Origin of the sequence: Agromyces sp. LHK192, assembly GCF_004006235.1 — a bacterium.
Lineage (GTDB): Bacteria > Actinomycetota > Actinomycetes > Actinomycetales > Microbacteriaceae > Agromyces.
In genome coordinates this window covers 1,719,478-1,777,148 of sequence record NZ_CP034753.1, presented here as the reverse complement: position 1 = coordinate 1,777,148, position 57,671 = coordinate 1,719,478, and the positions used below count along the sequence as shown (strand labels likewise).

At 70.0% G+C, this 57,671-nt stretch carries 49 protein-coding genes and 3 rRNA genes (2 of these 52 only partly in view); 5 read left to right on the top strand and 47 right to left on the bottom strand.

Annotated elements, in window-relative coordinates; all coding sequences use genetic code 11:
- The 11 genes from ELQ40_RS07905 to tyrS form a co-directional block, all read right to left on the bottom strand.
- Window positions 1-695: the 5' portion of a CTP synthase gene (locus ELQ40_RS07905; RefSeq protein WP_164863503.1), read on the bottom strand. It extends 967 nt beyond the left edge of the window; the window shows 695 of its 1,662 coding nt (coding positions 1-695); its start codon is at window positions 693-695; its stop codon lies beyond the left edge, outside the window.
- 163 nt (window positions 696-858) lie between these two features.
- Window positions 859-2,568, bottom strand: coding sequence for a DNA repair protein RecN (gene recN, locus ELQ40_RS07900; RefSeq protein ID WP_127793199.1), 1,710 nt, complete (start codon window positions 2,566-2,568; stop codon window positions 859-861).
- A 10-nt stretch (window positions 2,569-2,578) separates the two neighbouring features.
- Window positions 2,579-3,499: an NAD kinase gene (locus ELQ40_RS07895; protein ID WP_127793198.1), complete on the bottom strand. Its 921-nt coding sequence runs from the start codon at window positions 3,497-3,499 to the stop codon at window positions 2,579-2,581.
- Window positions 3,496-4,305 (bottom strand): TlyA family RNA methyltransferase, encoded by an 810-nt coding sequence (locus ELQ40_RS07890; protein WP_127793197.1) that lies wholly within the window; start codon window positions 4,303-4,305, stop codon window positions 3,496-3,498. Before ELQ40_RS07890 ends, ELQ40_RS07895 begins: the two co-directional genes overlap by 4 nt.
- 1 nt (window position 4,306) lies before the next feature.
- A complete protein-coding gene (locus tag ELQ40_RS18770) occupies window positions 4,307-4,474 on the bottom strand; it encodes a hypothetical protein (protein ID WP_164863502.1) in 168 nt (55 codons plus the stop codon).
- Between the two features lie 65 nt (window positions 4,475-4,539).
- On the bottom strand, window positions 4,540-5,565 hold the full coding sequence (locus ELQ40_RS07885) for an HAD-IIA family hydrolase (protein WP_240665997.1): 1,026 nt from the start codon (window positions 5,563-5,565) through the stop codon (window positions 4,540-4,542).
- On the bottom strand, window positions 5,540-7,105 hold the full coding sequence (locus tag ELQ40_RS19095) for a primosomal protein (RefSeq protein ID WP_240665996.1): 1,566 nt from the start codon (window positions 7,103-7,105) through the stop codon (window positions 5,540-5,542). The genes ELQ40_RS07885 and ELQ40_RS19095 overlap by 26 nt, the downstream gene beginning before the upstream one ends.
- 130 nt (window positions 7,106-7,235) lie before the next feature.
- Window positions 7,236-7,352: ribosomal RNA gene (gene rrf, locus ELQ40_RS07875) — 5S ribosomal RNA — on the bottom strand.
- Window positions 7,353-7,562: 210 nt separating this feature from the next.
- Window positions 7,563-10,663: ribosomal RNA gene (locus tag ELQ40_RS07870) — 23S ribosomal RNA — on the bottom strand.
- Window positions 10,664-11,166: 503 nt separating this feature from the next.
- Window positions 11,167-12,693, bottom strand: a 16S ribosomal RNA gene (locus ELQ40_RS07865).
- The 16S, 23S and 5S rRNA genes sit together here, the layout of an rRNA operon.
- A 514-nt stretch (window positions 12,694-13,207) precedes the next feature.
- The gene (gene tyrS, locus ELQ40_RS07860) at window positions 13,208-14,506 is read right to left on the bottom strand and encodes a tyrosine--tRNA ligase (RefSeq protein WP_127793195.1); all 1,299 of its coding nucleotides are present in this window, start codon (window positions 14,504-14,506) and stop codon (window positions 13,208-13,210) included.
- 114 nt (window positions 14,507-14,620) lie between these two features.
- Between tyrS and ELQ40_RS07855 the strand changes: the two genes are divergently transcribed.
- On the top strand, window positions 14,621-15,289 hold the full coding sequence (locus ELQ40_RS07855; protein ID WP_127793194.1) for a DNA-binding protein: 669 nt from the start codon (window positions 14,621-14,623) through the stop codon (window positions 15,287-15,289).
- Window positions 15,290-15,332: 43 nt separating this feature from the next.
- Entirely contained in the window at window positions 15,333-15,920 is a 588-nt protein-coding gene (locus ELQ40_RS07850) for a hypothetical protein (protein ID WP_205649456.1), read from the top strand.
- Between the two features lie 63 nt (window positions 15,921-15,983).
- On the opposite strand, the gene ELQ40_RS07845 is transcribed toward ELQ40_RS07850, so the two are convergent.
- The 18 genes from ELQ40_RS07845 to infC form a co-directional block, all read right to left on the bottom strand.
- Window positions 15,984-16,646 (bottom strand): DNA-3-methyladenine glycosylase, encoded by a 663-nt coding sequence (locus ELQ40_RS07845; protein WP_127793193.1) that lies wholly within the window; start codon window positions 16,644-16,646, stop codon window positions 15,984-15,986.
- Between the two features lie 7 nt (window positions 16,647-16,653).
- Window positions 16,654-18,135, bottom strand: coding sequence for an argininosuccinate lyase (gene argH / locus ELQ40_RS07840; protein ID WP_127793192.1), 1,482 nt, complete (start codon window positions 18,133-18,135; stop codon window positions 16,654-16,656).
- Complete coding sequence (argF, locus tag ELQ40_RS07835) at window positions 18,135-19,064, bottom strand: ornithine carbamoyltransferase (protein ID WP_127793191.1); 930 nt, start codon at window positions 19,062-19,064, stop codon at window positions 18,135-18,137. Before argF ends, argH begins: the two co-directional genes overlap by 1 nt.
- Window positions 19,065-19,091: 27 nt before the next feature.
- A complete protein-coding gene (locus tag ELQ40_RS07830) occupies window positions 19,092-20,279 on the bottom strand; it encodes an acetylornithine transaminase (protein WP_127793190.1) in 1,188 nt (395 codons plus the stop codon).
- Window positions 20,276-21,199 (bottom strand): acetylglutamate kinase, encoded by a 924-nt coding sequence (argB, locus tag ELQ40_RS07825; RefSeq protein WP_127793189.1) that lies wholly within the window; start codon window positions 21,197-21,199, stop codon window positions 20,276-20,278. The genes ELQ40_RS07830 and argB overlap by 4 nt, the downstream gene beginning before the upstream one ends.
- Before the next feature lie 4 nt (window positions 21,200-21,203).
- Window positions 21,204-22,361 carry a bifunctional glutamate N-acetyltransferase/amino-acid acetyltransferase ArgJ gene (gene argJ, locus ELQ40_RS07820; RefSeq protein WP_127793188.1) on the bottom strand — a complete coding sequence of 386 codons (1,158 nt, stop codon included), beginning with the start codon at window positions 22,359-22,361 and terminating at the stop codon, window positions 21,204-21,206.
- Window positions 22,358-23,401 carry an N-acetyl-gamma-glutamyl-phosphate reductase gene (gene argC, locus ELQ40_RS07815; protein ID WP_127793187.1) on the bottom strand — a complete coding sequence of 348 codons (1,044 nt, stop codon included), beginning with the start codon at window positions 23,399-23,401 and terminating at the stop codon, window positions 22,358-22,360. The genes argJ and argC overlap by 4 nt, the downstream gene beginning before the upstream one ends.
- Window positions 23,402-23,681: 280 nt before the next feature.
- The gene (locus ELQ40_RS07810; RefSeq protein ID WP_127793186.1) at window positions 23,682-24,086 is read right to left on the bottom strand and encodes a DUF1801 domain-containing protein; all 405 of its coding nucleotides are present in this window, start codon (window positions 24,084-24,086) and stop codon (window positions 23,682-23,684) included.
- A gap of 122 nt (window positions 24,087-24,208) precedes the next feature.
- Window positions 24,209-26,734, bottom strand: a complete 2,526-nt coding sequence (gene pheT, locus ELQ40_RS07805; RefSeq protein WP_127793185.1) for a phenylalanine--tRNA ligase subunit beta — start codon at window positions 26,732-26,734, stop codon at window positions 24,209-24,211.
- Between the two features lie 2 nt (window positions 26,735-26,736).
- Window positions 26,737-27,777 (bottom strand): phenylalanine--tRNA ligase subunit alpha, encoded by a 1,041-nt coding sequence (pheS, locus tag ELQ40_RS07800; RefSeq protein WP_127793184.1) that lies wholly within the window; start codon window positions 27,775-27,777, stop codon window positions 26,737-26,739.
- 73 nt (window positions 27,778-27,850) lie between these two features.
- A complete protein-coding gene (locus ELQ40_RS07795) occupies window positions 27,851-28,780 on the bottom strand; it encodes an amino acid ABC transporter permease (protein WP_127793183.1) in 930 nt (309 codons plus the stop codon).
- On the bottom strand, window positions 28,777-29,427 hold the full coding sequence (locus ELQ40_RS07790; RefSeq protein WP_127793182.1) for an amino acid ABC transporter permease: 651 nt from the start codon (window positions 29,425-29,427) through the stop codon (window positions 28,777-28,779). Before ELQ40_RS07790 ends, ELQ40_RS07795 begins: the two co-directional genes overlap by 4 nt.
- Before the next feature lie 79 nt (window positions 29,428-29,506).
- Window positions 29,507-30,370 carry a glutamate ABC transporter substrate-binding protein gene (locus ELQ40_RS07785; protein WP_127793181.1) on the bottom strand — a complete coding sequence of 288 codons (864 nt, stop codon included), beginning with the start codon at window positions 30,368-30,370 and terminating at the stop codon, window positions 29,507-29,509.
- A 61-nt stretch (window positions 30,371-30,431) separates the two neighbouring features.
- The gene (locus ELQ40_RS07780) at window positions 30,432-31,220 is read right to left on the bottom strand and encodes an amino acid ABC transporter ATP-binding protein (protein WP_127793180.1); all 789 of its coding nucleotides are present in this window, start codon (window positions 31,218-31,220) and stop codon (window positions 30,432-30,434) included.
- Window positions 31,221-31,301: 81 nt separating this feature from the next.
- Window positions 31,302-32,102, bottom strand: a complete 801-nt coding sequence (locus tag ELQ40_RS07775; protein WP_127793179.1) for an RNA methyltransferase — start codon at window positions 32,100-32,102, stop codon at window positions 31,302-31,304.
- Between the two features lie 78 nt (window positions 32,103-32,180).
- Window positions 32,181-32,567: a 50S ribosomal protein L20 gene (gene rplT, locus ELQ40_RS07770; protein ID WP_127793178.1), complete on the bottom strand. Its 387-nt coding sequence runs from the start codon at window positions 32,565-32,567 to the stop codon at window positions 32,181-32,183.
- A 32-nt stretch (window positions 32,568-32,599) separates the two neighbouring features.
- On the bottom strand, window positions 32,600-32,794 hold the full coding sequence (gene rpmI / locus ELQ40_RS07765) for a 50S ribosomal protein L35 (RefSeq protein WP_127793177.1): 195 nt from the start codon (window positions 32,792-32,794) through the stop codon (window positions 32,600-32,602).
- 54 nt (window positions 32,795-32,848) lie between these two features.
- Window positions 32,849-33,469 (bottom strand): translation initiation factor IF-3, encoded by a 621-nt coding sequence (gene infC / locus ELQ40_RS07760; protein ID WP_127795193.1) that lies wholly within the window; start codon window positions 33,467-33,469, stop codon window positions 32,849-32,851.
- 266 nt (window positions 33,470-33,735) lie between these two features.
- Between infC and ELQ40_RS07755 the strand changes: the two genes are divergently transcribed.
- Window positions 33,736-34,122: a DUF1844 domain-containing protein gene (locus tag ELQ40_RS07755; RefSeq protein WP_240665995.1), complete on the top strand. Its 387-nt coding sequence runs from the start codon at window positions 33,736-33,738 to the stop codon at window positions 34,120-34,122.
- Window positions 34,123-34,137: 15 nt separating this feature from the next.
- On the opposite strand, the gene ELQ40_RS07750 is transcribed toward ELQ40_RS07755, so the two are convergent.
- The 9 genes from ELQ40_RS07750 to ELQ40_RS07710 form a co-directional block, all read right to left on the bottom strand.
- A complete protein-coding gene (locus ELQ40_RS07750) occupies window positions 34,138-34,917 on the bottom strand; it encodes a DNA-formamidopyrimidine glycosylase family protein (RefSeq protein ID WP_127793175.1) in 780 nt (259 codons plus the stop codon).
- Window positions 34,904-39,631, bottom strand: a complete 4,728-nt coding sequence (locus ELQ40_RS07745) for an ATP-dependent helicase (protein ID WP_127793174.1) — start codon at window positions 39,629-39,631, stop codon at window positions 34,904-34,906. The genes ELQ40_RS07750 and ELQ40_RS07745 overlap by 14 nt, the downstream gene beginning before the upstream one ends.
- A complete protein-coding gene (locus ELQ40_RS07740; protein WP_127793173.1) occupies window positions 39,576-40,982 on the bottom strand; it encodes a pyridoxal-dependent decarboxylase in 1,407 nt (468 codons plus the stop codon). The genes ELQ40_RS07745 and ELQ40_RS07740 overlap by 56 nt, the downstream gene beginning before the upstream one ends.
- Window positions 40,983-41,055: 73 nt before the next feature.
- Window positions 41,056-41,916 carry an SseB family protein gene (locus ELQ40_RS07735; RefSeq protein ID WP_127793172.1) on the bottom strand — a complete coding sequence of 287 codons (861 nt, stop codon included), beginning with the start codon at window positions 41,914-41,916 and terminating at the stop codon, window positions 41,056-41,058.
- Window positions 41,900-42,646, bottom strand: a complete 747-nt coding sequence (priA, locus tag ELQ40_RS07730; RefSeq protein WP_127793171.1) for a bifunctional 1-(5-phosphoribosyl)-5-((5-phosphoribosylamino)methylideneamino)imidazole-4-carboxamide isomerase/phosphoribosylanthranilate isomerase PriA — start codon at window positions 42,644-42,646, stop codon at window positions 41,900-41,902. Before priA ends, ELQ40_RS07735 begins: the two co-directional genes overlap by 17 nt.
- A gap of 61 nt (window positions 42,647-42,707) precedes the next feature.
- Complete coding sequence (hisH, locus tag ELQ40_RS07725) at window positions 42,708-43,349, bottom strand: imidazole glycerol phosphate synthase subunit HisH (protein ID WP_127793170.1); 642 nt, start codon at window positions 43,347-43,349, stop codon at window positions 42,708-42,710.
- Window positions 43,346-43,960: an imidazoleglycerol-phosphate dehydratase HisB gene (gene hisB / locus ELQ40_RS07720; RefSeq protein WP_127793169.1), complete on the bottom strand. Its 615-nt coding sequence runs from the start codon at window positions 43,958-43,960 to the stop codon at window positions 43,346-43,348. The genes hisH and hisB overlap by 4 nt, the downstream gene beginning before the upstream one ends.
- Window positions 43,957-45,048: a histidinol-phosphate transaminase gene (locus ELQ40_RS07715; protein WP_127793168.1), complete on the bottom strand. Its 1,092-nt coding sequence runs from the start codon at window positions 45,046-45,048 to the stop codon at window positions 43,957-43,959. Before ELQ40_RS07715 ends, hisB begins: the two co-directional genes overlap by 4 nt.
- 76 nt (window positions 45,049-45,124) lie before the next feature.
- Window positions 45,125-45,490: a LysM peptidoglycan-binding domain-containing protein gene (locus tag ELQ40_RS07710; protein ID WP_127793167.1), complete on the bottom strand. Its 366-nt coding sequence runs from the start codon at window positions 45,488-45,490 to the stop codon at window positions 45,125-45,127.
- Window positions 45,491-45,769: 279 nt separating this feature from the next.
- Between ELQ40_RS07710 and lexA the strand changes: the two genes are divergently transcribed.
- Window positions 45,770-46,507, top strand: coding sequence for a transcriptional repressor LexA (lexA, locus tag ELQ40_RS07705; protein WP_127793166.1), 738 nt, complete (start codon window positions 45,770-45,772; stop codon window positions 46,505-46,507).
- A 48-nt stretch (window positions 46,508-46,555) separates the two neighbouring features.
- Here lexA and ELQ40_RS07700 read toward each other — a convergent pair whose 3' ends face one another.
- From ELQ40_RS07700 to hflX, 4 genes are all read right to left on the bottom strand, one after another.
- Window positions 46,556-47,329, bottom strand: a complete 774-nt coding sequence (locus ELQ40_RS07700) for an alpha/beta fold hydrolase (protein WP_127793165.1) — start codon at window positions 47,327-47,329, stop codon at window positions 46,556-46,558.
- Between the two features lie 127 nt (window positions 47,330-47,456).
- Window positions 47,457-49,793, bottom strand: coding sequence for a 5-methyltetrahydropteroyltriglutamate--homocysteine S-methyltransferase (gene metE / locus ELQ40_RS07695; RefSeq protein WP_127793164.1), 2,337 nt, complete (start codon window positions 49,791-49,793; stop codon window positions 47,457-47,459).
- Complete coding sequence (locus ELQ40_RS07690) at window positions 49,790-50,791, bottom strand: methylenetetrahydrofolate reductase (protein ID WP_127793163.1); 1,002 nt, start codon at window positions 50,789-50,791, stop codon at window positions 49,790-49,792. The genes metE and ELQ40_RS07690 overlap by 4 nt, the downstream gene beginning before the upstream one ends.
- 231 nt (window positions 50,792-51,022) lie before the next feature.
- Window positions 51,023-52,615: a GTPase HflX gene (gene hflX / locus ELQ40_RS07685; protein ID WP_127793162.1), complete on the bottom strand. Its 1,593-nt coding sequence runs from the start codon at window positions 52,613-52,615 to the stop codon at window positions 51,023-51,025.
- 42 nt (window positions 52,616-52,657) lie between these two features.
- Between hflX and ELQ40_RS07680 the strand changes: the two genes are divergently transcribed.
- A complete protein-coding gene (locus ELQ40_RS07680; protein ID WP_127793161.1) occupies window positions 52,658-53,266 on the top strand; it encodes a class I SAM-dependent methyltransferase in 609 nt (202 codons plus the stop codon).
- Here the strand turns inward: ELQ40_RS07680 and dapF are convergent.
- The 5 genes from dapF to recA form a co-directional block, all read right to left on the bottom strand.
- Window positions 53,253-54,134: a diaminopimelate epimerase gene (gene dapF, locus ELQ40_RS07675; protein WP_127793160.1), complete on the bottom strand. Its 882-nt coding sequence runs from the start codon at window positions 54,132-54,134 to the stop codon at window positions 53,253-53,255. The genes ELQ40_RS07680 and dapF overlap by 14 nt on opposite strands.
- Before the next feature lie 5 nt (window positions 54,135-54,139).
- Window positions 54,140-55,081 carry a tRNA (adenosine(37)-N6)-dimethylallyltransferase MiaA gene (gene miaA, locus ELQ40_RS07670; RefSeq protein WP_127793159.1) on the bottom strand — a complete coding sequence of 314 codons (942 nt, stop codon included), beginning with the start codon at window positions 55,079-55,081 and terminating at the stop codon, window positions 54,140-54,142.
- Window positions 55,082-55,083: 2 nt separating this feature from the next.
- Entirely contained in the window at window positions 55,084-56,679 is a 1,596-nt protein-coding gene (gene miaB / locus ELQ40_RS07665; protein WP_127793158.1) for a tRNA (N6-isopentenyl adenosine(37)-C2)-methylthiotransferase MiaB, read from the bottom strand.
- 92 nt (window positions 56,680-56,771) lie between these two features.
- Window positions 56,772-57,356 carry a regulatory protein RecX gene (locus ELQ40_RS07660; RefSeq protein ID WP_164863501.1) on the bottom strand — a complete coding sequence of 195 codons (585 nt, stop codon included), beginning with the start codon at window positions 57,354-57,356 and terminating at the stop codon, window positions 56,772-56,774.
- A gap of 85 nt (window positions 57,357-57,441) precedes the next feature.
- Window positions 57,442-57,671, bottom strand: partial view of a recombinase RecA gene (recA, locus tag ELQ40_RS07655; protein ID WP_127793156.1) — the 3' portion only. It continues 838 nt past the right edge of the window; the window shows 230 of its 1,068 coding nt (coding positions 839-1,068); its start codon lies beyond the right edge, outside the window; the stop codon is at window positions 57,442-57,444.

Below are 57,671 nucleotides of genomic sequence, written 5' to 3'. Positions count from 1 at the left end.
ACGTCGCACATCAGCGCGATCTTGCGCTTGTTCGACTCCGTCACCGGGCGGTCGCTGCGCAGGACGAGGGCGTCGGGCTGGATGCCGATCGAGCGGAGGGCTGCGACCGAGTGCTGCGTCGGCTTGGTCTTCTGCTCCCCCGAGGCACCCATGAACGGCACCAGCGACACGTGCACGAAGAACACGTTCTTGCGGCCGAGTTCGTGGCGCACCTGGCGGGCCGACTCGATGAACGGCTGCGACTCGATGTCGCCCACGGTGCCGCCGATCTCGGTGATGATCACGTCGGGCTTGGGCGACTCGGAGGCCTGCAGCCGCATGCGCCGCTTGATCTCGTCGGTGATGTGCGGGATCACCTGGACCGTGTCGCCGAGGTACTCGCCCCGGCGTTCCTTCGCGATCACCGTCGAGTAGATCTGGCCGGTCGTCACGTTGGCGGCCTGCGACAGGTTGATGTCGAGGAAGCGCTCGTAGTGGCCGATGTCGAGGTCGGTCTCGGCGCCGTCGTCGGTGACGAACACCTCGCCGTGCTGGAACGGGTTCATCGTGCCGGGGTCGACATTGAGGTACGGGTCGAGCTTCTGCATGACGACCCGCAGCCCGCGGGCGGTCAGCAGGTTGCCGAGGCTCGCAGCCGTGAGGCCCTTGCCCAGCGAGGACACGACACCGCCGGTGACGAAGATGTGCTTGGTCACCTCGTTCGCGGTGTCTCCACCTGAGATGTCCGTGTTCGGATCCGAATTCTGAAGGCCTGCGCCGAGTTCATCCACCACGGGCTTATAGCCTAACTCACGTTCCTGCGAGTCCGCCCCGTCTCCATCCACGCGTGTCCCCCATCCGCCGGCCGCCCGGCTTCCTTCACGCGGCCCGGTCGGCCGCGATCTCCAGCAACTCCCGTGCATGCGCGAGCCCGCTCGCCGAATCACTGAGACCCGACAGCAGCCGCGCCATCTCGGCCTCTCGGTCGGCCCCGTCGAGCTGCCGCACGCTCGACGCGGTCACCTGCCCGTCGGTGCCCTTGACGACGCTGAGGTGGTTCGTCGCGAACGCGGCGACCTGCGCGAGGTGCGTCACGACGATCACCTGCGAGCGTTCGGCGAGGCGAGCGAGCCGCCGCCCGATCTCGATCGCCGCAGCGCCGCCGACCCCGGCGTCGACCTCGTCGAAGACGAACGTCGGCACCGGATCGGTACCGGCGATGACGACCTCGATGGCCAGCATGACCCGCGAGAGTTCACCGCCGGAGGCGCCCTTGGACACCGAACGCGGCTCGGCGCCGGGATGCGGGCGCAACAGGATCGACACGGCGTCACGACCGTGCACGGATGCCTCGGCGAGCGGCTCGACGACGACGGACAGCTTCGCGTCGGGCATGGCGAGGGCCTCGAGCTCGGCGGTCACCGCGACGGCCAGTGCGGCGGCCGCCTCGGTGCGGAGCCCCGTGATCGCGGTCGCGAGGCGGTCCACGTCGGCCTCGAGCGACACGACGGACTCGGCGAGTGCACCGATGCGCTCGTCGTCGCCGTCGAGTTCGACCAGGCGGAGTCCGCCCGCGCTCCGGAACGCGAGCACGTCGTCGAGCGACGCACCGTGGCGCCGGATCAGTCCGGTGATGAGCGCCCGCCGCTCCTGAACGACCTCGAGTTCCCGTGCCCCGTCCGCGTCGAGCCCGGCGAGGTACCCGGAGAGCTCCGCGGCCGCGTCGGCGAGCTGGAATCCCGCGTTCGCGAGCGCGTCGACGATCGGAGCGAGCGTGGCGTCGTGCGGCGAGACTCGTTCGACGTGCCGGCGGGCGCTCTCGACGAGCGTGACCGCGTCGGGCGCGTCGTCGATGAGGGCCTCCGACGAGATGAGTTCATGCGCTTGAGCCGCAGCGACCCGCAGGTCCTCGAGGTTCGTGAGGCGATCGGCGCGCTCCTGCAACTTCAGATCCTCACCGGGCTGCGGATCGACCTGCTCGAGCTCGTCGAGGGCCTGTCGCAGCTCGTCGGCCTCTCGCACCCGCGAGTCGTGCTCCTCGCGGAGCCGTTCGAGCTCTCGCGCGTCACGACGCCAGGCGTCATAGGCCGCGCGGTACTCGTCGAGCACGGATTGCAGCGCGGTGCCGGCGAATCGGTCGAGCGCCTCGCGCTGCGCCGCAGACGATCGGAGTCGCTGCTGGTCGGCCTGCCCGTGCACGACGACGAGTTCGTCGCCGAGCTCCGCGAGGACGCCGACCGGCGCGCTGCGTCCCCCGACGACGGCACGGCTACGGCCCTCGGCCGAGACCGACCGACCGAGCAGGAGCTCTCCGGCCTCGATCTCGCCACCCGTCTCGGCGACCCGTTCGGCGATCCTTCCGGCACCCGGTGCGGCCTCGACGAGCCACCGGCCCTCGACCCAGGCCTGCTTCGCACCAGACCGGACCGCGCCGGCGTCGGCGCGCGCGCCGAGCAGCAGCCCGAGCGCGGTCACGACCATCGTCTTCCCCGCTCCGGTCTCACCCGTGACGGCGGTGAATCCCGGGCCGAGCGGCAGCACGGCTTCGTCGATGACCCCGAGGTCTCGGATGCCGATCTCCTCGATCACGTTCGACCTCTCATTCGCGTCCCACCGGCCCTCGCCACCCCGACACGGGGAGATCGAACTTGTTCACGAGGCGATCGGTGAACGGTGCCTCGTGCAGCCGCGCCAAGCGCACCGGCACGTCGGATCGCCGCACGATCACGCGGGACCCCGGCGGCAGGTCGAACATGCGCCGGCCGTCGCACCACAGCACCGCGGCGGCCTCGGTACGCTGCAGCACCTCGACGGCGAGCGAGGACTCGGGCCCGACGACGAGCGGGCGGGCGAACAACGCGTGCGCGCTCAGCGGCACGAGCAGCAGCGCCTCGACGCTCGGCCAGACGACGGGGCCGCCCGCCGAGAAGGAGTACGCCGTCGATCCGGTCGGCGTCGACATGACGACGCCGTCGCAGCCGAACGACGACAGGGGACGACGGTCGACCTCGATGATCACCTCGAGCATGCGCTCGCGCTCGGCCTTCTCGACCGTCGCCTCGTTCAGCGCCCAACTCTCGGACACGACCTCCGAGCCCGCCTTCACGCGCACCGAGAGCGTCATGCGCTCCTCGACGACGTAGTCGCGTGCGAGCGCGCGCGTCACGGTGTAATCGAGGTCGTCCCGCTCGCTCTCGGCGAGGAATCCGATATGACCGAGGTTCACGCCGAGCAGGGGCACGCTGACCTCGCGGACGAGTTCGGCCGCCCGCAGGATCGTGCCGTCGCCGCCGAGCACGATGACGAGTTCGATCGCCGAGGGGTCGATCTCCTCGAAGCGACGCACCCGACCGTTGAGGTCGGGCACGAAATGGTGGACGTCGTCCCAGTGCTCGGCCGCGATCACCGGGACGGCGCCGGCGTCGAGCAGTTGCGTGCACACCTGTCGGGTCGCCTCGAGCGCCGTACTGCGGCCGGTGTGCGCGACGACGAGGAAGTGCCGGGCATCGGCATCGGTCATGCGTGTCCGCCTCTCGTCAACTGCTCGACTCGACCCGTCCATTCTGACGGATCCGAGGCCGCCGAAATCGCGAGGTGCACGAGGTACTCGTGATTCCCGTGTCCACCGGCGATCGGGGAGGACAGGACGCCGCCGACCCCGAGGCCGAGGTCGAACGCCGCCCACAGCACGCCCATCACGGCGTCGTCGCGGAGCGCCGGATCGCGCACGACCCCCTCTCGGATCCCGCTGCGGCCGACCTCGAACTGCGGCTTCACGAGCAGGACGAACTCGGCCTCCGGTGCCGCCGTGGCGACGAGCGCAGGCAGCACGGTGGTCAGCGAGATGAACGAGAGGTCTGCGGTCACCAGGTCGGGTCGTTCGTCGACTCCGGTCTGCCGGGCGAGCTCGGCGGGATCGAGGTGACGCACATTGCAGCCCTCCACGAGCACGAGCCCGGGCGAGTCGTGCAATGACGGTGCCAGCTGGCCGTGACCGACGTCGACGGCGAGGACCATACGCGCGCCGCGTTCGAGGAGCACCTGGGTGAATCCGCCCGTGGACGCGCCCGCGTCGAGCACGACCCGACCCGCCGGATCGACGCCGAACCCGTCGAGCGCGGCGATGAGCTTGTGCGCGGCCCGGCTGACGTAGTGGTCCACGCCGGCGACGTCGATCAGCGCGTCGTCGTCGACCCGATGGGAGGGCTTGACGACCGGGCGCCCGTCGACCGTGACGACGCCCGAGGCGATCAGCGTCGCGGCGTGCGTTCGGGACCGCGCCAGACCGCGAGACGCGAGCGCCGCATCGAGCCGTTGACCGGCCACTTCAGGCGTCGTCGAGCGCGGGATCGGAACGCTCGAGGTCGTCGCGGAGACGATCCGCCGCCGCCTGGAACAGCGGCGCGCGTTCGGCGAGCTGGCGGGATTCGATGCCGGATGCCTCGTCGCCGGGCGTGCCGCTCGTCGCCTCGGTCACGTCGGATGCCTCGTCCATACCGTCCACGCTACCCGCACCTGCCGACTCCCCACGGCGCGCGCCGCCGCCGGTAGCCGCGATAATCAGCTGTACAACCGCTCCGGCACATGCAGGGCGTGGATCGACCGACCCGACTCCCAGATCGCGTGGCAGGCGGCGCGGAGCAGGTCGAGTTCGTCATCGCCTTCGGTCACGATGACGACTCGGGCCTCGTCGACACGCACCTTCGCCCGGCCCACGCGCACGACGCCGCGGGCACGTTCGATCACCGGGTACGGCTCGTGCAGTCCGCGCAGGTCGCCGAGGATGAAGTCCGGGCGCTCCGCCTCCGCTGCCGCGAGCAACTGCTTCGCGCGGTCGATCCCGGTGAGCACGACGGCGGACGCCATGCCCGCGCGATTCGCGCCGAGGATGTCGGTGTCGAGTCGGTCGCCGACCACGAGTGGTCGCTCCGCGGTGAATCGCCGCCGCGCCTCGTCGAAGATGGGCTTCTCGGGCTTGCCCGCGACGACCGGGAACCTGCCGACGGCGGTGTGCACGGCCGCCACGAGGGTGCCGTTGCCGGGCGCGATGCCGCGCGCGACCGGTATCGTCCAGTCGGTGTTCGTCGCGATCCACGGAATTCCCGCCTCGTTGGCGAACCCGTCGGCGTTCAGCGCGAAGGATGCCTCGGCCAGCTGGGTCCAGCCGACGTCCGGGGCGAATCCCTGCACGACCGCGGCCGGGCCGTCGTCGGCGGATCGGCTGACGCGGTACCCCCGCCGCTCGAGCTCGGTCACGATGCCCTCGCCGCCGACGACGAGCACGAGCGCACCCTCGGGAACACGCTCGGCGAGCAGGTGCATCGCCGCCTGCGGTGATGTGACGACATCGGATGCCTCGACCCGCAGGCCGAGTTCGGCGAGATGCCGCGCGACCGAGGCGTCGCTGCGCGACGCGTTGTTGGTGATGTAGCCGACCGCGCGATCACGGCGTGCGGCGTTCAGGCTCTCGACCGCGTGCGGGATCGCATCCGCGCCCCGATACACCACGCCGTCGAGATCCGCGAGGAGCGCATCGACCCCATCGAGCGGGGCGACGGCGTCAGTCCTGGTTCGGAACAGGCCCACCGGCCACGTCCTCAGGTGCGTCGGCGGGAGCAGGCCGAACCTCGGCGTCGGGATCGGTCTCGGCGAGGATCGCGGCCACCTCGGGCTCGATCGCGTCGGCAGGGTCGCTCTCGGCATCGGATGCCTCGCCGGCCCCCGAGCCCGCACGCGCGTCGGATGCGGATGCCTCGTCAGCGGCGACCGCATCGACCGGCCCGGTACCGGCGTCCTCCGCGGCGACCGCTTCCTTCGCCGCGTCCCGGCGAACCTTCGGCTCAGCACCGGCGGACATGTCGAGGTCGAACACCTCGAAGTACTCTGCGTCTGGGGGGCCGGCGAGAGCGGCCGACGCGCGCTCCGCGCGATCACGCCAGACCTCGGCGTCGGCGTCGCGCCCGAGTTCGTCGAGCACCTCCGCGTACGCCGAGAACAGGGCGGGGCTGTAGCTGAAGGCGCGATCGGGATCGAGCTGCGGGATCTCGAGCTCACCCAGCGCGAGGTCGGTCTGGCCCAGATCGAGGCGCGCGCCCGACATCGCGATCGCGAGCCCCACCTGGACGGCAGCCGGCAACGATGCCCGATCCACGGAACGGCCCAGTTCGAGCGCACGGTCGGGCCTGCCGACGCCGCGCTCGCTGTCCACCATCAGGGGAAGCTGGTCGTTGCTCCCGGAGATGCGCCGATAGGTGCGCAGTTCGCGGAGTGCGAGGGCGAAGTCGCCGGTCTCGTATGCGGTGATCGCAAGCGTCTCGCGCACGACGCCCACGCGACCGGCTCGACGCGAGGCGGACAGCGCATGCGCGTGCGCGAGCTCCGGGTCGTCCTCCAGGTACACCGCGGCCGCCGCGAGGTGACGCGCGACCCAGTCGGCGTTCTCCTTCGACAGCGTCTTCAACTCGGCGCGTGCGCTCCGGTCGAGATCACTCGGCTCGATGTCGTCGGGCACGATCGGATCGTCGTGCCGCGGCCGCTCGGCCTTGATCGGGGCTCCGACCTGCTCGCGCGGCGCACGCGAGGCACCCGCACCCGGATGCCCGGCCGAGCGACCGCGGTCGTCTCGGCGCCCGTCGCGCCTGGGCGCGTCATCGCGCTTCTCCCACGGCTTCCCGCCGTCGCGCCGCGGCGCACCATCGCGCTTCTCCCACGGCTTCCCGCCGTCGCGCTTCGGCGCACCATCGCGCTTCGGCGCACCATCGCGCTTCTCCCACGGCTTACCGCCGTCGCGCCTGGGCGCACCATCGCGCTTCTCCCACGGCTTACCGCCGTCGCGCCTGGGCGCGCCATCGCGCTTCGGCGCACCATCGCGCTTCTCCCACGGCTTGCCGCCGTCGCGCCTGGGCGCGCCATCGCGCTTCGGCGCACCATCGCGCTTCTCCCACGGCTTGCCGCCGTCGCGCTTCGGCGCACCGTCGCGCTTCTCCCACGGCTTACCGCCGTCGCGCTTCGGCGCACCATCGCGCTTCTCCCACGGCTTCCCGCCGCGGCGATCATCGCCTCCTCGAGGACGGTCGGAGCGCTTCGTCCGGTCCTCGTCGTTCGGGCCCTGGCGCGAATCGGTCACGTTGCTCGTCCTGTCCGTGTGGAGTATGTGTGGTGGAGTTCGACGACTCCACGCTACTGCGGGCGCGTGGGAATGGCCCGTTAACGAAAAATGGGCCACCCGTCTTCGGGTGGCCCATTCCTCAATGAATGTCCGGCGGTGTCCTACTCTCCCACAGGGTCGCCCCTGCAGTACCATCGGCGCTGCGAGTCTTAGCTTCCGGGTTCGGAATGTGTCCGGGCGTTTCCCTCGCGCTATGGCCGCCGAAACTCTAGAACCCAGTTCACCCCCCGGTGTTGTGGGGTGTTGGGTGGTTTCGGGTGCCTTCCCTGGTGGCGTGGTGCCGACCGTGGTTGGGCGTGTCTGTATTGAAATGTGTTGGGTTCCGTCTGCTGGGAACCACAGAGTGGACGCGAGCAATTCTTTGAGGCCACACACACGGCCTTTACATGAATGAACACTTCGTGTGTGTGTAGTGATTGTCAAGTTATCGGCTTATTAGTACCGGTCAGCTGCACAAGTCTTTCGTCCTTGCTTCCACATCCGGCCTATCAACCCAGTCGTCTACTGGGAGCCTCTCCCCGAAGGGATGGAAATCTCATCTCGAGGCCGGCTTCCCGCTTAGATGCTTTCAGCGGTTATCCATCCCGAACGTAGCTAACCAGCGGTGCTCCTGGCGGAACAACTGGCACACCAGAGGTTCGTCCAACCCGGTCCTCTCGTACTAGGGTCAGATCCTCTCAAATTTCCTACGCGCGCAGCGGATAGGGACCGAACTGTCTCACGACGTTCTAAACCCAGCTCGCGTACCGCTTTAATGGGCGAACAGCCCAACCCTTGGGACCTACTCCAGCCCCAGGATGCGACGAGCCGACATCGAGGTGCCAAACCATGCCGTCGATATGGACTCTTGGGCAAGATCAGCCTGTTATCCCCGAGGTACCTTTTATCCGTTGAGCGACAGCGCTTCCACAAGCCACTGCCGGATCACTAGTCCCGACTTTCGTCCCTGCTCGACCTGTCAGTCTCACAGTCAAGCTCCCTTGTGCACTTACACTCGCCACCTGATTGCCAACCAGGTTGAGGGAACCTTTGGGCGCCTCCGTTACTTTTTGGGAGGCAACCGCCCCAGTTAAACTACCCACCAGGCACTGTCCCTGAACCGGATCACGGTTCGAAGTTAGACATCCAGAGTGACCAGAGTGGTATTTCAACAATGACTCCACGAACACTGGCGTGCCCGCTTCAAAGTCTCCCACCTATCCTACACAAGCCACACCGAACACCAATACCAAGCTGTAGTAAAGGTCACGGGGTCTTTCCGTCCTGCTGCGCGTAACGAGCATCTTTACTCGTAATGCAATTTCGCCGAGTTCGCGGTTGAGACAGCTGGGAAGTCGTTACGCCATTCGTGCAGGTCGGAACTTACCCGACAAGGAATTTCGCTACCTTAGGATGGTTATAGTTACCACCGCCGTTTACTGGGGCTTAACTTCTCAGCTTCGCTCCGAAGAGCTAACCGTTCCGCTTAACCTTCCAGCACCGGGCAGGCGTCAGTCCGTATACATCGTCTTGCGACTTGGCACGGACCTGTGTTTTTAGTAAACAGTCGCTTCCCACTGGTCTCTGCGGCCATCCACGCTGCCGGCAGCAAGTGCCTTCACGCTTCAGGCCCCCTTCTCCCGAAGTTACGGGGGCATTTTGCCGAGTTCCTTAACCACGATTCTCTCGATCTCCTTGGTATTCTCTACCTGACCACCTGAGTCGGTTTGGGGTACGGGCGGCTGGAACCTCGCGTCGATGCTTTTCTCGGCAGCATAGGATCACCCACTTTTCATCCGCATCGCGTCTCAGCCATCACGAGTCGCGGATTTGCCTACGACTCGGCCTACACGCTTGCCCCGGGTCAACCATCGCCCGGGCTGGGCTACCTTCCTGCGTCACACCTGTTAATACGCTCACTCCACCAGATGGGGTCGCATGCCGCCACACGATCGTCCCCGAAGGGATCCACGTGTCTTGGGATGCTTAGCACTCCTGATTTCATGTGGGCGGTTCTTCGCCGGTACGGGAATATCAACCCGTTGTCCATCGACTACGCCTGTCGGCCTCGCCTTAGGTCCCGACTTACCCAGGGCAGATTAGCTTGACCCTGGAACCCTTGGTCTTCCGGAGGACGGGTTTCTCACCCGTCTTTCGCTACTCATGCCTGCATTCTCACTCGTGTGCCATCCACGGCTGGTTTCCACCGCCGCTTCACCCGGCACACGACGCTCTCCTACCCATCCACACGACTGGACCACGAAGGCCTATCGATTGTATGAATGCCACGACTTCGGTGGCGTGCTTGAGCCCCGTTACATTGTCGGCGCGGAATCACTTGACCAGTGAGCTATTACGCACTCTTTCAAGGGTGGCTGCTTCTAAGCCAACCTCCTGGTTGTCTGTGCAACTCCACATCCTTTCCCACTTAGCACGCGCTTAGGGACCTTAGTCGGTGGTCTGGGTTGTTTCCCTCTCGACGATGAAGCTTATCCCCCACCGTCTCACTGCTGCGCTCTCACTTACCGGCATTCGGAGTTTGGCTGACGTCAGTAACCTGTTGGGGCCCATCGGCCATCCAGTAGCTCTACCTCCGGCAAGAAACACGCAACGCTGCACCTAAATGCATTTCGGAGAGAACCAGCTATCACGAAGTTTGATTGGCCTTTCACCCCTATCCACAGCTCATCCCCTCCATTTTCAACTGAAGTGGGTTCGGTCCTCCACGACGTCTTACCGTCGCTTCAACCTGGCCATGGATAGATCACTTCGCTTCGGGTCTAGGACCTGCGACTGAATCGCCCTATTCAGACTCGCTTTCGCTACGGCTACCCCACACGGGTTAACCTCGCCACAGATCGCTAACTCGCAGGCTCATTCTTCAAAAGGCACGCTGTCACAGCAACAAGGCTGCTCCAACGGTTTGTAAGCAAACGGTTTCAGGTACTATTTCACTCCCCTCCCGGGGTACTTTTCACCTTTCCCTCACGGTACTTGTCCGCTATCGGTCATCTGGGAGTATTTAGGCTTACCAGGTGGTCCTGGCAGATTCACACGGGATTTCTCGGGCCCCGTGCTACTTGGGATACCTCTCCGGGCCGCACACGATTTCGACTACGGGACTCACACCCACTCCGGTCCGGCTTTCAATCCGGTTCGTCTATCGCATACGCGTCACCGTGACTGCACGGCAGTACAGTCCGAAAGGTCCCACAACCCCGACCATGCAACCCCTGCCGGGTATCACACATGACCGGTTTGGCCTCTTCCGCGTTCGCTCGCCACTACTTACGGAATCACGGTTGTTTTCTCTTCCTGTGGGTACTGAGATGTTTCACTTCCCCACGTTCCCTCTACCCGCCCTATATATTCAGGCGGGAGTCACCAGGTCACCCAAAGGGCCTGGCGGGGTTTCCCCATTCGGAAATCCTCGGATCACAGCTCGTTTATCAGCTCCCGAGGCTTATCGCAGATTACGACGTCCTTCTTCGGCTCCAGATGCCAAGGCATCCACCGTTTGCTCTTAGAAACTTGAAATCACATGAGTTGAATCGATCGCGCACCCCCGAAGGAGTGCGAGATTGACCAATGATTCGTCGAACACGAACCTACGAAAGGTTCGCGCCTACGAAATCTTTGTGATCGACACCCACCACACCAGGAAAACCCGGCAACAGCAGGCATCAATCTAAGATGCTCGCGTCCACTATGTAGTTCTCAACAGACGGCCAGAACCCCCAACCCGCCAACGAAAAACCGCCGACATCGTGAAGGCCTGCAAAGGCCCAAACCGCGCCACCCACGAAAGGCAGCAGCGCCCGGTCCCTCAGGACCCAACAGCGTGCACGCACCCAACCCGCCGGCCCCAGTCGTTCCAACGCCCCCGAAGAGACGCGTACTGAACCAGAACCCTTGGCCTGGATGCCTATGTCAATGTTCCACCCATGAGCTCCCAGCAGACCCAATCTCATACTCCGAATGAGCAGAGCCGGTCTGATCTGGGACTCCTGGAACCAGCAAGCTGGTCCAGTGCTCCTTAGAAAGGAGGTGATCCAGCCGCACCTTCCGGTACGGCTACCTTGTTACGACTTAGTCCTAATCACCGATCCCACCTTCGACGGCTCCCTCCACAAGGGTTAGGCCACCGGCTTCGGGTGTTACCGACTTTCATGACTTGACGGGCGGTGTGTACAAGGCCCGGGAACGTATTCACCGCAGCGTTGCTGATCTGCGATTACTAGCGACTCCGACTTCATGAGGTCGAGTTGCAGACCTCAATCCGAACTGAGACCGGCTTTTTGGGATTCGCTCCGCCTTACGACATCGCAGCCCTTTGTACCGGCCATTGTAGCATGCGTGAAGCCCAAGACATAAGGGGCATGATGATTTGACGTCATCCCCACCTTCCTCCGAGTTGACCCCGGCAGTCTCACATGAGTCCCCACCATTACGTGCTGGCAACATGCGACGAGGGTTGCGCTCGTTGCGGGACTTAACCCAACATCTCACGACACGAGCTGACGACAACCATGCACCACCTGTTCACGAGTGTCCAAAGAGTTGACCATTTCTGGCCCGTTCTCGTGTATGTCAAGCCTTGGTAAGGTTCTTCGCGTTGCATCGAATTAATCCGCATGCTCCGCCGCTTGTGCGGGCCCCCGTCAATTCCTTTGAGTTTTAGCCTTGCGGCCGTACTCCCCAGGCGGGGCGCTTAATGCGTTAGCTACGACACGGAAACCGTGGAAAGGTCCCCACATCTAGCGCCCAACGTTTACGGCGTGGACTACCAGGGTATCTAATCCTGTTCGCTCCCCACGCTTTCGCTCCTCAGCGTCAGTTACGGCCCAGAGAACTGCCTTCGCCATCGGTGTTCCTCCTGATATCTGCGCATTCCACCGCTACACCAGGAATTCCATTCTCCCCTACCGCACTCAAGTCTGCCCGTACCCACTGCAGGCTAGAGGTTGAGCCTCTAGTTTTCACAGCAGACGCGACAAACCGCCTACGAGCTCTTTACGCCCAATAATTCCGGACAACGCTCGGACCCTACGTATTACCGCGGCTGCTGGCACGTAGTTAGCCGGTCCTTTTTCTGCAGGTACCGTCAAGCCGAAGCCCTTCTTCCCTACTAAAAGCGGTTTACAACCCGAAGGCCGTCATCCCGCACGCGGCGTTGCTGCATCAGGCTTTCGCCCATTGTGCAATATTCCCCACTGCTGCCTCCCGTAGGAGTCTGGGCCGTGTCTCAGTCCCAGTGTGGCCGGTCACCCTCTCAGGCCGGCTACCCGTCGACGCCTTGGTGAGCCGTTACCTCACCAACAAGCTGATAGGCCGCGAGTCCATCCCAGACCGAAAAAACTTTCCACCCCACACCATGCGGTACAGGGTCCTATCCGGTATTAGCTCCGATTTCTCGGGTTATCCCAGAGTCCAGGGCAGGTTACTCACGTGTTACTCACCCGTTCGCCACTAATCCCCAGAAGCAAGCTCCTGGATCATCGTTCGACTTGCATGTGTTAAGCACGCCGCCAGCGTTCGTCCTGAGCCAGGATCAAACTCTCCAAAAAAAATGATTCAACCAAACCCCAAAAGAGGCCGGTCAAGAGTTGATCTCTGACTGAGAAACAATCATTGCTGACTGTCCATCAATCCAAAGGAATCCCACCAACCAAAGGTTGGTCGGGGTTCAATAAATTGGCATTGAACATAGTGCACGCTGTTGAGTTCTCAAGAAACGGACGCACCAACCAGAACCAACCCAAAACCGAGCCAGCCCCCAGAAGGGCAACCTGTCAACCATACCACCAAGCCACTCGAAGCAGAACCAGAAGTCCGATGCTCCAAGCAATCGTTCAGGAACCCGGACACAACATCCGAGTCACGCTCAACGAGAGGTGGGAGGTCCAATCTTAGGCTTGAAATCACCGAGTCGCAAATGCGCCTTCGAGGTTATTTGGCTAAGATCTCCGCCGCGCCTGACCCGAATCTCTTCCGGCCGCCGCGGCGACAGATAGAAACTTACGCGGCCCGTCCCCGGTGAGCAAATCGCAGTTGCATCCCGGGCGTGTCGCGCCGTGCCGCCTAGGACGTGAAGACGCCGGCAAGCGTCTTCTTCCCGCGTCGCAGCACCGCAGCACCGCCCGGGAGGACCCCTTCGATGGTCGCCGAATCCGCCTCGACCTTCACGCCGTCGACGGTCACACCGCCCTGGGCGATCGCGCGGCGAGCCTCGCCGAGGCTCGAGACCAGACCGGTCGCCACGAGCGCATCGACGACCGAGCTGCCCTTCGCGAGGGTCGTGTTCGGGAGTTCCTCGAGCGCCGTCCGCAGGGTGGCCGCATCGAGCGACGCCAGGTCGCCTTTGCCGAACAGCGCCTCGGACGCGGCGACGACCGCGGCCGTGGCATCCGAACCATGCACCAGGGTCGTGACCTCGACGGCCAGCCGACGCTGGGCGGCCCGACGGAACGGCTCCGTCTCGACGAGCTCGGCGAGCGCGTCGACCTCGGCGCGTGAGAGGAACGTGAAGACCTTCAACCGTTCGACGACGTCGGCGTCGTCGGTATTGAGCCAGAACTGGTAGAAGCGGTAGGGGCTGCACATCTCGGCATCGAGCCAGACGGCGTTGCCCTCGCTCTTGCCGAACTTGGTGCCGTCCGAGTTCGTGATCAGCGGCGTCCCGATCGCGTGCGCGTGCCGACCCTCGACGCGGTGGATGAGGTCGGTTCCGCTCGTGAGGTTGCCCCACTGGTCGCTGCCGCCGGTCTGGAGCACGCAGCCGTACTGGCGGAACAGCTCCAGGTAGTCGAAGCCCTGGAGGATCTGGTAGCTGAACTCGGTGTAGCTGATGCCCGCGTCCGAGTTGAGGCGTGAGGCGACCGCGTCCTTCTTCAGCATCGTTCCGACGCGGTAGTGCTTGCCGACGTCGCGGAGGAAGTCGATGGCCGAGAGGCCCGCGGTCCAGTCGAGGTTGTTGACCAGGCGCACCGGGTTGCCTCCCTCGGCGGAGAGGAACCTCGACACCTGGGCCTGCAGGCGACCGACCCACTCCGAGACGGTCTCCTTGGTGTTGAGCGTGCGCTCGGCGGTCGGCCGCGGGTCTCCGATGAGTCCGGTCGATCCGCCGACGAGCCCGAGCGGGTGATGTCCGGCCAACTGGAGGCGGCGCATCGTCAGGAGTTGCACGAGGTTCCCCAGGTGCAGGCTGGGCGCCGTCGGGTCGAATCCGCAGTAGTAGGTGATCGGTTCGCCTGCGAGGAGCTCCTTCAGTGCGGCCTGGTCGGTCGAGACATGCACGAGGCCGCGCCAGTTGAGCTCCTCCCAGACGTCCTCGAAGGAGGCGTCGTTCTGCTGCGTTGCGAGGATCCCGGGCTCTGACACGCCAGCAAGCGTAACAGCGGGTCGCGTCGCCGAAGGCCGAGGGCTGGACGAGCAGAGATCAATATTGTAACCTTGAATTGCTCGATTGAAGTTTACAGACTGAATTGAGGCAGGATGTTCGTGATCACCGCCGACCAGATCGGCAGCCGCACCGCGCCCGACCGCTCCGCGCCGATGCAGGCGGCACTGCAGCACGACCACGGACGAGCCCTCGCGCTCCCGGTCGACCAGACCGCGGGCGACGAGCTCCAGGCACTCACCGACGACCCGGCCACCGCGCTCGACCTCATCCTCGACCTCGCCCGCGACGGCCACTGGAGCATCGGGCTCGGAATCGGAGGCATCCGCTCGCCGCTGCCCGACGCCGTGCGAAAGGCGACCGGTCCCGCGTTCATCGCCGCCCGCGACGCCGTGGATGCCGCCAAACGCGCCGACGGCCGCTTCGCGCTGCGCGTCGAGGCGCCTCGCGCCGACGGCGATGCTCCCGAACGGCGCCGGGCCGGGCACGTCGAGGCCCTGGTCCGGATGTTCCTGCTCATGCGCTCCCGTCGCTCCGACGCCGGGTGGGAGGTCGCCGGGCTCGTCGCCGACGGCGCCAGCCAGAAGCAGGCAGCGAAGGTGCTCGGCATCTCGGACGCCGCAGTCAGCCAACGATTGAAGTCCGCGATGTGGAGTGTGGACGAGCAGGTGCGCCCCGCCCTCGTCGCGCTGCTCGGCGAACTCGACGAGCAGACCGCGGCGACTGGGGATGGCGTCGACGGCGGTGACGGACCTCCTCGCTAGGCTCGACTCGCGCGCCGACGCCGGCGCCGGGAGGGATCGGTTCGTGGAGCTCATCGCAACGGCGTTCAACTGGAGCCTGTTCGGCATCGCGCTCGTCGGCGGGCTGACCTTCGCGGTCCTCGCCGCAGTCCGGCCGCGGCCCGGGCTGTTCTGGTTCGCGGCCGGCGCGCTCGGCATCGCGATCATCGCCGCCGCCGGCCTGACCGTCGCCGCACCGCAGCCGTTGGCTCCAATGATCGGTGCGATGGGCCTGGCCCTCGCCGTCTTCGGCGGCGGGCCCGCCGCGACGACCGCCCTTCGGCTCGCCATGGGCGGCAGCGCGACGCCGGGCCTGCACGGCGGCATCCTCGTGCTCGACACCTCGGTACCGCCCACGCCGGGACTCGCCGCTCCGCGGCGCGAGGTGCTCCGCGGCGGACTCACCATCGGCGTGCTCGAGCGACTCGCATCCGCGGGGACGATCATCGCCGGATTCCCCGAAGGGCTCGCGATCGTCGTCGCCGTGAAGGGCGTCGGCCGATTCACCGAGCTCGAGGCGCCCGAGGCGCGTGAGCGCTTCATCATCGGCACCCTCGCGAGCCTCGTCTGGGCCTGCGCAGCCGGCCTCGCGGTGCACCTCGCACTGCACTGAGCCGACCGGCACCGACCGGGCGTCCCGGGTCAGTCGGCCTCGCATCGGTCGACCTGCACGTCGTCAGTCCTCGGCTCGAGGGTGCCGTCGGTACGGCGACACACCGGGATCGTCCGGAACATGGAACCGCCACGGATAGGCCGCTCCCCCGCCGGGTCCGCTCACCCCGGTGCGCGGCCCCGTCGCGAACGCGGCCGGGGCACCCGGCAACAGCAGCGCGTACGGCGGCGCCAGCAGGTCCTCCCCCGATGCACCGAGCGGCACCCCGAGCGCGAGGCTCAGCCGCGCCGGCCCCCGCGCGAGGTCGCGATCCGTCGACCGTGGGCGTCGTGCGCGGGCGAGGTCGACGCCCTCGACCACCGTGCCGCCGCGCAGGAGCACCGCGGACGACGAACCCGGATGCCCCGCCACGACGTTCAGGCACACGTGCATGCCATAGCTGAAATACGCGTACAGGTGCCCGGCCTCGCCGAACATGACCGCGTTGCGCGCGGTCCTGCCGCGGAACGCGTGCGACCCCGGGTCCTCGCCGACCCCGCGGTACGCCTCGACCTCGCTCAGCCGGACCGCGACCACGCCCTCGGGCGTCTCGTGGGCGAACACGGCTCCGAGCAGCCGCGGGGCGAGCGCGACCGAATCGAGCGCCAGGTCCTCACGCGTCGCGCGTTCGAGTCCCCACCGGTCGATCAGCCCGCCGACGATGCGCGCGAGCCCGGTACGAGGCATCCGCTGCTCAGCGCACCTCGGGCAGCCCGGCGACCAGGTGCCGCACCGTGTCGGCGAGCTTCGCGAACTGGTCGGCGACGCGCTCGGGCGCGGTGCCGCCGTGACCGAGGCGGCTGCCGACCGAGCCCTCGATCGTGAGCACCTCTCGCACGTCCGGGGTGAGCAGCGGCGAGATCTCGGCCAGTGCCGCGTCGTCGACCTCGTCGAGGTCGAGCCCGTGCGACTCCGCGTACCGAACCAGCGAACCGGTGATCTCGTGCGCGTCGCGGAATGGGACGTGGCGCTTGACCAGCCAGTCCGCGACGTCCGTCGCGAGCGAGTAGCCCGCGGGCGCGAGCTCCGCCATCCGCTCGGTGTGGAACGTGAGCGTCGCGATCATTCCCGTGAACGCCGGCAGCAGCACCTCGAGGGTCTCGACCGAGTCGAAGACCGGCTCCTTGTCCTCCTGCAGGTCGCGGTTGTACGCGAGGGGCAGCGCCTTCAGCGTCGCCAGCAGGCCCGAGAGGTTGCCGATGAGCCGGCCCGACTTGCCTCGGGCGAGCTCGGCGATGTCGGGGTTCTTCTTCTGCGGCATGATCGACGACCCGGTCGAATAGCCGTCGTCGAGCGTGACGAAGCCGAACTCGCGCGTGTTCCAGATGATGACGTCCTCGGCCAGGCGCGAGACGTCGATGCCGATCATCGCCGTGATGAAGGCGAACTCGGCCACGACGTCGCGGCTCGCGGTGCCGTCGAGCGAGTTCTCCGCGGGCGCGGCCAGACCCAGGTCGGCGGCGACCGCGGCGACGTCGAGTCCGAGCGTGGAACCGGCGAGCGCTCCGCCGCCGTACGGCGAGACATCCGCTCGCTTCAGCCAGTCGACGAGGCGCTCGAGGTCGCGCGAGAGCGCCCAGCCGTACGCGAGGAGGTGGTGCGCGAGCAGCACCGGCTGTGCGTGCTGCAGGTGCGTGCGACCCGGCATGATCGCGGTGCGATGCGCGTCGGCCTGCGCCGCGAGGGCGTCGATGAGGTGGACGAGGTCGCGGCCGATGATCGCGGCGTGGTCCTTCAGGTAGAGGCGCACGAGCGTCGCGATCTGGTCGTTCCGGCTTCGGCCGGCGCGAAGCTTGCCGCCGACCTCCGGTCCGACCTCGGCGATCAGCGCGGCTTCGAGCGCGCCGTGCACGTCTTCGTCGGAGTCCGACGCGACGACTTCGCCGGCGAGGAAGCGCGCCTCGAGGGTGTCGAGTCCGGCGAGCATGCGGTCGAGTTCCGCCGGGTCGAGGTAGCCGGCCGCGGCGAGCGCACGCGCGTGCGCGCGGGACCCGGCGAGGTCGTACGGGGCGAGCTGCCAGTCGAAGTGCGTCGACTTCGACAGGCGCGCGAGCTCGGGCGACGGCCCGCTCGCGAAACGCGCGCCCCAGAGGGCGCCCTCGTTCGTGCCGTGCTCGCCGGCGGCGAGGTCGGGTCCGGTGCCGGTCGCGCCTTCGGTGTCGTGTCCTGCGGCCATCAGCCGTCCTTCCTCGCGAGCAGCCAGGCGAGCAGTGCCTTCTGCGCGTGCAACCGGTTCTCCGCCTCGTCCCACACGACGGACGCCGGCCCGTCGATGACGGAGGCATCCACTTCGTAGCCGCGGTAGGCGGGGAGGCAGTGGAGGAAGATCGCGTCGTCGGATGCCTCGGCCATGAGCGCGTCGGTCACCCCGTACTCGCCGAACACGGCGAGACGCTGCGCCTTCTCGTCCTCCTGGCCCATCGACACCCAGGTGTCGGTCGCGACGACGTCGGCCCCGCGTGCGGCCTCGGCGGCCGAGGTGGTGACGAGCACCGACCCACCGGTCTCGGCGGCGATACGGCGAGCGTCGTCGACGATGTCGGCCCGCGGCGAGTAATCGGCCGGGGCGCCGATGCGCACGTGCATGCCGGCGGTGGCGCCGGCGAGCAGGTAGGAGTGCGCCATGTTGTTGGCGCCGTCGCCGACGTACGTCAGCGTGCGGCCGGCGAGCGACCCGAGCCGCTCGCGCACGGTGAGCAGGTCGGCGAGCAGCTGGCACGGGTGGAAGTCGTCAGACAGGGCGTTCACGACCGGCACCGTGGTGCCCTCGGCCATCTCTTCCAGGCCCGACTGCGCGAAGGTGCGCCACACGATGGCGGCGACCATGCGCTCGAGGACCCGGGCGGTGTCGGCGACGGATTCCTTGGCGCCGAGCTGGCTCTCGGAGGACGAGACGATCATCGGCACGCCGCCGAGGTCGGCGATGCCGACCGAGAACGAGACGCGCGTGCGCGTGGAGGTCTTGTCGAAGAAGACGGCGACGGTCTGCGGGCCGTCGAGCGGCCGCTCGGCGAAGCGGTCGGCCTTGAGGCGCAGCGCGAGGTCGAGCACCTCGGCCTGTTCGGCGGGCGACAGGTCGTCGTCGCGGAGGAAGTGGCGGGTCATGTGCGATCCGTTCGTGGGAGGTCGGGGTCAGTCTCGGGCGGCGAGTTCGAGTGCGCGCGAGAAGCGCTGCTGGAACTCGTCGAGCTCGGCGTCGCCGATGATGAGCGGCGGCGCGAGGCGGATGGTGGAGTCGTTGGCGGCGTTCACGATGAGGCCGGATTCGAGTGCGGCAGCCTGCACGCGCGTCGCGACGGGCTCGGCGAGTTCGACCCCTACGAGCAGGCCCCGTCCGCGGACCCCCGTCACGAGCGGCGAACCGATCGCGAGGATGCGGTCGCGGAGCTGGAGACCCCTCGTCGCAGCGTTCTCGACGAGCCCCGCGCGTTCGATCTCGCCGAGCACGGCGTTCGACACCGCGGTCGCGAGCGGGTTGCCGCCGAACGTCGACCCGTGCATGCCCTTCTGGAAGAGGCTCGAAGCGTGGCCGAACGTCACCAGCCCGCCGATCGGGATGCCGCCGCCGATGCCCTTCGCGATGGTGATCGCGTCGGGGGTGATCCCGGAGTGCTGGAACCCGAACCATGCTCCGGTGCGACCGGCGCCCGTCTGGATCTCATCGATGATCAGCAGTGCGCCGTGACGGTGGGTGAGCTCGCGGGCGAGCTCGAGGAAGCCGTCGGGCAGTTCGACGACGCCCGCCTCGCCCTGGATCGGCTCGACGAACAGCGCGGCGACGGCGTCGTCGATCGACGCTTCGAGGGCCTCGAGGGTCGCCGGGATGTGCTCGACGCCCCCCGGCAGCGGCTCGAACGCCTGGCGCATGTGCGGCTTGCCGGTGAGGGCGAGCGAGCCCATGGTGCGCCCGTGGAAGGCGTCGACGAGCCCGAGCACCCGGGTGCGGGCGCCGCCGGAGTTGTTCAGGCGCGCGAGCTTGAACGCGGCCTCGTTCGCCTCGGCACCCGAGTTGCCGAACCACGCGCGACCCTCCTCTCCGGCCCCGGAGAGCCGGACGACACGTTCGGCGAGTTCGAGCGCGGGCTCGGTCGCGAAGTAGTTCGACACGTGCGCGAGCGTGGCGGCCTGTCGGGAGACGGCCTCGACGAAGACGGGGTGCGCGTGGCCGAGCGAGTTGACGGCGATGCCGGCGAGGAAGTCGAGGTACTCGCGCCCCTCGTCGTCCCAGACCCGCGCACCCTCGCCGCGTTCGAGCTTGGCCAGGGGCATCCCCATCGATCGCATGATGCGGTCGTCGAAGCGTGACTGCCAGGCGGTCATTCGTGCGCCCCCGCTCCGGCGCCGGCCGGCACCACCTCGGTTCCGGATCCCTGCTGCGTGAACACCTCGAGCAGGATCGAGTGCGGTTCGCGGCCATCGATGATCGCGGCCTTCTCCACGCCGCCCTGCACGGCGTCGAGGCAGGCGGTCATCTTCGGGATCATGCCGGACTCGAGGCTGGGCAGGAGGTCGAGCAGGTCGGGCACCTCGATGACCGAGACGAGCGAATCCCGGTTCGGCCAGTCGCGGTACAGCCCGGCGACGTCCGTCAGGATGACGAGCTTCGCGGCGCCGAGCGCGACGGCGAGCGACGCGGCCGCCGAGTCGGCGTTCACATTGAGCGACTGCCCCGGGTGCTCGACATCGGGCGCGATCGACGAGACGACCGGGATGCGGCCGGCGTCGAGCAGCGCCTGCACGGCCGCGGGATCGACGTCGACGACATCGCCGACCAGTCCGAGGTCGACCTCGGCGCCGTCGACGATCGCACCGCGGCGGCGACCCGAGAAGAGGCCGGCGTCCTCGCCGGACACGCCGCTCGCGAGCGGTCCGTGCCGGTTGATCAGGCTCACGAGCTCGCGGTTGACCTGGCCGGTGAGCACCATCCGCACGACGTCCATCGCCTCGGGGGTGGTCACCCGGTACCCGCCGCGGAACTCGCTCTCGATGCCGAGGCGCTCGAGCATGGAGGAGATCTGCGGCCCGCCTCCGTGGACGACGACGGGCTTGATGCCGGCGTAGCGCAGGTACACCATGTCCTCGGCGAACGCCTGCTGGAGCTCTGGGCTCACCATCGCGTTGCCGCCGAACTTCACGACGATCGTCTCGCCATGGAAGCGCTTGAGCCACGGCAGCGACTCGATGAGGGTGCGGGCCTTCGCGACGGCGGCGGCGTTCTCGTTCTCGATCTCTTCGGTCATCGGCTCAACTCGCGTAGGCACTGTTCTCGTGCACGTAGTCGTGCGTGAGGTCGTTGGTGCGGATCGTGGCGGATGCCTCGCCCGCATGCAGTTCGATGCGCACGCGGGTCGCTCGGGGCGTGAGGTCGACCTCGTCGCGCGGACGGTCGGGGCGACCGGCATGGCAGACCCGGACGCCGTTCATGCTGACGTCGACGAGGTACGGGTCGAACGCGGCCTGCGTCGTGCCGATGGCGGCGAGCACCCGGCCCCAGTTGGGGTCGTTGCCGAAGATCGCGGCCTTGAACAGGTTGTTGCGGGCGACCGAACGGCCGACCTCGACGGCGTCGTCCTCGGTGGCGGCGCCGAGCACCTCGATGGCGATGTCGTGGCTCGCACCCTCGGCATCCTCCTGGAGCTGCCCGGCGAGGTCGTCGCACGCCCGCGTCAGCGCGGCCGTGAACGCCTCGAAATCGGGCGAGACGCCCGAGGCGCCGCTCGCCAGCAACGTCACCTGGTCGTTCGTCGACATGCAGCCGTCGGAGTCGACGCGGTCGAACGTCACCCGGGTCGCCTGCCGCAGGGCCGCGTCGAGATCGGACGCCTCGAGCGCCGCATCGGTCGTCAGGACGACGAGCATCGTCGCGAGCCCGGGCGCGAGCATGCCCGCGCCCTTCGCCATGCCGCCGATACGCCATCCGTCGCCGTCGATCACGACGGTCTTGGGCTTCGTGTCGGTCGTCATGATCGCGCGCGCGGCATCGGCACCGGCAGCGTCGTCGCTCGCCAGGCGGTTCGCCGCGGAGAGCACGCCCTCCTCGAGCACCTCGCCGTCGAGCTGGTCCCCGATGAGTCCGGTCGAGCAGACGAGCACGTCGCCGGCGGAGACGCCGAGCGCGGATGCCGCGGCCTCGGCCGTGCGATGCGTGACCTGGAAGCCCTCGGGACCGGTGAAGCAGTTCGCGCCTCCCGAGTTCAGCACGATCGCCGACACCGTGCCGTCGAGGATGACCTGGCGCGACCAGATGATCGGGTTGGCCTGCGCCCGGTTCGAGGTGAACACGGCCGCGGCGGCCTGCGACGGTCCGCGGTTGACGACGAGCGAGAGGTCGAGCGCGCCCGTGCGCTTGATGCCCGCGGCGATGCCCGCCGCGTCGAATCCCGCCGGTGCGGTGACGGTCACGGTGCCACTCCGTTCACGGGGAGTCCGGTGCTCTCGGTCAGGCCCAGCGCGAGGTTCGCCGACTGGATCGCCGCACCCGCGGTGCCCTTCACGAGGTTGTCGACGGCCGCGACGACGACGACGCGGCCCGCCGCCTCGTCGACCGCGAGGCCCAGCAGGGCCGTGTTCGCGCCGACGACGTCGGCGGTCCTCGGGAACTGCCCCTCGGGCAGGAGCTGCACGAACGGCTCGCCCGCGTAGGCGTCCTCCCAGGCACGGCGCACCGATGCGGCATCCGTGCCGGGAACGAGCCGAGCCGTGGACGTCGCGAGGATGCCGCGGGCCATCGGCACGAGCACCGGCGTGAACGAGATCGACGGCTCGGTGGCGCCCGCCCAGCGCAGCGCCTGCTGGATCTCGGGAATGTGCCGGTGCACTCCACCGACCGAGTACGGGCTCGCCGATCCGAGGATCTCCGACGCGAGCAGGTTGGCCTTGAGGCTCTTGCCGGCGCCCGACGGACCGACGGCCAGCACGGCGACCAGGTCGCGCTCCTCGATGACGCCGGCGCGGATGCCTGGGGCGAGTGACAGGGCGACCGTCGAGGCGTTGCACCCGGGCGCCGCGATACGACGCGTCTTCGCGAGACGCACCCGCTGCGTGCTCGACAGGCGGGGCAGCTCGGGCACGCCGTAGGTCCAGGCTCCGTGGTGGTCGGCGCCGTAGAAGGCGGCCCAGTCGTCGGCCGACTCGAGTCGGTGGTCGGCGCCGCAGTCGATGACGAGCGTGTCGTCGGGCAACTGCGCCGCGACCGCGCCGGAAGCGCCGTGGGGCAGCGCGAGGAAGACGACGTCGTGGCCCGAGAGCACCTCGGGCGTCGTCTCCTGCAGCGTCAGGTGCGTGTACGCGCGCAGGTGCGGCTGCACGGCGACGAGGGGCTGCCCCGCGTTCGCGTGCGCCGTCACGGTGCGGACTTCGAAGTCGGGATGATCGGCGAGCAGCCTGAGGATCTCTCCTCCGGCATAACCGGACGCGCCGGACACGGCGACGGAGTAGGTCATGGAATCCACCCTAAGGGTCGTAGCGGTCGAGGAATCGGCTCCGGCGACACCTGCGGACGGCTCCATCGCCGCGCGCGGGGTCGCCTAGACTCGGCGACCGCCACGACGTCGGCTCGCCACCACGACGACGCGCGTGGCGCGTGCGGTGGTGCGGAACCGAGGCGTGGACATGCGAACGACCCTAGCGACGGCGAAGCCCGCGGTGCAAACCGGGTGACGTCCGGCGACGCGCCGGACGCATCTCGACGCCGATGTCTCAGCCGCGCGTCGAGCGGATGCCTCAGCCGCGCGTGTGCACCCAGGCGAAGTCGACGAGCGACTCGAGCGCATGCTCGTCGATGCCGGAAAGGCGCCCGACGTACAGGCACCCGGCGCCGCGTTTGACCTTGCCGAGCCGCTCGATGATCGGATCGGCACCCGGGAGCTGCAGCCCGTACAACGACATCGAGGCCTTCCGCGGCGAGAACCCGACGACCATCCAGTCGCCCTCCGTGCCCGCCGCGGACCGGTAGTGGTGCACGCCGTACCCGACGATGGACGGCCCCCACATCACCGCATCCGTGCCGGTCACCCGGTCGAACAGCTCGCGGAGCGCGAACCCGTCCTCTCGTCGCCCCGCCGGTTCGGCGGTCGCGAGGAACTCGGCGACGGAGGCATCCGTGGGCTTCGTCTTCGGCTCGGCCATGCCGTCAGGGTACCGCCGCCCCGTCGTCGCGACGAGGGGTGGATCCGGCCGGTCGCCGGTTCCACCCCTCGCGTGCGCGTCGATCGTCGGCGCGTCGAGCCCTGGCCTGGGTACCGTCGCCCTCAGTCGCGGATGACGGCGCCGGCGCGCTCGTGCGCGAGCGCCGATCCCGCGAGCTTCGCCTCGCTCGCCTCGGCGGCCGTCAGCGTGCGATCGGGCGCGCGGAACCGCAGCGCGAACGTGAGGCTCTTCGCGTCGTCGGCGACGCCCTGGCCGCGGTAGTCGTCGACGAGCTCGAGGTGCTCGAGCAGGTCGCCGGCGCCCTCGCGCACCGCGGCCGCGACGTCGGCGGCCGGGATGTCGCGCGACACGACCAGCGAGAGGTCCTGCGTGGCGGCCGGGTAGCTCGAGAGCCCGTGCGCCTCCACCGGCCGGTCGCCCGCGGCGATCACGGCATCGAGGTCGAGTTCGGCGACCGCGACGACGCGCGGCAGGTCGTTCGCCTCGGCGACATCGGGGTGCAGTTCGCCGGCGCAGCCGACCACCGTTCCGTCGACCAGGAGCTCGGCGGTGCGGCCCGGGTGCAGGGCCGCACGCCGCGATTGGGCGACCTGGAGCTCGACGCCCGCCGCCCGCGCGATCTCGCGCGCCCGGTCGAGGGCGTCGGCGAGGCCGGCGACGGTCGGAGCCTGACCCGGCGCCTTGCGGACGAGGTTGCCGGTCAGCAGGACCGCCACGTGGCGGGGCTGCGGCGGGATGCCCGCCTGCAGTCCGGCGAGCTCGTCATCGCTCGGCAGCGCGCCTCCGTCGGGCAGCACCGCCGAGCCGTTCGCCGCACCCGGTTCGGGCGTGAACACGAGGCCGAGCTCGAACACGTCGAGGTCGGTGAGTCCGCGCGACAGGTTGCGCCTGGCGACCTCCACGAGGCCGGGCAGCAGCGATCGGCGAAGGTACGGCCGCGACGCGTCGAGCGCATTGGCGACCTTCACCTGCGCGACGTCGCCGCCTGCGGCGCTGCCGAACAGCCGGTTCTCGTCGTCGGTGACGAACGGGAACGCGAGCACCTCGGTGGCACCGGCGCCCGCCAGCACGTCGGCGACCTGTCGCCGCAGCCGCTGCGAGCGGGTCAGCCCGCGACCGGGCGGCGCGACCGGCAGCACCGACGGGATGAGGTCGTACCCGACGAGGCGCGCGACCTCCTCGACCAGCTCGGCTTTGCCGGTGAGGTCGGGCCGCCAGCTCGGCGGCACGACCTCGAAGCCGTCTTCGGTGCGGGTCACCGTGCCGCCGATCTCGGCGAGCGCGTCGTGCACCTGCTCGTCGGTGTACTCGACGCCGATGAGCCGGGTCGCGTAGCCGTGCGGCAGGAGGATCGCCTCGCGGGCCGGTGCCTCGGCGATGAGCGACCCCCCGTCGTCGGCCGTGCCGCCGGCGAGGTCGACCATGAGCTGTGCGACGCGCGACACCGCGGCGGGGGCGATCGCCGGGTCGACGCCGCGCTCGTAGCGCTTCGCCGCCTCGCTGGGCAGCTTGTGGCGTCGGGCCGTGCGGGCGATCGACACCGGGTCCCAGTTCGCGGCCTCGACGAGCACGTTGCGCGTGGCGTCGCCCATCTCGGTGTCGGCACCGCCCATGACGCCGCCCAGGCCGATCGGACCGCGGTCGTCGGTCACGACCAGGTCTTCGACGTGGAGGGTGCGCTCCTTGCCGTCGAGCGTCGTGAACCGCTCCCCCTCGGCGGCCCGTCGCACGACGATGCCGCCGCGCAGCTGGTCGAGGTCGTACCCGTGGATCGGCTGCCCGAGCTCGAGCATCACGTAGTTCGTGATGTCGACGAGGATGCCGAGCGAGCGGATGCCCGCGAGCTTGAGCCGCGCGACCATCCACGGCGGCGTCGGACGGGTCGGGTCGACGTCGCGCACGATGCGCGTCGCGAACACCGCCGAGCCGACCCGGCCCCGGATCGGCGCGCGGTCGTCGATCACGACCGGGAACCCCGCATCCGTGTGGGCGACCGGCTCGGACTGCGAGACCGGGTCGCGGAAGACGGCGCCGGTGGCGTGCGCGTACTCGCGGGCGACGCCGCGGATCGAGAACGCGTAGCCGCGGTCGGGCGTGACGTTGATCTCGACCGCCGCGTCGTTCAAACCGAGCAGCGCGATCGCGTCGGTGCCGACCGGCGCCTCGACACCGAGCGTCGACAGGCGAAGGATGCCGTCGTGATCCTCGCCGAGGCCCAGCTCGCGGGCCGACGCGATCATGCCGTCGGAGACATGGCCGTAGGTCTTGCGCGCCGCGATCGGGAACGGACCGGGCAGCACGGCGCCCGGCAGCGTCACGACCACCTGGTCGCCGACGAAGAAGTTGCGTGCACCGCACACGATGCCGTGGACCGCGTCACCGCCGTCGGCTGCCTGCTCGCCGTCGGGCGCCACGCGCACCTGGCACCAGCGGATCGTCTTGCCGTTCGACTGCGGCTCCTCGACGAACTCGAGGACCTCGCCGACCACGATCGGCCCGGTGAGGTCGAACGTGTGCACGTCCTCCTCCTCGAGGCCGACCTTCACGAGCGCCGCGTGCACCGACTCGGGCGTGCTGCCGGGGACGAGCTCGACGTACTCGGCGAGCCAGCTCAGGGGAACCCGCATCTCTAGACCACCATTCCGAACTGCTGCGAGAAGCGGACGTCGCCCTCGGCCATGTCGCGCATGTCCGAGACGTCGTTGCGGAGCATCAGGCCGCGCTCGATGCCCATGCCGAAGGCGAAGCCCGAGTAGACCTCGGGGTCGATGCCGGCCGAACGGAGCACGTTCGGGTGCACCATGCCGCAGCCGCCCCACTCGATCCAGCGCGCGCCGCCCTTGAAGGTCGGATGCCAGAAGTCGAGCTCGGCGCTCGGCTCGGTGAACGGGAAGTAGCTCGGGCGGAGCCGCACCTTCGCCTCGTCGCCGAAGATCGCCTTCACGAAGTGGTCGAGCGTGCCCTTGAGATGCGCCATGGTGAGGCCCTTGTCGACGGCGAGGCCCTCGAACTGCATGAAGACGGGCAGGTGGGTCGCGTCGAACTCGTCGGTGCGGTAGACCCGGCCCGGCGCGAGCACGTAGATCGGCACGTCGCGCTCGAGCATCGAGCGGACCTGCACGGGGCTCGTGTGCGTGCGCAGCACGAGGTGCGCCTCGGGCGGGTCGATGAAGAAGGTGTCCTGCATCGCCCGGGCGGGGTGGTCGGCATCGAAGTTCAGCGCATCGAAGTTGAACCACTCGCTCTCGACCTCGGGGCCCTCGGCGATCTCCCAGCCCATGCCGGTGAACACCTCACTCACCCGGTCCTGGAGCAGGGCGAGCGGATGCCGCGCGCCCGCGGTGAAGCGCGACGGCAGCGCCGTGACGTCGACCGCCTCGGCCTCGAGCCGTGCGGCCGCCTCGGCGGCGACGATCTCGCCCTCGCGGGCGGCGAACGCCTGGTTCACGCGACCGCGCGCCTGCCCGACGAGCTTGCCGAGCGCGGCCTTCTGATCGTTCGGGACGTTGCGCAGCAGGGCGTTGAGCTGGGCGAGCGTGGACTTGTCGCCGGTGTGCTCGGCGCGGACCTGCTTGAGCGCGGCGGAGTCGGATGCCGCGGCGATCGCGGCGAGGGCCGCGTCGACGGCCGCGTCGACCGCGGGCTCGGTGATCTCGGTGGGTTCTGGCACGAGCACCGAGTCTACCGGCGGAGCGCGGGCGTGTTCGTCGTGTCGATCGTCGGCCCGCGTTCGCGGGGGCGGGTCAGCGGGGTGCGTTCGACTCCGACTGGCGAGCGGCCGCGTTCGCCTCGGCGACGAGCAGCGCCTGGTTCGGATCCTCCGGCGTCTGCCCGACCTTGCCGGGGTGGTAACGCCGATCCGTCCGGCGGGCCAGCCACCTCGCGAGCCCCGACAGCAACAGGTTCATGATCAGGTACAGCACGAAGGCGATGCACCACAGCGTGAAGAGGTAGCGGTTGCCGTAGAAGCTGCCGAGGTTGTTCAGGGTCACGCGCAGCAGCTCGGGGTATCCGACGATGTACGCGAGCGACGTGTCCTTGAGCAGGACGACGAGCTGCGCGACGATGATCGGCAGCATCTGCCGGAACGCCTGCGGGAACTCGACGAGCATCTTCGACTGCAACGGCCGCATGCCGAGGCTCAGCGCCGCCTCGCGCTGGCCACGGGGCAGTGCCACGATGCCCGCGCGCAGCGCCTCGCCGATGAGTGCGCCGTTGTAGATGGCGAGCGCCGACACGACCGCCCAGTACTGGCCCGTTCCCGCCACGAGCAGGATGAACAGCATCATGAGCAGCACCGGCATGCCGCGGAAGAACTCGATGAGCACCGCGGTGGGGATGCGGATCCAGGGGTTCGCCGCGCTGCGCAGCAGCGAGAACAGGATGCCGAGCGCGACGGCGAGCACGGCCGCGACTGCGGCCGCCTGCAGGGTTCCCACGACGCCGACGCCGAAGACGAAGCCCCACATCTCCGGGTCGAGGACGATGTCCCACCGGCTCGGGTCGAACATGCCGGGCAGCGTGATGCCGCCGGACTCGCGCGGCGCGTTGAGCGTCGCGAACATCCAGCCGAGTCCCGCGATCGCGAGCACCGCGGTGACGACGGAGAGGATGGTCGACAGGCGCCGGGCGCGGGGGCCGGGCGCGTCGAAGAGGACGCCGGCGCCGCTCATCGCTGCACCACCCACTTCCGCTCGAGCTGGGTCGCGATGAGGCCCAGGGGCACCGTGATCACGAGGTAGAAGAATGCGACGCCCACGAGCACCGCGATGACGGCGTCCCCGTTCGCGTTCGCCAGGGTTCTGCCGACGCCGAAGAGCTCGCTGACGAAGCCGACCCCGCCGACGACGGAGGTGTTCTTCGTGAGCGCGATGAAGACGTTGATCAGCGGCGGGATCGTCATGCGGAACGCCTGCGGCAGGACGATGAGCGACACGGTCTGGGTGAACCCGAGCCCGAGGCTCCGAGCGGCCTCGGCCTGGCCGATGGGCACGCCGTTGATGCCGGAGCGCAGCGCCTCCGCCACGAACGGCGAGGTGTACACCGCGAGCGCGATCATGCCGGCGATCAGGTACGGCAGACGCGAGCCGAGGATCGGCAGGATGATCGCGCAGAAGATGACGACCAGCGTGAGCGGGGTGTTGCGGATGATCTCCGTGTACACGGTCGCGACCGTGCGCATCGCCCCGATCGGCGAGATGCGCATCGCCGCCACGACCGTGCCGATGACGAGCGCGCCGACGCCGCCGACGGCGAGCAGCAGCAGCGTCACGCTGAAGCCCTCGAGGTACAGCGGGAGATTCGCGATGACGACGTCCACGCGGGTCCTCTCAGTGGTACTGGGTGGGCGGTCCGGGCCCGTCGGGCCCGGACCGCCCCTGGTCGGCTCCGGCCGACGATCAGTAGCGGTCGACGGCGGGCGGGTCGATGAACGGCAGGATGGTGCCGGCCGTCGAGTTCCACGCCTCTTCGTAGGTGCCGTCCTCGTACGACTCCTCGAGCACGTCGTTGATCCACATGCGGAAGTCGGTGTCGTCGAGTGCGAGGCCGATGCCGTACGGCTCCTCGGTGAACGGGTCGCCGACGACCTTGAACTCGCCCTCGTTCTGGGCGGCGAGGCCCGCGAGGATCACGTTGTCGGTCGACACCGCGACGACCTGGCCGCTGCGCAGCGGCTCGAGGCAGTTCGAGTAGGTGTCGGTCTCGAGCACCTCGGCACCGAGTTCCTTCAGGTTGGCCGCGGGCGTCGAGCCCGTGACCGAGCACACCGGCTGGCCGACGAGGTCGTCCTCGCTGGTGATGTCCTCGTTGTCGGCGAGCACGAGGATCGACTGGCCCGCCAGGTAGTACGGACCCGCGAACGACACGACCTCCTTGCGCTTGTCGTTGATCGTGTAGGTCGCGATGACGATGTCGACCTGGCCGTTCTGGATGAACGGTTCACGGTTCGCCGAGACGGTCTCGACCCATTCGATGTTCTCGGGCGCGATGCCGAGCTTGCCGGCGATGATCTTGCCGATCTCGACGTCGAAGCCCTCGGGCTCTCCCGACGGCCCGACGAGGCCGAACAGCGGCTGGTCGAACTTCGTGCCGATCGTGATGGTGCCGGCCTCGCTCAGCTCGGCCATCGTGGTTCCGGCTTCGAAGGTGGGCGCGGGCTCGGTCGTCGGCTCGGCCTCCTCCGAACCGCCGCCGGCGCAGCCGGCGAGCACGAGCATGGCTGCGGCCGAAGCCGCGATCATGGCGATACTGCGTCGTTTCATCTCTCTGCCTCTTTCTTCCGTTGGTCCCGGCCGCTCGTGGCAACCCAGGCTGTACGTCGAGCTAGTGCTCGAGGATCTTGGACAGGAAGTCCTTCGCGCGGTCGGACTTCGGGTGGTCGAAGAACTCGGCAGGGGTCGCCTCCTCGACGATGCTGCCGTCGGCCATGAAGAGCACGCGATCGGCCGCCTTGCGCGCGAAGCCCATCTCGTGGGTGACCACGATCATGGTCATGCCCTGTTCGGCGAGGCCGACCATGACGTCGAGCACCTCGTTGATCATCTCGGGGTCGAGCGCGCTGGTCGGCTCGTCCATGAGGATGAGCTTCGGGTTCATCGCGAGCGATCGGGCGATCGCGACGCGCTGCTGCTGGCCGCCCGAGAGCTGCGCGGGCAGCTTCTTGGCCTGGTTCGCGACGCCGACCCGGTCGAGCAGCTCCATCGCCTTCGCCTCGGCATCCTTCCGGGACATCCGCTTCACCCGCGTGGGCGCGAGCGTGACGTTCTCGAGGACGGTCTTGTGCGCGAAGAGGTTGAACGACTGGAATACCATGCCGACGTCGGCGCGGAGCTTCGCGAGTGCGGCGCCCTCCTCGGGCAACTGCTCACCGTCGATCGTGATCGTGCCGGAGTCGATGGTCTCCAGGCGGTTGATGGCCCGGCACAGCGTCGACTTGCCGGAGCCCGACGGCCCGATGACCACGACGACCTCGCCGCGGTTGACCACCGTGTTGATGTCGTTGAGCACGTGCAGGTCGCCGAAGTGCTTGTCGACGTGCTCGATGACGACGAGCGGTTCACCGCGCTTCACCGAGATGTTGGACGTCGGGGCAGCGTCGGGCGTCAGGGACATATCCCCCAAACTAGGGACGGTCACCCCCGCGCCGCCACAGTCCGGGCGGGCGGTTACCGATTCGTAACCGGTGAGCGAGACTCAGGAGCGCTGCGCGAACGCGCTCTCGTAGAGGCAGACCGATGCCGCGGTGGCGAGGTTCATCGACTCGGCGTGCCCGTAGATCGGCACGGTGACCGCGCGGTCGGCGAGGGCGAGCTGCTCGTCGAGGAGCCCGCGCGCCTCGTTGCCGAACAGCCATGCGGTCGGGCCCGCGAGGACGCCGGCGTTGCGGACGTCGAGGAGGTCGTCGCCCTTGACGTCGGCGGCGAGCACGACCAGCCCCGCAGCGCGGGCGCGCTCGAGCACGTCCTCGAGCGAGGCACCCACCGCGACCGGGACGTGGAAGATCGACCCCGTCGACGACCGGACCACCTTGGGGTTGTAGAGGTCGACGGCGCGACCGGAGAACACCACCGCGTCGGCTCCGGCCGCATCGGCCGCGCGCACGATCGTGCCGGCGTTGCCGGGGTCGCGCACCTCCTCCAGGATCGCGACGAGCTTCGGCCCGCTCGCGAACACGTCCTTCAGCGCGGTCGGGAACTGCCGGCACACGGCGACGAATCCCTGCGGCGTCACCGTGTCGGCCATGGACTCCAGGACCTGCTCGGTGACGAACTCGACCGTGAGCCCCGCCTCGGCCGCAGCCCGCCGGATGCCGTCGTGCCGGTCGAGCGCCGACGGCGTCGCGAACAGCTCCACGACGAGCTCGGGCCGGAAGCGCAGCGCCTCGGAGACGGCCTGCGGCCCTTCGAGCAGGAACAGCCCGCTCTCGACTCGAGCCGGTTTCTTCGCGAGCTTCGCGACGGCACGCACGCGCGGGGAACGGGGGTTCTCGAGCATGCGTCCAGTCTACGGCGGGCATGCGAACGGCCCCGGCACCACGTGGGTGCCGGGGCCGTTCGAAGACCTGCGCGGTGCTTACGCCGCGGTCTTGGGGGCCGACGTGTCGGCCGGGAGCGCCTGCTTGGCCGACTCGACGATCGCCGCGAAGGTCGCGGGCTCGTTCACGGCGAGCTCGGCGAGGATGCGACGGTCGACCTCGATGCCCGCGAGGCCGAGGCCCTGGATCAGGCGGTTGTAGGTGAGGCCGTGCTGACGCGAGGCCGCGTTGATGCGCTGGATCCACAGGCGGCGGAAGTCGCCCTTGCGCTTGCGACGGTCGTTGTACGAGTAGACGAGGGAGTGGGTGACCTGCTCCTTCGCCTTGCGGTAGAGGCGCGACCGCTGGCCGCGGTAGCCCTCGGCGCGCTCCAGGATGACGCGACGCTTCTTGTGCGCATTGACTGCGCGCTTGACTCTAGCCATGACTCTGTATCTTCCTTACGGTTCGGACCGGCTCAGCGGCCGAGGAGCTTGTTGACGACCTTGGCGTCGGGCGCCGAGAGGACCTTGTCCTGGTTGAGGCGGCGGGTGCGCACCGAGGACTTGCCCTCGAGGTTGTGGCGCATGCCGGCCTGCTGCTTCTTCAGCTTGCCGGTGCCGGTGATCTTGAAGCGCTTCTTGGCCCCGGAGTGGGTCTTCTGCTTCGGCATCTCGTGTTTCTCCTTGGTTCTGCCGCCACGCGAGTGACGGACGTCAGTGTTGGCCTAGGCCTCGGTGGCCTCGGCCGTCTGCGGCTCGGCACCGGCCGGGGCGTCGCCCTCGGGTCGGGCCTTCGCCGCAGCACGCTGTGCATTCGCCTCGGCCTTGGCCTCGGACTTGTTCCTGAGCGGAGCGATGACCATCACCATGTTGCGGCCGTCGATCGTGGGGTTGTGCTCGACAGTGCCGAACTCGGCGACATCCTCGGCGAAGCGCTGCAGCAGGCGGACGCCCATCTCGGGACGCGACTGCTCGCGACCGCGGAACAGGATCATCGCCTTGACCTTGTCGCCGGCCTTCAGGAAGCCGACGGCGCGCTTCATCTTGGTCTCGTAGTCGTGCTTGTCGATCTTGAGGCGGAACCGGACCTCCTTGAGGACGGTGTTCGCCTGATTGCGCCGAGCCTCCTTGGCCTTCTGCGCAGCCTCGTACTTGTACTTGCCGTAGTCCATGATCTTGACGACCGGCGGACGGGAGTTCGGAGCGACCTCGACGAGATCGAGGTCGGCCTCCTGCGCCAGCCGCAGGGCCACCTCGATCTTCACGACGCCGACCTGTTCCCCGCCAGGTCCCACGAGGCGGACCTCCGGGACGCGGATACGGTCATTGGTACGCGGATCGCTGATGCGTGTCTCCTCTACTCGAACAGTGCTCAAGCTCGTACGGGAGACGGATGCCGCCCGGACGACGAGAGCGGAAATCCACGCGCGGCCCGGCGGAATCTCGATTCCGCGCGGCTCACGCGGCACCCTGTCTACCCCTCGCCTACGGCGAGCGGCGGAGTGCAATCAACCCGGTAACCTTGGTGAAGCGGTATGCGCGGGTGGGAGTATCTCCACTTTCGTACCGGGGACAAGCCCCGGAGCCCGAAGAAGTCTAGCAGAGGATGTCTGTGAGCAACAGTTCAGACGAGTCGACGGTCGGCGCGGGCGTCGCCGACCACCAGCACGAGCAGGTCTCGGAGGCCACGCGCGACATCGCGGAGGTGCCGGCGGTCGAGGTGATCACGACCGCGTCGGTGCACCTCATGAGCGCCGCTGCCGTCAAGGTCGGGCTCGCCGACGACCCCGACAATCAGACCGACCTCGACGAGGCGCGCAAGCTCATCAACGCGCTGGCCGGCCTCATCACCGCGGGAGCCCCCGAGATCAGCGACATGCACGCGCGCTCCCTGCGCGACGGCCTGCGTTCGCTGCAGCTCGCGTTCCGCGAGGCATCCGTCATCCCCGACGAGATCGGCAAGGGGCCCGGCGAGAAGTGGACCGGCCCGGTCACCTGAGCCGAGCCGGCACCGTCACGGTTGGCAGCGCGGACACCGGAAGGTGATGCGCTCCTCGAGGGCGCTGCGGCCGAGTTCGCCTCGCTCGATGCGCGTGCCGCATCGACGGCACGGCTGCCCGCCGCGCCCGTAGACCCACAGCCGCTCGCCCCGACGGTCGACGCCGGTGGTGACGCGCGCGACGCGGTCGCGATTGGCGACGATCAGCCGCCGACCGAGGTCGATCACGGCCGCCGGATCCGGTACCTCTCCGATCGGCCGGTCGGGTCGGATGCCCCGGAGGAAGCACAGCTCGTTCGCGTAGACGTTGCCGAGGCCGGCGAGGTTTCGCTGGTCGAGCAGGGCCACAGCCGCGGGAACGCCCTGGTCGGCGGTGAGCCGTCGCAGCGCCTCGTCGGCGTCCCAGTCCGGGCCGAGCAGGTCGGGGCCGAGGTGGCCGACCGCCCCCGCCTCGGTGGCGCGCGGGATCACCTCGACCACGCCGAGCTCGAACCCGACGGCGACCGCGTCGGCGGTCTCGAGCACGGCGCGGGCGAGGTACGCCGGGCGGCTCCACCGCTCGCCGGGGCGGAACACGCGCCAGGAGCCCTCCATCTTCAAGTGCGAGTGGACGGTCTGCTCGCCGATACGGAACAGCAGGTGCTTGCCGCGCGCCAGCACCTCGTCGACCCGAAGGCCGGCGAGGTCGACGGTCGCGTACCGAGGCACGCGGAAATCGGTGCGCACCAGTTCGGCGCCCTCGATCGCCTGGCGGAGCCGCGCCGCGGTCTGGAAGACCGTGTCACCCTCTGGCATCGAACCGCAGCCCCCTCGGCGTCTCGCCGAACCCCGCGACCGACAGTGCGCGGCCGAGCGGCGTGCCGAGCACGAACGCGCCGTTGACCTGTTCGACCGCGAGCCGGCGGATCCGTCCGGCGCGCACGACCCCGGCGAGCGCACCGGCCGCCGCGGCGAGCGCGCCCTCGTCGTCGGTGTACGCCAGCACGGTCTTGCCGCCGCGTTCGACGTAGAGCACGAGCTCGCCGTCGACCAGCACGACCATCGCGCCCGCCTTGCGCGCCGCGCGGTGCGAGCTCTCGCCCGGCGGCTCGGGCCACGGCAGGGCGGCGCCGAACGCGTTCGCGGGATCCGTCGCGGCGAGCAGCACCGGGCGGGCGGCGTCCTGCTCCCCCGCGCGCCGCGCGGTGGCGCCGGCCGTCGGCTCCTCGTCGCGATCGGCATACCCGCGGAGCCGGTCGACCGCTCCGGGCGCAGCGAACTGCGCGGCGCCGAGGCGCTCGACGAAGTACCCGCGGCGAGCGCGCCCCGAATCCTCGAACCCGCGCAGCGTGCGATAGGCGAGCGCGAAGCCTCCCACCACCCCTTCCGCGACCGCGGCGCCGCGCGTGACGACCCCGTAGCGATCGAGCAGCGTCTCGCCGAGTGCATGCGCGCGCCGGGTGGCATCGTCGTCGACCAGCGGCAGGATGGACCACCGGCCGGCCACCGACGGCGGTCCGGTCCGGCTCGGCGCCGCCGGTCGGGGCAGCGACCTGCCCCGGAGCATCCGGGACCTCGGTGCCTGCCGCGGCGTCTTGTGCGAGCTTCGACCCCCTGAGACGAGGGCTCGCACGGGTGCGAACGTGTCGTTGGTGACCAGCCCCGCCCACACGAGGCCCCAGATCGCCTCGACGAGGTCGGCGTCGGCGACCGGTTCGTCGAGGCTGCCGAACGTGCCGATCGCGTCGGCGAGCTGCCGGAAGAAGAAGGCTCCGCCGGATCCGAGGGCGATGAGCACCTCGCGCTGAACGGCGGTGAGCTCGGGGTCGGGCACCGGCTGCATCGTGAGCGGCGCGGACTCGGCGAGGTGCAGCGACACCCATCCGTCGTCCCCGGCGAGCGGGCCCGCTCCCGCCCACACGACCTCGCCGGTCGCGGTCAGCTCGTCGAGCATGGTCGGACTGAAGTCGGACACGCGCGACGACAGCACCAGCGACTCCCAGGCCGACGCGGGCAACCGTGCGCCCTCCAGTTGCTCGACGACGGCGAGCACCCCGTCGATGCCACGCAGCGGGCGACCGACGTGCTGCCATTCGGGGAGGAATCGCGCGAGGGCCCGCTGGGGCACCGGCTCGACCTCGTGCCGCAGCGCGGCGAGCGACCTGCGCCGGAGCCGGCGCAGCACCTCGGCATCGCACCACTCGGCACCCGTTCCGTGGGGGCGGAACTCACCCTCGACGACGCGCCGTTCGTCGGCGAGGCGCCGCAACGCCGCCTTGGCGACCGCCACGCCGATGCCGAACCGGTCGGCGACGTCTTCGGCGCGGAACGGCCCGTGCGTGCGGGCGAACCGGCTCACGAGGTCGCCGAGCGGATCGCCGACCTGCTCCGCGAACGCGACGGCCACCCCCGGCGGCACGGGCACGCCGAGCGCGTCGCGGAGGCGACCCGCGTCCTCGACCGCCGCGAAGTGCTCCCGTCCCGCGAAGGTCACCCGCACCGCCCGCCGTGCGGCGACGAGTTCGCCGGCCGCAGCGGAGGCATCCGTGTCCGGTGCGACGCGCGCGCCGAGCTCGTCGTCGGTCAACGGGCCGAGCAGGCGCAGGAGGTCGGCCACCCCCTCGGCGCCGTGGACCCGGCGGTCGTCGGCGAGCCGCTGGAGCTCGCGCTCGGTCTGCTCGATCACGCCCGGATCGAGCAGCTCGCGCAGCTCGACCCGGCCGAGCAGTTCGCCGAGGAGCGCGGAGTCGATCGCGAGCGCGGCGGCGCGACGTTCGGCGAGGGGCGAGTCCCCCTCGTACATGAATGCGCCGACGTAGCCGAACAGCAGCGCGCTCGCGAACGGACTCGGCGAGTCGGTCGTCGTCTCGACGAGCCGAACGCGTCTCGCACCGACGTCGCGCGAGAGCTGGAGCAGTGCGGGCACGTCGTACACGTCCTGCAGCACCTCGCGGACGGTCTCGAGGATGATCGGGAACGTCGGGTACGCACTCGCGACCTCGAGCAACTGGGCGGAGCGCTGTCGTTGCTGCCAGAGCGGCGACCGGCGGCCCGGTTGGTAGTTCGGCAGGAGCAGGGCGCGTGCCGCGCACTCGCGGAACCGGCTCGCGAAGAGGGCCGATCCGCCCACCTCGTCGGTGACGAGCTGCTCGAGCTCGTCGGGTTCGAACACGAAGAGGTCGGCGCCCGGCGGGTCGACGCCGGTATCCGGGATGCGCACGATGATGCCGTCGTCGGCGGCGACCGCCGCGCCGTCGACCCCGAGCCGCTCGCGCACGCGGGCGGCCACGGCGAGCGCCCACGGCGCGTGCACCGGCATCCCGAACGGGGAGTGCAGGATGACGCGCCAGTCGCCGAGCTCGTCGCGCGTGCGCTCGATCACGAGCGTGCGATCGCTCGGAACGTGACCGGTCGCCCGCTGCTGGTCGGCGAGGAACGTGACGAGGTTGCCGGCTGCGAACGCATCGAGTCCGGCCGCGGTCACGCGCGCCCGGGCGTCGGATTCGCCCGCGCCGGCGATCTCGCGCATGAAGGCGCCGAGGGCGCGACCGAGCTCGGCCGGTCGCCCGAGACCGTCGCCCTTCCAGAACGGCACCCGACCCGGCTGCCCGAACGCGGGCACCACGTTGACGCGATCGAACGTGATCTCCTGGATGCGCCAGCTCGTCGCCCCGAGCGCGAAGACGTCGCCGACCCGCGACTCGTAGACCATCTCCTCGTCGAGCTCCCCCACCCGGCGCCCGCCGGACTCGTCGCCGACGAGGAACACGCCGAACATGCCGCGATCGGGGATGGTGCCGCCGCTGGTCACCGCGAGGCGCTGCGCCCCCGGTCGCCCGGTGATGGTGCCCTGCTCGCGGTCCCAGACGACCCTGGGCCGAAGCTCGCCGAAGCGATCCGACGGGTACCGCCCGGCGAGCAGGTCGAGCGTCGCCTCGTAGGCCGACCGCGGGAGCGTCGCGAAGGGCGCGGTGCGACGCACCGCGTCGAACCATCCGTCGACGTCGAGGGGTTCGATCGCGGCGGCCGCGATCGTCTGCTGCGCGAGGATGTCGAGCGGGTTCGACGGCACCCGCATCGTCTCGATCGCCCCGGCGAGCATCCGTTCGCTCGTGACGGCGGCGTGGATAAGGTCGGCCCGCTGCTTCGGGAAGATCACGCCGCGCGACACCTCGCCGACCTGATGGCCTGCGCGACCGAGGCGCTGCAACCCGCTCGAGACCGACGGCGGCGCCTCGACCTGCACGACGAGGTCGACGGCACCCATGTCGATGCCGAGCTCGAGGCTGGACGTCGCGACGACGCAGCGCAGGCGGCCGCTCTTGAGGTCGTCCTCGATCTCGGCGCGCTGCTCCTTGCTGACCGATCCGTGGTGTGCACGGGCGAGCACGAGGGGCGCTCCCCCGGTCTGGCCGGACTGCGCCATGATCGCGGCCGGCGGCCCCGAGGGCCGACCCGCGCCGACGAGCGCGGCCGCCCCCGGATCGGATGCCCCGGCGCTGGAGCCCTCGGCATCGGGGGTCTCCGATTCGGATGCCTCCGTCGCGAGCTCGTTCAGTCGCGCCGTGAGCCGCTCGGCGAGCCGACGCGAGTTCGCGAACACGATCGACGAGCGGTTCGCGAGCACCTGGTCGAGGATCGCCTCCTCGACGTGCGGCCAGATCGATCCCGTCGCGTCGTCGCTCGCCGGCAGCCGCGCCATGTCCTCGACGGGGACCACGACGCGCAGGTCGAACCGCTTCTCGCTCGGCGGTGCCACGATCTCGACCGGGGCTGCGGCGCTGAGGAACCGCGCCACCTCCTCGACCGGTCGCACCGTGGCCGACAGCCCGATACGCTGAGCGGGCTTCGGCAGGAGGGCGTCGAGGCGCTCGAGCGACAGGGCGAGGTGCGCGCCGCGCTTGGTCGCAGCGACCGCGTGGATCTCGTCGACGATCACCGTCTCGACCGCGCGCAGGGTGTCGCGTGCCTGCGACGTCAACATGAGGAACAGCGACTCGGGCGTCGTGATGAGGATGTCCGGCGGTGTGCGGAGCAGGGCGCGCCGCTCGTTCGCCGGCGTGTCACCCGACCTGACGCCGACGCTCACGTGCGGCGGCTCCAGGCCGAGCCGGTTGGACACTCGGGCGATCCCCGTCAGCGGCGCCCGGAGGTTGCGTTCGACATCGACGCCGAGCGCCTTGAGCGGCGACAGGTAGAGCACTCTGGTGCCCGCTTCCGGAGGCGGCGGCTCGGTGTGCAGCCGGTCGATGGCCGACAGGAACGCCGAGAGCGTCTTGCCCGACCCGGTCGGCGCGACCACGAGGGCGTGCGCGCCACGGCCGATGGCCTCCCACGCGGCGGACTGCACGGCCGTGGGCGCGCGGAAGGATTCCGAGAACCACGTGCGGGTGGCTTCGGAGAAGGCGTCGAGCGCGTCCACCCCTCCATCCTGCCGCGACCCGGTGACATCATGGCCGCCGGCAGGGCCGGGGTCACCCGGCGAGGGCCCGCCGCACCGCCTCGAGGGTCTCGTCGACGGCGGAGGCATCCGTCGCCCGATTGCTCATCGAGAACCTGAGGACCTCACGATCGCGCCACCGCGACGCGTGGGCGAACGCGACGCCGTCGGCATCGAGCAACCGGGCGAGCGCGACGGCCTCGCGTCCCTCGAACGCTGCGCACACCTGCGTGTACGTCACCTCGTTGAGCACCTCCGCGCCGGGCGTCGCGCGGAGGCCGTCGGCGAGGCGGACGGCGTTCGCGGCGAGGCCGTCGACGAGGGCGGCGACACCGGCACGCCCGAGCTCCCGCAGCGCGGCGTACACCGGCACGCCGCGCGCTCGGCGCGAGAGCTCGACCACCCGATCGCTCGGGTCGATCCCCTCGCCGGCCACCGGCAGGTAGTCGGCGTGCACCGAGACGGCGGACACGAGCGGGTCGGCATCCGCGACCGCCACGATGCCCGCGTCGTACGGCACGTTGAGCGTCTTGTGCGCATCCGTCGCCCACGAGTCGGCGGCCTCGACGCCCGCGACGAGGTGACGCAGGCGCGGGCTCGCCGCCGCCCAGAGCCCGAACGCGCCGTCGACGTGCACCCAGGCGCCCGCGTCGCGCGCGATCGGGATCGCCTCGGCGAACGGATCCGAGGCGCCCGAGTGCACGTTGCCCGCCTGCAGGCACACGATGACCGGGCCGTCGTGCCCGGTCCTCCGTCCGCCGCCGTGCCCCTCGAGCGCGTCGGCGAGCGCCCCGGGGAGGATCCGCCCCTCCTCGTCGCACGCGATGACCTCCGGAAGGCCGAGGCCGAGCACCCGCAGCGCGACGGCGACCGACGGATGATGTTCCGCCCCGGCGATGACCCGAACCCTCGGAGCCCCCTGGATGCCATCGCGGACGTCATCCCACCCGGCCCGTGCGAGCACGTCATGACGCGCCGCGGCGAGAGCGACCGTGTTCGCCGTCGTCGCGCCGGTCGTGAACCCGGCCGCCGTGCCGCCGGGCAGGCCCAGGAGGTCGCAGAGCCATTCGCCGGCCAGCTCCTCCACCGCGACCACCCCCGGGGTCGGCTCGCGCAGCACGGCGTTCTGATCCCAGGCGGAGACCAGCCAGTCAGCCGCGAGCGATGCCGGCGACGTGCCGCCGATGACCCACCCGTGGAAGCGCGGCGACTGCATCGCCATGAGCCCGGGGACGACCGCCGCGGCGAGCGACTCGACGACCGCGACCGAGTCCTCGCCGGCGTCCGGCAGCGCACGGCCGAGTGCGTCCTTCACGTCTTCGATCCCCGCGGACGGGGCGATCGGGCGCTCCGCGACGCCGTCGAGCCAATCCTCCGCCGCGCGCGCCGCGACGGCCAGCGGACCCCGGTACTGCGCGCCGAACGCGGACGACGGCTCCATCGCTCCACCCCCGCGCGCATCTTCCCGCGGCAGCCGGCGGTCGGCAACCCCTCCGGACCCGGAAGCGAGCCCCTCAGCCGCGGTCGGCGGCGACGAGCTTCACGGCCAGCGAGTCGACGCCCGCCGCGATCGCGTCGTCCTCCGACCAGCGTCGGGCGAGGCGCGCCGTCGTCGCGTCGAGCTCGGCACGGGTGAGCCCGGCGACGAGGGTCAGACGGACGACCAGCTCCGGCCCCGCGAGGCGCGCCTGCGGATCGCCCGGCAGGAGATCGACGCCGAGTACCGCGAGCTCGGTGCCGATCGAGCGTTCGAACGCGGCGCGGATCACCGGAGCGGCGAACGGCGGATGCCACGGCATCGACTGCGCGACCGCCCACACCGCCGGGCGCCGGAGCACGAACTCGTCGTCGGGGGATCCCGCGTCGAGCACGACGAGGTCGGTACCGTCGTCGGCCGCGGCGAGCGCGACGCGCACCCCGTCCGCCGGCACCGGCCGAGCCTTCGGATTCCACCGCGACATGGTCGCGACCGACGAGAAGACCGGCAGGACCTTACGGCCGTCGGGGCCCGCGACCGTCACGATCGAGAGCTCCTGGCTCTTCTCGACGGCATGCCCGTGCGCACCGATCTCCGTGCCGCCGTCACCGAGTTCCGCGAGCAGCGGGATCAGCAGTCGCGATCGCGCGAACGCCTCGACGACCGACTCCTGGTCACCTGGGCCGTCGCGGAATCGTCGCACCGCCGCGGCGAGCGCCGGCGGCGCGCTCCCGTCGTCGGCGGCGTGCCGGTTCGCATCGAAGGACCGACCGGCCCACGGGTTGCCGGCCGAGTCGGTCGCTCCACCGGGCTCGGCCGCACCGGGCTCGTTCGCGGCGTGCTCGTTTGCGCCGGCCGGTTCCGATCCCGCCGGCACCGGGTCAGTGCGAGGCGACATCCAGCGCCTCGGGCAGCGTGAACGCTCCCGCGTACAGCGCCTTGCCGACGATCGCACCCTCGACGCCCAGCGGCACGAGTTCGCGAAGGGCGGCGATGTCGTCGAGGCTCGACACGCCGCCGGACGCGACGACGGGCCGGCGGGTGCGCTCGGTGATCTGGCGCAGCAGGTCGAGGTTGGGGCCCTGCAGCGTGCCGTCCTTCGTCACGTCCGTGACGACGTACCGGGCGGCCCCCGCCTCCTCGAGGCGGTCCATGACCTGCCAGAGGTCGCCGCCGTCCTTGGTCCAACCGCGGGCGGCGAGCGTGGTGCCACGCACATCGAGCCCCACGGCGATGGCCTCGCCGTACTGGGCGATGACGGATGCCGCCCACTCCGGGTTCTCGAGCGCGGCGGTGCCGAGGTTGATGCGCTTCGCGCCGATCTCGAGCGCGTGCTCGAGGGAGGCGTCGTCGCGGATGCCGCCGGACAGTTCGACGTTCACGCCGCGCACCTGGCGGATGACCTTCTTCAGGATGCCGGCGTTCGAACCGCGGCCGAAGGCGGCGTCGAGGTCGACGAGGTGGATCCACTCCGCGCCCTGGTCGGCCCAGTCGGCGGCTGCGTCGACCGGGTCGCCGTAGTTCGTCTCGGTTCCGGCCTCCCCCTTCGTCAGCCGGACGGCCTTGCCGCCTGCGACGTCGACGGCCGGCAGCAGCACCAGCCGGGGGGTCTTGTTGAACTCACTCATCACTGTCCTCGGATCGGGAAGCCGCACGTTGACGTGCGACCTTCGGCACAGTCACAGCATCCTAGTCCCGGAGCGTCCCGATCCAATTGCCGAGGAGACGGATGCCAGCATCCGACGACTTCTCCGGATGGAACTGGGTCGCCGACAGCGGGCCGTTCTCGACCGCGGCGAGGAACCTGCCGCCGTGCTCGGACCAGGTGACGCTGGGTTCCGGGAACGGCGGCGAGACATCGAGCGTCCACTCCTGCGCGGCGTACGAGTGGACGAAGTAGAAGCGCTCGTGCTCGATTCCGGCGAACAGCGCGCTGCCTTCCCCCGGCTCGACCGTGTTCCACCCCATGTGCGGCAGCACCTCGGCGGGCAGGGCGCTGACGACGCCCGGCCATTCCCCGAGGCCCTCGGTGTCGACGCCGAACTCCACGCCGCGCTCGAAGAACACCTGCATGCCGACGCAGACGCCCAGGACGGGCCGCCCGCCCGCGAGCCGGCGGTCGATGAGCTCGTCACCGCGTACCGCGCGCAGCTGCTCCATGACGGCCCTGAAGGCGCCGACGCCCGGCACGAAGAGGCCGTCCGCCTCCATGACCGCGGTGCGATCCGCCGTCACCTGCACCTCCGCGCCGGCACGCTCGAGCGCCTTCGCCGCGGAGTGGATGTTGCCCGAACCGTAGTCGAGCACCACGACGCGCCGAGCTCTCGTCACAGGGCGCCCTTCGTCGAGGGGATGCCGACCACGAGCGGGTCGTACGCCTTCGCCTGGCGGAACGCGCGCGCGAACGCCTTGAACTCCGCCTCGGCGATGTGGTGCGGGTCGCGGCCGCCGAGCACGTTGACGTGCACCGTGAGGGCGGCGTTGAACGTGATCGCCTCGAATACGTGTCGCACCATCGAACCGGTGAAGTGCCCGCCGATGAGGTGGTGCTCGAAGCCGGCGGGCTCGCCGGTGTGCACGAGGTACGGGCGGCCCGAGATGTCGACGACGGCCTGGGCGAGCGCTTCGTCGAGCGGGACGAGTGCGTCGCCGTACCGCGAGATGCCTGTCTTGTCGCCGAGCGCCTGGCGGATCGCCGTGCCGAGGGCGATGCCGACGTCCTCCACCGTGTGGTGGACGTCGATGTGGATGTCACCGCTGGCGCGCACCGTGAGGTCGGTGAGCGAGTGCTTCGCGAACGCGGTGAGCATGTGGTCGTAGAACGGCACGCCGGTCTCGAGGTCGCTGCTGCCGGTGCCGTCGAGGTCGATCGACAGGTCGATGCTCGACTCGCTCGTCTCCCGCTGCACGCGAGCGGTGCGGTGGGGCTTCGGAGTGGTCATGCCGTCATCCTATTCGGCGCGAAGAGGGCGATCGCCTCGAGGAAGGCCGTGGTCTCCGCCTCGGTGCCGGCCGTGACGCGGAGGCATCCGTCGATGCCGATCTCGCGGATGAGGATGCCGCGCGCGAGCAGTCCCTCGAACACCGCGCGCGGGTCGTCGACGCCGCCGAAGAGCACGAAGTTCGCGCCGCTGCGGTAGGGCCGGAAGCCGAGCGCGCCGAGTTCGACGACGATGCGCTCGCGTTGCCCGCGGATCTCGTCGACCATCGCCAGCATCTGGTCGGCGTGCGCGAGCGCGCCGAGCGCGGCCGCCTGCGTCAGGGCCGACAGATGGTACGGGAGCCGCACGAGCCGGAGCGCGTCGATCGCCGCCGGGTCGCCGGCCAGGTAGCCGACCCGCGCGCCCGCGAAGGCGAACGCCTTGCTCATGGTCCGCGACACGAGCAGTCTCGGCCGGCCCGGCAGCAGGCTGAGCGCGCTCGGCGTGCCGGGATCGGCGAACTCGAAGTACGCCTCGTCGACCACGACGATGCCCCGCGCGGCGTCGACGACGGCCTCGACCGTCGCGAGCGACGCCGGGGTGCCGGTCGGGTTGTTCGGTGCGCAGAGCAGCACGATGTCGGGGTCGTGCTTCCGGATCGCCGCCACGGCGGTCTCGGGCGTCAGCTCGAAGTCGGCGTCTCGCGGCGCGTCGATCCACGCGGTTCCGGTGCCGGCCGACAGCAGCGAGTACATCGAGTACGTCGGCGCGAAGCCGAGGGCGCTTCGACCGGGACCGCCGAAGGCCTGCAGCACGTGCTGGAGCACCTCGTTCGACCCGTTCGCGGCCCAGACCTGTTCGGGCGCGAGGCCGTGTCCGAGGTACCGGGCGAATGCAGCGCGCAGTTCGGTGAACTCGCGGTCGGGGTACCGGTTGAGTCCGAGGATCGCCGACGCGACGCGCGACACGATGTCGTGCGCGACCGCCTCCGGGATGGGATGCGTGTTCTCGTTCACGTTCAACGCCACGGGCACGACCTTCTGCGGTGCCCCGTAGGGCATCTGACCGCGAAGGTCGTCTCGGATGGGGAGATCGTCGAGACTCGTCACCTGCTCAATGGTAGACGCGGCGCGAGAGGTGGGACGCCCTGCGACGTGCGGTCGGGCTGCGCCGGGAGCACTGCCGTCAGCGCCCCGCAGGCAGCGCGAGTTCCTGCCCCGGCTGCACGATCGGCGACTCGAGTCCGTTGATGCGGAGGATGTCGGCGATGACCTCGCGCGGGTCGTCGTCGGGGGCGATCATGACCGCGAGTTCCCAGAGGGTGTCGCCGGCACCGACCGTGACGGTCTGCAGCGCTCCGCCCCCGGATGCTCCCCCGGCGGCGGCGGGCCCCGACCCGAGCACCGACACGAGCGTCCAGATCACGAGCGGCAGCGCCCCGAGCGTCGTGAACACGAGTCGCCCACGACGGGTGAGTCGCAGGCGCGTCCGCGGTGCCGTTCCGGTGGGTGCGAGCCCGTCGAATGCGGTCGGTGCGCTGGCGATGCTCATGATTCCTCCCGTGCCCTCCGTGTGTGGATCCCGGCTGGATCCGTATCCGGCGCTCGGCCGGGAGCGCCGGATACGAATCTCTGTTCCGAATATATCTTCGAATGTTCGAACTGGCAAGCGTCGACCTCCGTCCGGACTCGGCTGCCGATCGGGCGACACGCTCGAACAGATGTTTGTCGCTCGCCCGTTCGGCGGATACAGTTTCGAATGTCCGACTCCAGTCGAACACCGACCACCGACATCGACCGCCGAGCAGCGTGATCCGGCCGATGGACGCCGATGAGGTCGTCGCCGGCACCGACCGCCGACGGCCGTGACGAGGGGCTCAACGTGACCACCGACATCGACCGCACTCCCGATGCGGGCACCCGCCGGCGCAAGTCGCTGTCGCCGAAGCAGGTGGCGATCCTCGAGGTGATCCAGCGCTCGGTCGCCGGGCGCGGCTACCCGCCGAGCATGCGGGAGATCGGCGACGCGGTCGGGCTCTCGTCGCTGTCGAGCGTCACCCACCAGCTCAACCAGCTCGAGCTCGCCGGTTACCTCCGCCGTGACCCGAACCGGCCTCGCGCGCTCGAGGTGCTCATCGAGCTGCCGGGCGGTGAGGCGCGCGTGCCGACGATCGGGACCGCCGCGCCCGTCGGCGACGCCGCGATGGTCCCGCTCGTCGGCCGCATCGCCGCCGGCGTGCCGATCACGGCCGAGCAGCAGGTCGAGGAGGTCTTCCCCCTCCCCCGTCAACTCGTCGGCAAGGGCGAACTGTTCATCCTGAAGGTGGTCGGCGACTCGATGATCGACGCGGCCATCTGCGACGGCGACTGGGTCGTCGTCCGTTCGCAGAAGACGGCCGAGAACGGCGAGATCGTCGCGGCGATGCTCGACGGTGAGGCGACCGTCAAGGTCTTCCGCCAGCGCGACGGCCACACCTGGCTGCTGCCGCGGAACAGCGCGTTCGAGCCGATCCTCGGCGACGCCGCCGAGGTGCTCGGCAAGGTCGTCGCCGTGCTGCGCACGGTCTGAGCTCCGGCCCGTCCGGCGCCGGCGTCGACGAACGGCCCCTCCGCCGGATCAGCTGCCGCCGACCGGCGCTCCGATCCGCGGTCCGACGTGACCGGCCTGCGCCGGAAGGCCCCGCAGCCAGCCCAGCACGGCGTCCATGAACCCGGCGTGGTCGTCGCGGAACACCGTGTGCCCGGTGCCGCGCACGGTCTGCACGGTCATGCCCTGGCGACGCATCCGGTTCGCGACCTGCTCGGTGATGAGCAGGCTCTTCTCGGCGAGCAGCACGAGGCTCGGCGCGACCAGCCGCACCGGAGGAACGAGCGGGCGCGTGTCCGCGAAGCCGAGGACCGTGCGCTTGTCCCAGTCGCGCAGGGTCGCGAGCTCGATCTCGACGTCCTCGGCGTGCCACTTGGGGTTCATCTTCACGAGTGCCGTCCGACGCGGGCGCGGTGCGATCGCGAAGAAGAGCTTGAACGCGAGTCCGCGCAGGCCGCCCGGAAACGCGAACGCCGGGTCGATGTAGATCGCCGCGCGCGGGGCGAGCCGGTCGGCCACGAGGCTCGCGACCAGTCCGCCGAGCGAGTGGCCCATCACGACGTCGGGGGCGCCGCCGAGGAGCGGCTCCAATGTCTCGACCACGTCGTCGGCCCAGGCCGACGGCGAGTACCGCCGGGCTCGGGGGCTGCGGCCGTGTCCGGCCAGGTCGACGGCGAACACCCGGAATCCGTGCGACTCGAGCTCGGCCGTCACGCGATGCCAGGCACGCGAGTCCGACATGATGCCGTGGATGAGGACGGCCGTACGGGGACCGCGCCCGGATTCGGTCACCGCGAGCTGCATGCCGAGCACGCTACCTCGCCGACCTGAGCGGAAGCCGCCAAGCGGCGGTGCGCACGATGTGCATCGTGCGCACCGCCGCTCGCCGGCGGAATGCGTCGGCGACGGCTTGCGTCGGCGACGGCTTGCGTCAGCCGCCGACCGAGGCGCCCTCGCGGACCGCACGCGTCGCGGCGATGATGTGCTCGAGCGACGCGACGGTCTCCTCGTATCCGCGCGTCTTGAGGCCGCAGTCGGGGTTCACCCACAGACGGGATGCCGGGATCTCGGCGACGGCACGCTCGAGCAGGCCCTGCACCTCGTCGATGCTGGGCACTCGCGGGGAGTGGATGTCGTAGACGCCCGGGCCGATGCCGTGGTCGAAGCCGCTCGCCGAGATGTCGTCGACGACCTCCATGCGGCTGCGGGCCGCCTCGATCGAGGTGACATCCGCGTCGAGCTCGCGGATCGCGTCGATCACGACCCCGAACTCCGAGTAGCACAGGTGCGTGTGCACCTGCGTCGCGGCGGCGGCGCCCGCCGTCGCGAGCCGGAAGGAGCCGACCGACCAGTCGAGGTACGCGGGCTGGTCGGCGCGCTTCAGCGGCAGCAGTTCGCGCAGCGCCGGCTCATCGACCTGGATCACCCGGATGCCGGATGCCTCGAGGTCTGCGATCTCGTCGCGAAGGGCGAGGGCGACCTGGCGTGCCGTGTCGCCGAGCGGCTGGTCGTCGCGGACGAACGACCACGCCAGGATCGTGACCGGTCCCGTGAGCATGCCCTTGACGGGCTTCGCGGTGAGCGACTGCGCGTAGGTCGACCAGGCGACCGTCATCGGCTCCGGACGCGACACGTCGCCCCAGAGGATCGAGGGGCGCGTGCAGCGCGAACCGTAGGACTGCACCCAGCCGTGCTCGGTGACGGCGAAGCCCTCGAGCAGCTCGGCGAAGTACTGCACCATGTCGTTGCGCTCGGGCTCGCCGTGCACGAGGACGTCGAGGCCGAGCTCCTCCTGCAGTCGGATGACCCGCTCGATCTCCTCGCGCATCGCCTGCACGTACTCCTCGTGCGTCAGTTCGCCCTTCACCAGGCGTGCACGGGCGCGGCGGATGTCGCCGGTCTGCGGGAACGAGCCGATCGTGGTGGTCGGCAGCTCGGGCAGCTCGAGCGAAGCCTGAGCGGCGACGCGCGTGTCGAAGTCGTCTCGGCTGAAGTCGCCGTCGCGCAGCGCGGCCAACCGCTCGCGCACGTTCGGCACGCGGACCCCGGGGGCGCCGGCGCGGTCGGCGAGGGACGCGGTTGCGGCATCCAGCGCCTCGCCGATCGCCTCACGGCCCGAGACCAGGCCCGTCGCCAGCGTGGCGACCTGGCCGACCTTCTGGTCGGCGAACGCGAGCCAGCCGACCAGGCGCGGGTCGAGCTTCGACTCGTCCGCGACGTCGTGCGGCACGTGGAAGAGCGACGTCGACGTCGATACCGACACCTCACCGGACAGGTTCGCGAGGGCCTCGACCCGGTCGAATGCCGCCGCGAGGTCGCCGCGCCAGATGTTGTGGCCGTCGATCACGCCGGCGACCAGGGCCTTGCCCGCCAGCGACTCGGCCGTCGCCGGGTCCAGGCCCGACGGCACCGAGCCCTTCACCAGGTCGAAGCCGATCGCTTCGACCGGGGTCGCGGCGAGCGCGGGCAGCGCGTCGTCGAGGCCGCCGTAGGGCGCGGCGACGAAGATCGCCGGGCGCTGCTCGGCGGCACCGAGCGCGTCGTACGCGGCCCCGACCGACTCGAGCACCAGGTCGCGCGGCGCGTCGATGCTCTCGCTGACGAGCGCGGGCTCGTCGAGCTGGACCCACGAGGCCCCCGCTTCGGCGAGCTGCGCGAGCAATCGCCCGTACACCGGGAGCAGGTCGACGAGCCGGTCGAGCGGGCGGAAGCCGGCCGGCGCACCGTCGGCCGGCTTCGCGAGCGCCAGGAACGTGACCGGGCCGACGAGCACCGGACGCGTCAGGTACCCCGCGGCCCTCGCCTCGGCGAACTCCGCGACGAGGCGATCGCCGTGCGCGCTGAACGCGGTGTCCGGCCCGATCTCGGGGACGAGGTAGTGGTAGTTGGAGTCGAACCACTTCGTCATCTCGAGCGGCAGGTCCTCGCCTTCGCCGCGCGCGATCGTGAAGTAGCCGGCGAGGTCGACCGAGCCGTCCTCGGCGACGAGCCGCGCGAACCGCGACGGCACCGCGCCGACCGCGATCGCGGCGTCGAGCACCTGGTCGTAGTACGAGAACGACTCGGGGATCGACGAGTCGTCTCGGCCGAGGCCGAGCGCGGCGAGACGGTCGCGGTTCGCGGCGCGCAGCTCGGCGGCGCGGGCCTCCAGCTCGGCGGCGTCGATCGAGCCGGCCCAGAACGCCTCGACCGCGCGCTTGAGCTCGCGGCGGCGCCCGATGCGCGGGTATCCGAGGATCGTGCCCTTGGGGAACGCTGAGGTGGTCATCGTTGCGTCGAGTTCCTTTCGTGGACGGCCCCAGCGGGCCGGGGGTCGGAGACATGGTCGGACTGGGCGAGCTGCTCGATCACGTCGAGCACGGCGTCGTGACGGTTGAAGGTGTACAGGTGCAGGCCGGGGGCGCCGCCGGAGATCACCTCACGGGCGAGTTCGACCGCGAATCGGACGCCGATCCGCATCTGCGCCGAGGCATCCGGTTCGATCTCGAGGGAGATCGCGAGATCCGCCGGGGGTTCGACGCCGGTCAGTTCGGCGAGTCGCTTCAGCCGTCCGGGAGTGGTCGTCGGCATGATCCCGGGCAGGATCGGCATGGTGACACCGCCGCGGCGCGCGTGCTCGACGAACGTCAGGTAATCGTCGGCATACCAGAAGAGCTGGGTGATCGCGAGGTTGGCGCCGGCGGCCTCCTTCGCGAGGAGCACGTCGACATCGTGCTGGATGCCGCGAGAGCGCGGATGCCCGGTCGGGAACGCGGCGACGGCCACGCGCTCCGGTCGCGGGCGCTCGCGGATCGTGCTCGCGCCGGGGATCCCGGGGATGCCCGACACGCCGAACGGCTCGCGCTCCTCCTGCACGCGATGGATGAGCTGCACGAGCTCAGCGGCGCTGCGCAGGTCGCCCAGCCCGGCCTCGGACGCCTCACTGCCGATCGGCGGATCGCCGCGCAGGGCCAGGAAGCTCGTGATGCCGGCGTCCAGGAACCGGCGTACGAGCTGGTTCGCCTCGGCGTACGAGGAGCCCACGCACGTGAGGTGCGCCATGGGCTCGATGGCGGTGTGGTCCAGGAGATACCGCAGCACGGTGAGCGAGCGGTCGCGGGTGGAGCCCCCGGCGCCGTAGGTCACCGAGACGAAGGCGGGCTCGACCTCGGCGAGCCGGTCGATGGTGCGCCCGAGCGCGAGGGCGGCGGCGTCGGACCGCGGCGGGAGCAGCTCGAACGAGATCGCCGCGCGATGGATGCCGCCGTCGAGGTCGGACACTGCCATGTCGCTCCTGCCGGACTTCGCCGCAGGGACGGGAGGGCATCGGCACGCCGCGCCCCCCGACCGTCACGGCGGGGTGGTGTCGCGGGCGGGCGCCGGGCTCGGCTGTCGCTCCAGGTACCGGGCGTCGGACCCGGCACGTCGATCACGGGGCACGATACGCGGATCGCCGCGCAGCGGCCAGCGATGTGGCGGCGCGTGACGGATTCGGTCGGTCGACGCCCGCGCGCCGCGTCAGGCCGACTCGACCGCGGCGGACTCGACCGCGGCGGACTCGACCGCGGCAGACTCGACCGCGGCAGACTGCGGCGACGTCGCGAACCCGGCGAGTTGCGCCGCCTGCTCCGGCGAGGCCATCGCCCGGATGCGCGTGCCGTCCTCGACGTACTCGACCGAGAGCACCCGACCGGACTCGTGCAACGCCGACACGACATCGCCCCGGTCGTACGGCACGAGCAGGTCGATCTCGACGGCCGGGTCGGGGATCATCCGCCCGATCGCGGCCAGGACCTCGGCGACGCCCTCGCCGGTGCGAGCCGAGGCGAACATCGCGTCGGGTTCGAGGCCGCGCAGCACGAGACGGTCTTCCTCGGTGAGCAGGTCGGCCTTGTTGAACACGACGAGCTCGGGGATGTCGCGCGCACCGACCTCGCCGATGACGTCGCGCACCGTCGCGATCTGGCCGGCAGGGTCGGGATGCGCACCGTCGACGACGTGCACGATCAGGTCGGACTCGCCGACCTCCTCGAGCGTCGAGCGGAACGCCTCCACGAGCTGGTGCGGCAGGTTCCTCACGAAGCCGACCGTGTCGGCGAGCGTGTAGACGCGGCCGTCGGCCGTCGTGTTGCGGCGGACGGTGGCGTCGAGCGTCGCGAACAGCGCGTTCTCGACCAGCAGGCCTGCCCCGGTCATCCGGTTCAGCAGGCTCGACTTTCCCGCGTTCGTGTAGCCGGCGATGGCGACCGAGGGCACGGCGTTGCGCTTGCGGTTCGCGCGCTTCGCCTCACGAGCCGGCTTCATGCCCGCGATCTGCCGGCGCAGCTTCGCCATGCGGGAGTGGATGCGGCGGCGGTCGAGCTCGATCTTCGTCTCACCGGGGCCGCGCGAACCCATGCCGGCGCCGGCCGAGCCGACCTGTCCACCGGCCTGGCGCGACATCGACTCACCCCAGCCGCGCAGTCGCGGCAGCAGGTACTCGAGCTGCGCGAGCTCGACCTGCGCCTTGCCCTCGCGGCTCTTCGCGTGCTGGCTGAAGATGTCGAGGATCACCGCCGTGCGGTCGATCACCTTCACCTTGACCTGGTCTTCGAGCGCACGACGCTGGCTCGGCGCCAGTTCGGAGTCGGCCACGACGGTGTCGGCGCCCAGCGACGCGACGATGTGGCGGAGCTCTTCGACCTTGCCGCGGCCGAGGTAGGTCGACGGGTCGGGGTGCGGCCGACGCTGCAGTACGCCGTCGAGCACCCGGGCTCCCGCCGTCTCGGCCAGCGCCGCGAGCTCGCGGAGCGAGTTCTCGGCGTCATCGAGCGACCCCTGCGCGTAGACGCCGATGAGCACCACGTTCTCCAGCCGCAGCTGTCGGTACTCGACCTCGGTGACGTCCTCGAGCTCGGTCGAGAGCCCCGCGACACGACGCAGCGCGGCCCGCTCCTCGCGGTCGAACTGCTCGCCGTCGCCGGAATCGCCCCAGGGCGAGGCATCCGCCTCCTGCTTCTGGATGCTGGTGGCGTCGGCCGCGCCGAACCGCGAGATGCCGGCTCGGCTCTCGGCGTTGCGCAGCACGCGGTCCACGGCGTCGTCGGCGGTCTCGTGCGTAGCGTCGTTCATACCCCTCCAGCCTACTTCGGAATCGTGCGATAGGTTCCCGGTATGCCCCAGGACCACTACTTCTCGTCGAGCGCCGCCTCACCCGAGGCGCTTCGGGAGATCCGCGTGGAACTGGCCGGGCGCGACCTGCAGGTCGTCACCGCGCCCGCGGTGTTCAGCCCCGACCACGTCGACGGCGGCACCCGGGTGCTCCTCGACACGGTGTCCGCGCCGCCGCAGGCCGGCCACCTCCTCGACCTCGGCTCGGGATGGGGCCCGATCGCGCTGACGCTCGCGATCGAGGCGCCGGATGCCTCGGTGTGGGCGATCGACGTCAACGAGCGGGCGCTCGACCTCGTGCGACGCAACGCCGCGCGGCACGGCCTCGACAACGTCACCGCGGCGACGGCGGAACAGGTTCCGCACGACGTCTCCTTCGCGGCGATCTGGTCGAACCCGCCGATCCGCGTCGGCAAGGCGGTGCTGCACGGCCTCATGCGCGACTGGCTCCCCCGACTCGAACCCGGCGGGGAGGCGTGGCTCGTCGTGCAGAAGCACCTCGGCGCCGATTCGTTCCAGCGCTGGCTCGCGGCCGAGTTCGCCGACGGCTACGACATCGAACGGGCGGACTCGTCGAAGGGGTTCCGGGTCCTGCGGGTCACGCGAGGCTGAGCACGCCGTCGAAGACGAGCTCGGCAGGGCCGGACAGGGCGACATGCTCGCCGTCGTCAGCCTGGAACATGCGCACGCCGAGCACCCCGCCGGGTACCTGCACCCGCCAGTCGTTCGGCGCCCCGCTGCCCGCCCAGTGCCGCACCGCGAGTGCTGCGGCGACCGCGCCCGTTCCGCACGACAGCGTCTCCCCCGACCCGCGCTCGTGGACCCGCATGCGGATGCGACCGACGCCGTCCTCGACGAGCGGCTCGGCGGGAACCACGAACTCGACGTTCGCCCCCGCCGCGGGCACCGGGTCGAGGATCGGCACGTAGCCGAGGTCGAGGCCGTCGAGCTCGTCGTCGTCGGCCAGGGCCACGACCACGTGCGGATTGCCGACGTCGATGCCGAGGCCCGGACGTGCCACCGGGAGCTCCCGCGCCCGGACGAGCGGGTCGCTGCCGTCGAGCCGCCACCGGCCCATGTCGACCTGGAAGCCGTTGACCGACCGGCTCACCCGCTTGACCCCGGCACGGGTGCCGATGGCGAGTTCGCCGCCCGGCGGGATGTCGGCGAATCCCTGATCGAGCAGATACGACGTGAACACGCGCACCCCGTTGCCGCACATCTCGGACACCGAGCCGTCGGCGTTCCAGTAGTCCATGAACCAGACCGCGTCGCGGTCCTCGGCCAGCGAGCCTTCGCCGGCGTCGAGGTTCGCCGAGCGCACCGCGCGGATCACTCCGTCGGCTCCGACGCCGAACCGGCGGTCGCACACCGCCCGGACCCGGGTCGGCGTGAGCTCGGAATCACCCTCGGGGTCGGCGAACAGCACGAAGTCGTTCCCCGTGCCCTGCCCCTTGGTGAACCTCAGATCGAACGGCATGCCGATCAGTCTACGGCCGACTGACGGGCCAGTTCCGCGGCCCGGGCGGCCGGGTCGTCGGCGTCGACGATCGCGGCGCCGGGGTACCGCTTGAACCAGCTGACCTGCCGGCGCGCGTACGTCCGAGTGAGCTGCTGCGTCTGCTCGATCGCCTCGGCACGCGTCATCCGGCCGTGCAGTTCACCGAGCGCCTGCGCGTACCCGATCGCACGCCGCGCGGTGACCCCGCGTTCGAGCCCGGCGGGCACGAGCGACTCGACTTCGTCGACGATGCCGTCCCGCCACATCTGCTCGACACGCCGGTCGAGCCGGTCGACGAGCACGGCACGGTCGCTGCGCAGGTGCACCACTCGGTGCGGCCGCCACGGCACGGGCTCGTCCGGCAGCCGTGCCGCCTTGGACTCCCCGGTCAGCTCGATCACCTCGAGCGCCCGGACGACACGCCGACCGTTCGCCGCGTCGACGCCCGCCGCCGTCTCGGCATCGATCGCGCGCAGGCGCGCGTGCAGCAGGCCCGGGCCCGACTCGGCGAGCTCCGCCTCGAGGCGCGCCCGGATCGCGGCATCGGTGCCGGGAAACCGGAAGTCGTGGATGACGCTCGACACGTACAACCCCGAGCCGCCGACGAGCAGGGCGGTGCCGCCGTCCTGCGCGATCCGCTCGATCTCGGCGCGTGCCGCCTGCTGGTAGGCCGCCGCGGACGCCTCCTGCGTGACGTCGAGGACGTCGAGAAGGTGGTGCGGGATGCCACGCCGCTCCTCGACCGTGAGCTTCGCCGTGCCGATGTCCATGCCCCGATAGAGCTGCATCGCGTCCGCGTTCACCACCTCGGCGTGGCGGCCGTTGCGAGCCCACGCCTCGGCGAGGTCGAGCGCGAACGCCGACTTGCCCGTGCCGGTTGCGCCGACGATCGCGATCAGCGACAGGTCGGCGCCGCGCGTCGTCACGTTCAGCGCTGCGCGTCGGTCGGGTCGTAGATCGGCATCGTGCCGACGCCTGGCGCGACGAGCGGTTCGCGGCCGACGCGGATCGTCGGCAGTCCGAGCGAGACTCGACCCGCGGACGCAGTGGAACTCGCGCTGGCGGCGGCGGGCACACCGCAGCTCTCGGCCTGCTGGCGGTCCCACGCGTCGCCGGCGCGAGTACGTCGGATGACGAGCGGCGCGCCGTCGGGCGAGTCGGCGAGCAGGTGGAACGGCGCGGCATCCGTCACGGTCACGGTGACGACGTCGCCGGGCCGGGGCACCTCGGAACCCGCGGGCACCTCGAAGTGCACGAGCCGGCTGTCTTCGGCCCGTCCGCTCATGCGGTGCGTAGCCGCGTCCTTCTTGCCTTCGCCGGTCGCGACGAGGAGCTCGACGCTGCGACCGACCACCGCGCGGTTCTCCTCCCAGGAGATGCGCTCCTGCAGGGCGACGAGCCGCTCGTAGCGCTCCTGCACGACCTCCTTGGGCACCTGCTCGTCCATGGTCGCGGCCGGCGTGCCGGGCCGGATCGAGTACTGGAACGTGAAGGCCGACGCGAACCGCGCCGCCTCGACGACCCGAAGCGTCTCCTGGAAGTCCTCCTCGGTCTCGCCGGGGAAACCGACGATGATGTCGGTCGAGATCGCGGCGTTCGGGATCCTGGCGCGGACGCGATCGAGGATGCCGAGGAACTTCTCCGACCGGTACGAGCGGCGCATGGCTTTCAGGATGCGATCGGATCCGGACTGGAGGGGCATGTGGAGCTGCGGCATCACGTTCGGCGTCTCGGCCATCGCGTCGATCACGTCGTCGGTGAACGCCGCCGGATGCGGGCTCGTGAAGCGGATGCGCTCGAGCCCGTCGATCGTTCCCGCTGCGCGGAGCAGCTTTCCGAACGCCTGACGGTCGCCGAACTCGACCCCGTAGGAATTCACGTTCTGGCCGAGGAGCGTCACCTCGATCGCACCGTCATCGACGAGCGCCTGCACCTCGGCGAGGATCTCCCCCGGCCTGCGGTCCTTCTCCTTGCCGCGCAGCGCGGGCACGATGCAGAAGGTGCACGTGTTGTTGCAGCCGACCGAGATCGACACCCACCCGCTGTACGTGGAGTCGCGCTTGGTGGGGAGCGTCGACGGGAACACCTCGAGCGAGTCGAGGATCTCGAGCTGTGCCTCCTCGTTGTGGCGTGCACGCTCGAGCAGGCTCGGCAGCGAGCCCATGTTGTGCGTGCCGAAGACGACGTCGACCCAGGGCGCCTTCTCGAGGATGACGTTCTTGTCCTTCTGGGCGAGGCAGCCGCCGACGGCGATCTGCATGCCCTCGTGGCGGCGCTTGACACCGGCGAGATGGCCGAGGTTGCCGTAGAGCTTGTTGTCGGCGTTCTCACGAACGGCGCAGGTGTTGATGACGACCACGTCGGGCTCGGCGCCGTCGGCCGGGACATAGCCGGCCGCCTCGAGGGAGCCCGAGAGCCGCTCCGAGTCGTGCACGTTCATCTGGCAGCCGAACGTCCGGACCTCGTACGTGCGCCGCACGACGCTTCCGGCCTCGCCCACCGAGGCCTGCTGAATGGTGCTCATGATCGAACCAGTCTACGTTCGCCGGACGACGGTTCGCCGCACCGTCATCGCGCCGCACGACCGCACCGCCCCACGGTCTCGCTGCCCCGGGTTCACGTCGCGGGCAACGCCTCCGCAACGGCGCGCCGGACGATCTCCGACGGGTACCCGCGTCGCTGCAGGAACGCGGTGAGCCGGCGTTCGGCGACACGGCGATCGAGGCCGCCCAGCTGCCTCGCGCGCTGCATCGCGACGCGCAACGCGTTCTCGTGCTCGACCTCGGGATCGATCTCCTCGACGGCGGCCCGAGCCGCGGCGGGGTCGACCCCGCGTCGGCCGAGCTCGGCGAGGATCGCCCCGCTGCCGCGCCCACGGCGCGAAGCGCCCGTGTGCACGAGCTGCTCGGCCAGACGCGCGTCGTCGAGGTACCCCAGCCGCTCGTATCGCTCGATCCACTCGTCGACCTCCGCGTCGTCGAGGCCGTGCTCGACGAGTACGCCACGCACCTCGGCGTTGGACAGCGACGACCGTCGCAGGCGCGAGACGACCAGGCGATCGATGCGGGCGTCGCGCTCGACGCCCGTCTCCGTCGCCTCGACATCGTCATGGGTCTCGGCCGGCGCTCCGGGTGACGGGCGTTCCGCCCACGGCAGGTAGGTCACGGGTGCGAGGCGATCCTCGCTCGAGCGTTCGTGCACTGCTGCTCCTCCCCGGCTCCCACGGAAGCCGCTCCGGTGGATGTGTCCGGCGCGCCGGCCATGAGCCGACGCGCCGGACGATGCCTCATGCTCCGCGGCGCTTCGCCTCGATCGACTCGACGTTGGAGACCGCCTGCTGGGCCGCCGCGGCACCGGCCTGGCCGATGCCGAGCTTCACCAGGATCTTCTGTTCGATGTCAGCCGCGATGTCGGGGTTCTTCAGCAGGAAGTTCCGGGCGTTCTCCTTGCCCTGACCCAGCTGGTCGCCGTCGTACGTGTACCACGCGCCCGACTTCTTGACGATGCCCTGGTCGA

Excerpts from the sequence above, each read along its gene's own strand:
- ELQ40_RS07895 (WP_127793198.1), bottom strand. The coding sequence starts at position 3,499 with ATGACCGATGCCGATGCCCGGCACTTCCTCGTCGTCGCGCACACCGGC.
- ELQ40_RS07795 (WP_127793183.1), bottom strand. The coding sequence starts at position 28,780 with ATGAGCGGCGCCGGCGTCCTCTTCGACGCGCCCGGCCCCCGCGCCCGG.
- ELQ40_RS07775 (WP_127793179.1), bottom strand. The coding sequence starts at position 32,102 with ATGCTCGAGAACCCCCGTTCCCCGCGCGTGCGTGCCGTCGCGAAGCTC.
- ELQ40_RS18770 (WP_164863502.1), bottom strand. The coding sequence starts at position 4,474 with ATGGACGAGGCATCCGACGTGACCGAGGCGACGAGCGGCACGCCCGGC.
- ELQ40_RS07845 (WP_127793193.1), bottom strand. The coding sequence starts at position 16,646 with ATGCCTCGTACCGGGCTCGCGCGCATCGTCGGCGGGCTGATCGACCGG.
- lexA (WP_127793166.1), top strand. The coding sequence starts at position 45,770 with ATGAGGTCGTCGCCGGCACCGACCGCCGACGGCCGTGACGAGGGGCTC.
- ELQ40_RS07700 (WP_127793165.1), bottom strand. The coding sequence starts at position 47,329 with ATGCAGCTCGCGGTGACCGAATCCGGGCGCGGTCCCCGTACGGCCGTC.
- ELQ40_RS07745 (WP_127793174.1), bottom strand. The coding sequence starts at position 39,631 with ATGCCTCCGCCGTCGACGAGACCCTCGAGGCGGTGCGGCGGGCCCTCG.
- argF (WP_127793191.1), bottom strand. The coding sequence starts at position 19,064 with ATGACCCGCCACTTCCTCCGCGACGACGACCTGTCGCCCGCCGAACAG.
- argH (WP_127793192.1), bottom strand. The coding sequence starts at position 18,135 with ATGGCCGCAGGACACGACACCGAAGGCGCGACCGGCACCGGACCCGAC.
- priA (WP_127793171.1), bottom strand. The coding sequence starts at position 42,646 with ATGAGTGAGTTCAACAAGACCCCCCGGCTGGTGCTGCTGCCGGCCGTC.
- pheT (WP_127793185.1), bottom strand. The coding sequence starts at position 26,734 with ATGCGGGTTCCCCTGAGCTGGCTCGCCGAGTACGTCGAGCTCGTCCCC.
- hflX (WP_127793162.1), bottom strand. The coding sequence starts at position 52,615 with ATGAACGACGCTACGCACGAGACCGCCGACGACGCCGTGGACCGCGTG.
- ELQ40_RS07810 (WP_127793186.1), bottom strand. The coding sequence starts at position 24,086 with ATGGCCGAGCCGAAGACGAAGCCCACGGATGCCTCCGTCGCCGAGTTC.
- ELQ40_RS07830 (WP_127793190.1), bottom strand. The coding sequence starts at position 20,279 with ATGACCGCCTGGCAGTCACGCTTCGACGACCGCATCATGCGATCGATG.
- rplT (WP_127793178.1), bottom strand. The coding sequence starts at position 32,567 with ATGGCTAGAGTCAAGCGCGCAGTCAATGCGCACAAGAAGCGTCGCGTC.
- hisB (WP_127793169.1), bottom strand. The coding sequence starts at position 43,960 with ATGACCACTCCGAAGCCCCACCGCACCGCTCGCGTGCAGCGGGAGACG.
- metE (WP_127793164.1), bottom strand. The coding sequence starts at position 49,793 with ATGACCACCTCAGCGTTCCCCAAGGGCACGATCCTCGGATACCCGCGC.
- ELQ40_RS07680 (WP_127793161.1), top strand. The coding sequence starts at position 52,658 with ATGCCCCAGGACCACTACTTCTCGTCGAGCGCCGCCTCACCCGAGGCG.
- rpmI (WP_127793177.1), bottom strand. The coding sequence starts at position 32,794 with ATGCCGAAGCAGAAGACCCACTCCGGGGCCAAGAAGCGCTTCAAGATC.
- ELQ40_RS07780 (WP_127793180.1), bottom strand. The coding sequence starts at position 31,220 with ATGTCCCTGACGCCCGACGCTGCCCCGACGTCCAACATCTCGGTGAAG.
- miaB (WP_127793158.1), bottom strand. The coding sequence starts at position 56,679 with ATGAGCACCATTCAGCAGGCCTCGGTGGGCGAGGCCGGAAGCGTCGTG.
- ELQ40_RS07855 (WP_127793194.1), top strand. The coding sequence starts at position 14,621 with ATGTTCGTGATCACCGCCGACCAGATCGGCAGCCGCACCGCGCCCGAC.
- ELQ40_RS07690 (WP_127793163.1), bottom strand. The coding sequence starts at position 50,791 with ATGGCAGTGTCCGACCTCGACGGCGGCATCCATCGCGCGGCGATCTCG.
- ELQ40_RS07750 (WP_127793175.1), bottom strand. The coding sequence starts at position 34,917 with ATGCCAGAGGGTGACACGGTCTTCCAGACCGCGGCGCGGCTCCGCCAG.
- argB (WP_127793189.1), bottom strand. The coding sequence starts at position 21,199 with ATGACCGAAGAGATCGAGAACGAGAACGCCGCCGCCGTCGCGAAGGCC.
- ELQ40_RS07740 (WP_127793173.1), bottom strand. The coding sequence starts at position 40,982 with ATGGAGCCGTCGTCCGCGTTCGGCGCGCAGTACCGGGGTCCGCTGGCC.
- ELQ40_RS07785 (WP_127793181.1), bottom strand. The coding sequence starts at position 30,370 with ATGAAACGACGCAGTATCGCCATGATCGCGGCTTCGGCCGCAGCCATG.
- argC (WP_127793187.1), bottom strand. The coding sequence starts at position 23,401 with ATGACCTACTCCGTCGCCGTGTCCGGCGCGTCCGGTTATGCCGGAGGA.
- ELQ40_RS07735 (WP_127793172.1), bottom strand. The coding sequence starts at position 41,916 with ATGTCGCCTCGCACTGACCCGGTGCCGGCGGGATCGGAACCGGCCGGC.
- dapF (WP_127793160.1), bottom strand. The coding sequence starts at position 54,134 with ATGCCGTTCGATCTGAGGTTCACCAAGGGGCAGGGCACGGGGAACGAC.
- ELQ40_RS07710 (WP_127793167.1), bottom strand. The coding sequence starts at position 45,490 with ATGAGCATCGCCAGCGCACCGACCGCATTCGACGGGCTCGCACCCACC.